Source organism: Lacipirellula sp. (assembly GCF_965279485.1).
Taxonomy (GTDB): Bacteria; Planctomycetota; Planctomycetia; order Pirellulales; family Lacipirellulaceae; genus Lacipirellula.
Genome location: NZ_CBDIIC010000002.1, coordinates 5,122,501 through 5,180,171, shown reverse-complemented (window position 1 = coordinate 5,180,171; position 57,671 = coordinate 5,122,501). Strand labels below are relative to the sequence as shown.

At 63.0% G+C, this 57,671-nt stretch carries 43 protein-coding genes (2 of these 43 only partly in view); 25 read left to right on the top strand and 18 right to left on the bottom strand.

Annotated features, from left to right (window positions below; genetic code table 11):
• Together ACQY7R_RS28265 and ACQY7R_RS28260 are read right to left on the bottom strand one after the other, a co-directional pair.
• A protein-coding gene (locus ACQY7R_RS28265; protein WP_428308869.1) for a DUF58 domain-containing protein crosses the window boundary here: on the bottom strand, positions 1-853 show its 5' portion. The gene continues 62 nt to the left of window position 1, outside the view; only the first 853 of its 915 coding nucleotides appear in the window; it begins with the start codon at positions 851-853; the stop codon falls past the left edge of the window.
• Positions 854-927: 74 nt separating this feature from the next.
• Complete coding sequence (locus ACQY7R_RS28260; RefSeq protein WP_428308868.1) at positions 928-1,944, bottom strand: AAA family ATPase; 1,017 nt, start codon at positions 1,942-1,944, stop codon at positions 928-930.
• A 655-nt stretch (positions 1,945-2,599) separates the two neighbouring features.
• Between ACQY7R_RS28260 and ACQY7R_RS28255 the strand changes: the two genes are divergently transcribed.
• From ACQY7R_RS28255 to ACQY7R_RS28245, 3 genes are all read left to right on the top strand, one after another.
• Positions 2,600-3,724 (top strand): L-threonylcarbamoyladenylate synthase, encoded by a 1,125-nt coding sequence (locus tag ACQY7R_RS28255; protein ID WP_428308867.1) that lies wholly within the window; start codon positions 2,600-2,602, stop codon positions 3,722-3,724.
• Between the two features lie 196 nt (positions 3,725-3,920).
• Positions 3,921-4,373, top strand: a complete 453-nt coding sequence (gene rpiB, locus ACQY7R_RS28250; protein WP_152098090.1) for a ribose 5-phosphate isomerase B — start codon at positions 3,921-3,923, stop codon at positions 4,371-4,373.
• 33 nt (positions 4,374-4,406) lie between these two features.
• Positions 4,407-5,021, top strand: a complete 615-nt coding sequence (locus ACQY7R_RS28245) for a hypothetical protein (RefSeq protein WP_428308866.1) — start codon at positions 4,407-4,409, stop codon at positions 5,019-5,021.
• Positions 5,022-5,042: 21 nt separating this feature from the next.
• Here the strand turns inward: ACQY7R_RS28245 and ACQY7R_RS28240 are convergent, their stop codons facing one another.
• Positions 5,043-5,321 (bottom strand): hypothetical protein, encoded by a 279-nt coding sequence (locus tag ACQY7R_RS28240; protein WP_428308865.1) that lies wholly within the window; start codon positions 5,319-5,321, stop codon positions 5,043-5,045.
• A 280-nt stretch (positions 5,322-5,601) separates the two neighbouring features.
• Between ACQY7R_RS28240 and ACQY7R_RS28235 the strand changes: the two genes are divergently transcribed.
• A complete protein-coding gene (locus ACQY7R_RS28235) occupies positions 5,602-6,486 on the top strand; it encodes a hypothetical protein (RefSeq protein ID WP_428308864.1) in 885 nt (294 codons plus the stop codon).
• A 3-nt stretch (positions 6,487-6,489) separates the two neighbouring features.
• Complete coding sequence (locus ACQY7R_RS28230) at positions 6,490-7,170, top strand: hypothetical protein (RefSeq protein WP_428308863.1); 681 nt, start codon at positions 6,490-6,492, stop codon at positions 7,168-7,170.
• Between the two features lie 135 nt (positions 7,171-7,305).
• On the opposite strand, the gene ACQY7R_RS28225 is transcribed toward ACQY7R_RS28230, so the two are convergent.
• Complete coding sequence (locus ACQY7R_RS28225; protein WP_428308862.1) at positions 7,306-8,772, bottom strand: protein kinase domain-containing protein; 1,467 nt, start codon at positions 8,770-8,772, stop codon at positions 7,306-7,308.
• Positions 8,773-8,928: 156 nt separating this feature from the next.
• Positions 8,929-9,207: a transcriptional regulator gene (locus tag ACQY7R_RS28220; protein ID WP_152098087.1), complete on the bottom strand. Its 279-nt coding sequence runs from the start codon at positions 9,205-9,207 to the stop codon at positions 8,929-8,931.
• 501 nt (positions 9,208-9,708) lie between these two features.
• Between ACQY7R_RS28220 and ACQY7R_RS28215 the strand changes: the two genes are divergently transcribed.
• From ACQY7R_RS28215 to ACQY7R_RS28180, 8 genes are all read left to right on the top strand, one after another.
• The gene (locus ACQY7R_RS28215; RefSeq protein WP_428308861.1) at positions 9,709-12,285 is read left to right on the top strand and encodes a hypothetical protein; all 2,577 of its coding nucleotides are present in this window, start codon (positions 9,709-9,711) and stop codon (positions 12,283-12,285) included.
• A 448-nt stretch (positions 12,286-12,733) separates the two neighbouring features.
• On the top strand, positions 12,734-13,615 hold the full coding sequence (locus tag ACQY7R_RS28210; protein ID WP_428308860.1) for an ABC transporter ATP-binding protein: 882 nt from the start codon (positions 12,734-12,736) through the stop codon (positions 13,613-13,615).
• A gap of 131 nt (positions 13,616-13,746) precedes the next feature.
• Complete coding sequence (locus tag ACQY7R_RS28205) at positions 13,747-15,576, top strand: ABC transporter permease (RefSeq protein WP_428308859.1); 1,830 nt, start codon at positions 13,747-13,749, stop codon at positions 15,574-15,576.
• Positions 15,577-15,716: 140 nt separating this feature from the next.
• Positions 15,717-17,360 (top strand): hypothetical protein, encoded by a 1,644-nt coding sequence (locus ACQY7R_RS28200; RefSeq protein ID WP_428308858.1) that lies wholly within the window; start codon positions 15,717-15,719, stop codon positions 17,358-17,360.
• 192 nt (positions 17,361-17,552) lie between these two features.
• Entirely contained in the window at positions 17,553-18,995 is a 1,443-nt protein-coding gene (locus ACQY7R_RS28195) for a DASS family sodium-coupled anion symporter (RefSeq protein ID WP_428308857.1), read from the top strand.
• A gap of 133 nt (positions 18,996-19,128) precedes the next feature.
• Positions 19,129-23,637, top strand: coding sequence for a DUF1549 domain-containing protein (locus ACQY7R_RS28190; protein ID WP_428308856.1), 4,509 nt, complete (start codon positions 19,129-19,131; stop codon positions 23,635-23,637).
• Between the two features lie 266 nt (positions 23,638-23,903).
• Positions 23,904-24,947, top strand: a complete 1,044-nt coding sequence (locus tag ACQY7R_RS28185; protein WP_428308855.1) for an SdrD B-like domain-containing protein — start codon at positions 23,904-23,906, stop codon at positions 24,945-24,947.
• A gap of 32 nt (positions 24,948-24,979) precedes the next feature.
• A complete protein-coding gene (locus ACQY7R_RS28180) occupies positions 24,980-25,552 on the top strand; it encodes a DUF2585 family protein (RefSeq protein ID WP_428308854.1) in 573 nt (190 codons plus the stop codon).
• A gap of 132 nt (positions 25,553-25,684) precedes the next feature.
• Here ACQY7R_RS28180 and ACQY7R_RS28175 read toward each other — a convergent pair whose 3' ends face one another.
• Positions 25,685-26,485, bottom strand: coding sequence for an undecaprenyl-diphosphate phosphatase (locus ACQY7R_RS28175; protein WP_428308853.1), 801 nt, complete (start codon positions 26,483-26,485; stop codon positions 25,685-25,687).
• Between the two features lie 389 nt (positions 26,486-26,874).
• Between ACQY7R_RS28175 and ACQY7R_RS28170 the strand changes: the two genes are divergently transcribed.
• The 3 genes from ACQY7R_RS28170 to ACQY7R_RS28160 all read left to right on the top strand — a co-directional run bounded on the left by ACQY7R_RS28170 (position 26,875) and on the right by ACQY7R_RS28160 (position 31,646).
• A complete protein-coding gene (locus tag ACQY7R_RS28170; protein WP_428308852.1) occupies positions 26,875-27,720 on the top strand; it encodes a DUF4339 domain-containing protein in 846 nt (281 codons plus the stop codon).
• A 169-nt stretch (positions 27,721-27,889) separates the two neighbouring features.
• The gene (locus ACQY7R_RS28165; RefSeq protein WP_428308851.1) at positions 27,890-29,605 is read left to right on the top strand and encodes a hypothetical protein; all 1,716 of its coding nucleotides are present in this window, start codon (positions 27,890-27,892) and stop codon (positions 29,603-29,605) included.
• Between the two features lie 151 nt (positions 29,606-29,756).
• Positions 29,757-31,646 (top strand): hypothetical protein, encoded by a 1,890-nt coding sequence (locus ACQY7R_RS28160; RefSeq protein ID WP_428308850.1) that lies wholly within the window; start codon positions 29,757-29,759, stop codon positions 31,644-31,646.
• Between the two features lie 191 nt (positions 31,647-31,837).
• On the opposite strand, the gene ACQY7R_RS28155 is transcribed toward ACQY7R_RS28160, so the two are convergent.
• From ACQY7R_RS28155 to ACQY7R_RS28145, 3 genes are all read right to left on the bottom strand, one after another.
• Positions 31,838-32,770: a hypothetical protein gene (locus tag ACQY7R_RS28155; protein WP_428308849.1), complete on the bottom strand. Its 933-nt coding sequence runs from the start codon at positions 32,768-32,770 to the stop codon at positions 31,838-31,840.
• 126 nt (positions 32,771-32,896) lie between these two features.
• The gene (locus tag ACQY7R_RS28150; protein WP_428308848.1) at positions 32,897-33,706 is read right to left on the bottom strand and encodes a hypothetical protein; all 810 of its coding nucleotides are present in this window, start codon (positions 33,704-33,706) and stop codon (positions 32,897-32,899) included.
• Positions 33,707-33,877: 171 nt separating this feature from the next.
• A complete protein-coding gene (locus ACQY7R_RS28145; RefSeq protein ID WP_428308847.1) occupies positions 33,878-34,900 on the bottom strand; it encodes a DUF3500 domain-containing protein in 1,023 nt (340 codons plus the stop codon).
• A gap of 176 nt (positions 34,901-35,076) precedes the next feature.
• Between ACQY7R_RS28145 and ACQY7R_RS28140 the strand changes: the two genes are divergently transcribed.
• A complete protein-coding gene (locus ACQY7R_RS28140) occupies positions 35,077-36,081 on the top strand; it encodes a serine/threonine protein kinase (protein WP_428308846.1) in 1,005 nt (334 codons plus the stop codon).
• A 213-nt stretch (positions 36,082-36,294) separates the two neighbouring features.
• Here the strand turns inward: ACQY7R_RS28140 and mutM are convergent, their stop codons facing one another.
• Both mutM and ACQY7R_RS28130 read right to left on the bottom strand, forming a co-directional pair.
• Positions 36,295-37,134, bottom strand: coding sequence for a DNA-formamidopyrimidine glycosylase (mutM, locus tag ACQY7R_RS28135; protein ID WP_428308845.1), 840 nt, complete (start codon positions 37,132-37,134; stop codon positions 36,295-36,297).
• Positions 37,135-37,479: 345 nt separating this feature from the next.
• Positions 37,480-38,790, bottom strand: coding sequence for a DUF1559 domain-containing protein (locus tag ACQY7R_RS28130; RefSeq protein WP_428308844.1), 1,311 nt, complete (start codon positions 38,788-38,790; stop codon positions 37,480-37,482).
• A gap of 556 nt (positions 38,791-39,346) precedes the next feature.
• Here ACQY7R_RS28130 and ACQY7R_RS28125 point away from each other — a divergent pair.
• The 8 genes from ACQY7R_RS28125 to ACQY7R_RS28090 all read left to right on the top strand — a co-directional run bounded on the left by ACQY7R_RS28125 (position 39,347) and on the right by ACQY7R_RS28090 (position 51,606).
• Positions 39,347-42,973 (top strand): PD-(D/E)XK nuclease family protein, encoded by a 3,627-nt coding sequence (locus tag ACQY7R_RS28125; protein ID WP_428308843.1) that lies wholly within the window; start codon positions 39,347-39,349, stop codon positions 42,971-42,973.
• Positions 42,970-46,614, top strand: a complete 3,645-nt coding sequence (locus ACQY7R_RS28120) for a UvrD-helicase domain-containing protein (protein ID WP_428308842.1) — start codon at positions 42,970-42,972, stop codon at positions 46,612-46,614. Before ACQY7R_RS28125 ends, ACQY7R_RS28120 begins: the two co-directional genes overlap by 4 nt.
• A gap of 323 nt (positions 46,615-46,937) precedes the next feature.
• Positions 46,938-48,194, top strand: coding sequence for a CCA tRNA nucleotidyltransferase (locus ACQY7R_RS28115; RefSeq protein WP_428308841.1), 1,257 nt, complete (start codon positions 46,938-46,940; stop codon positions 48,192-48,194).
• Positions 48,195-48,280: 86 nt separating this feature from the next.
• A complete protein-coding gene (locus ACQY7R_RS28110) occupies positions 48,281-48,790 on the top strand; it encodes a hypothetical protein (protein WP_428308840.1) in 510 nt (169 codons plus the stop codon).
• Between the two features lie 39 nt (positions 48,791-48,829).
• Positions 48,830-49,000: a hypothetical protein gene (locus ACQY7R_RS28105; protein ID WP_172991918.1), complete on the top strand. Its 171-nt coding sequence runs from the start codon at positions 48,830-48,832 to the stop codon at positions 48,998-49,000.
• A 12-nt stretch (positions 49,001-49,012) separates the two neighbouring features.
• Positions 49,013-49,585 (top strand): peptide chain release factor family protein, encoded by a 573-nt coding sequence (locus tag ACQY7R_RS28100; protein ID WP_428308839.1) that lies wholly within the window; start codon positions 49,013-49,015, stop codon positions 49,583-49,585.
• A gap of 375 nt (positions 49,586-49,960) precedes the next feature.
• The gene (locus ACQY7R_RS28095) at positions 49,961-50,683 is read left to right on the top strand and encodes an HAD family hydrolase (RefSeq protein WP_428308838.1); all 723 of its coding nucleotides are present in this window, start codon (positions 49,961-49,963) and stop codon (positions 50,681-50,683) included.
• A 143-nt stretch (positions 50,684-50,826) separates the two neighbouring features.
• On the top strand, positions 50,827-51,606 hold the full coding sequence (locus ACQY7R_RS28090) for an MOSC domain-containing protein (RefSeq protein WP_428308837.1): 780 nt from the start codon (positions 50,827-50,829) through the stop codon (positions 51,604-51,606).
• On the opposite strand, the gene ACQY7R_RS28085 is transcribed toward ACQY7R_RS28090, so the two are convergent.
• The 7 genes from ACQY7R_RS28085 to ACQY7R_RS28055 form a co-directional block, all read right to left on the bottom strand.
• Positions 51,596-52,219 carry a LutC/YkgG family protein gene (locus ACQY7R_RS28085; protein WP_428308836.1) on the bottom strand — a complete coding sequence of 208 codons (624 nt, stop codon included), beginning with the start codon at positions 52,217-52,219 and terminating at the stop codon, positions 51,596-51,598. The two genes, ACQY7R_RS28090 and ACQY7R_RS28085, sit on opposite strands and share 11 nt — an antisense overlap.
• A complete protein-coding gene (locus ACQY7R_RS28080) occupies positions 52,216-53,601 on the bottom strand; it encodes a lactate utilization protein B (protein WP_428308835.1) in 1,386 nt (461 codons plus the stop codon). The genes ACQY7R_RS28085 and ACQY7R_RS28080 overlap by 4 nt, the downstream gene beginning before the upstream one ends.
• A 126-nt stretch (positions 53,602-53,727) precedes the next feature.
• A complete protein-coding gene (locus ACQY7R_RS28075; protein WP_428308834.1) occupies positions 53,728-54,486 on the bottom strand; it encodes a (Fe-S)-binding protein in 759 nt (252 codons plus the stop codon).
• Between the two features lie 55 nt (positions 54,487-54,541).
• On the bottom strand, positions 54,542-54,676 hold the full coding sequence (locus ACQY7R_RS28070; RefSeq protein ID WP_428308833.1) for a hypothetical protein: 135 nt from the start codon (positions 54,674-54,676) through the stop codon (positions 54,542-54,544).
• A 142-nt stretch (positions 54,677-54,818) separates the two neighbouring features.
• Positions 54,819-55,385, bottom strand: coding sequence for a hypothetical protein (locus ACQY7R_RS28065; RefSeq protein ID WP_428308832.1), 567 nt, complete (start codon positions 55,383-55,385; stop codon positions 54,819-54,821).
• Positions 55,386-55,397: 12 nt separating this feature from the next.
• Positions 55,398-56,954: an OprO/OprP family phosphate-selective porin gene (locus tag ACQY7R_RS28060; protein WP_428308831.1), complete on the bottom strand. Its 1,557-nt coding sequence runs from the start codon at positions 56,952-56,954 to the stop codon at positions 55,398-55,400.
• A gap of 336 nt (positions 56,955-57,290) precedes the next feature.
• Positions 57,291-57,671 carry the 3' end of a zinc-dependent alcohol dehydrogenase family protein gene (locus ACQY7R_RS28055; RefSeq protein WP_428308830.1) on the bottom strand. The gene runs 699 nt beyond the window's last position, so 381 of the gene's 1,080 nt are visible here — the last part of the coding sequence; the start codon falls outside the window, past its right edge; its stop codon occupies positions 57,291-57,293.

Sequence of the window (57,671 nt, the reverse complement as noted above, 5' to 3'; positions counted from 1 at the left end):
TATTGGCGAGCATGTAGTGGATGCCGCGGCGGGTGCAGAACTCTTGCGCCCCACGCGTGAACGCTGTGAGCGTTTGCTGGTAGCGGGCAAGCAGCGGCGCGCTGACGGTGATCTCGGCTTCGTCGGCGTCTTCGCAGTCGACCAGTTTTAAGTCGCCTTTTACGTCAGGTTGGAGTTCCTCCTGCGAGAGGAGGTGAATCACGTAGCAGTCCATTTCGTGCGAGACAAAATAACGCAGGGCCGTTTCGTAGCCCTGCTTGTCCATCAGGTCGCTGATGAGCAGCACGATGCCTTTGCCGGGGTTGCGGATGCAGAAGTTCTTCACGCCCGCGGCGAGCGAGGTCTGCTCGCCCGCTTTGATCGCGTCGAGCTGTTGGAGCATCCGCCAGACGCTCGAACGCCCGCGCAACACCGGCCCGCGTTGCGCGGCCGATTGGCCGATAGTCTCGATCCGCACGCGGTCGGCTCGCACCAAACCAATGAAGCCGAGCGCGGCGGCAAGTTGCTTCGCGTACTCTAGCTTCGTCGGCGTGCCGAAATCCATCGACATGCTGGCGTCGATGAGCGTATAGAAGTGGAGGTCCTCCTCTTCCATGAAGAGCTTGACGATCAGCTTGTCGAGCCGGGCGTAAAGGTTCCAATCAAGCAAACGCAGATCGTCGCCGGCGACGTAGTTGCGGAAATCGGCGAACTCGACGCTTTGCCCTTTCCGCTTGCTGCGCCGCTCACCCTTCATTCGCCCGCGGAAGATCTTGCGGGTGACGAGTTCCAACCGCTCGAGCTGCGCGAGGAGCTCTGGCGTGAGGATCTCGGCTTTGGGCTTCGGCGTTGGCGTGACGGTTGGAGAGGACATGGCGAGCGTCAGGAACTCATTGGGGCGTTGGCATCGCCAAATTATTGCCGCATCTCAGCAGAAGAGGAACTTCCTCACGCCACCTTCGCGTCTTCGCCCTTTTCGCTTACCTTTTTGAGGATCTCGGTGAGGACGTGGTCGGCGTCGATCCCCTCGGCCTGGGCTTCGAAGTTCATGATCACCCGATGCCGCATCGCGGGGATGAAGACGCGGCGGACGTCTTCGAAGCTAACGTTGTAGCGGCCGCCAAGGAGAGCGCGGACTTTGGCGGCGAGCGTTACCGTTTGGGCGCCGCGCGGGCTGGCGCCCCAGCGGAGGTATTGGTTCGTAATCGGTTGCGCGAACTGGCCCTCGGGGTGCGTCGCGAGGGTGAGCCGCACGATGTAGTCTTGCACGTGCGGGGCGATGATCACTTCGCGGACGAGTTGCTGCCACTTCACGATCTCGCGGCCATCCATCACCTTCTCGGGGCGAACGTCCACGCCGCGGGTGGTGCGGTCGATGATCGTCGAGAGTTCCTCGCGGCTCGAATAGCCGACGATGAGCTTGAAGAAGAAGCGGTCGAGTTGGGCTTCGGGGAGCGGGTAGGTGCCCTCTTGCTCCAGTGGGTTTTGCGTCGCCATCACGAAGAACGGTGGCTCCATCGGGAAGACCTTGCCAGCGATGCTGACCTTCTTCTCTTGCATCGTTTCAAGCATCGCCGATTGCGTCTTCGGCGTCGCGCGGTTGATTTCGTCCGCCAGGCAAATCTGCGTGAAGATCGGGCCTTTTTGGAATTCGAAGGTGCGGCGGCCGTCGGGGTTTTCGACGACCATGTTCGTGCCGAGGATGTCGGCGGGCATCAGGTCGGGCGTGAACTGGATGCGCGAGAACTGCAGGTCGAGCGTCTCGGCCAGCGTACGGATGAGGAGCGTTTTGCCGAGGCCGGGGACGCCTTCGAGCAGGCAGTGGCCGCCGACGAAGAGGCAGGTGAGCACGCCGTGGACGATGTCGTCGTGGCCGACGATGACGCGGCCGATTTGCTCGCGAACAGCTTTGTAGCGGGCGGCGAACTCGGCGGCTTGCTTTTCGATCGAGGCGCTATCGCTCATGTACCGTTTCTTTCTGTGAAGTGACGCTATACGGAACAGCGTTGCGGACCGGCAGCCCCAAGTTTCTCCGCGGCGGGGCGTGGGGGCAAGCGGAGGGGGAACAAACTCGCATTGCGCGGCGAGTTGCACGGAGAGCGCGGTTTCAGACGGGACGATCGTTCGCCGCAGCAGGGCGGACCGGGCAATCGATGGAATCATCAAAATCGCGCCATTCGAACTCACGGCGACTCACATTTCCGTTCGCAATCTGCCCCGGCACTCGACGTTCGCCGATCCGGGGTAAGAATTGGATTTTCGATATGATCAGCTGGTAAATCGCCGGCAGTCGACAGAGCGGCGTGGACGCCGAACGAGTGCTCCTTACCGAAACGTAACCCCTTTGCGCACAACCACTTTTGCCTCGTACGGCAAGCCTGCAGCAGCTTGACCGTCGACGGCGAGCAGAGATATAGTTCAGAGTCGTTATTCGTCAGTGGGGCAGCGCAGGGGTCGAGCGCTGCACGTCGGCCAGCGTATTCACGCCAGCGACTGGGATTCGGTCCGTACCTCAACTGAGTCGCTCCGCGCGCCGCCGACTAAATCGTTTGCACCCGCTCTGTCCGCCGAATTGACGGCCACCTCGTTGAGCGAACGCCCGCCTCGATAGATTGGATCTATGCCCCCCATCGTCATCAATCTCCGCAAGACCGAAGACAGCCGCGATGTGGTTCATCGCGCCGTGCAGACGTTGGCCGAGGGGAAGCTGGTCGTCTTTCCGACCGAGACCGTCTATGGGCTGGCGGCGAGCGCGCGGCGGGCCGACGGGGTGCGGCGAATTTTCGAAGCGAAGGGACGGTCGCACAACTCGCCGCTGGCGCTAGCGATTCGTAGCGTGGAAGATGCGATCGATTACGCTCCGACGCTGGGGGTGAAGGCGCAACGCCTCGCGCGGCGCTGCTGGCCGGGGCCGATCACGCTAGTCGTCAAACACGGTGAAGACGAAAGCCTGCTGCGGCAACTGCCGGCGGAAGTTCGTGCGGCGGTTGCTCCAAACGGCGAAGTCGGCTTGCGAGTGCCGGCCCATAGCGCGGTGCTCGACGTGCTGCACATGTTGGCGGGGCCGATCGCGCTGACCAGTGCCAATCTTTCCGGCCAACCCGATGCGGTGACCGCGGAAGAGGCGATTCGCAGCATCGGGCCGCATGTCGGGCTGGTGATCGACGACGGCCCTTGCCGCTACGGTCAGCCGTCGACGGTCGTGCGGGCTCGCGACGACTCTTACGAATGCCTGCGCGAGGGGGTCGTCCCCGCGTCGGCATTGGAACGGCTGGCCAGTATGTTGATTGTGATCGTTTGCACCGGCAACACCTGCCGCAGTCCGATGGCCGAAGTGCTGCTACGCAAACTCGTAGCGGAACAACTTGGCTGCAAGATTGAAGAAGTCGAACAGCGCGGCGTGCTGGTTTCCTCGGCTGGCGTGTCGGCGGCTCCCGGCGGCGGGGCGGCGCCCGAAGCAATTAGCACGATGAAGGAACGGGGGCTCGACCTCGTGCGGCACGAATCGCAGCCGCTAACGGAGAAGCTCGTCCGCCAGGCCGACCTCATTTTGGCCCTTACCGGCGCCCACCGGCAGGCGATCATCCGCCGCTGGCCCGAGGCGTCGACGCGGACGTTCCTCGTGCAACCCGACAATACCGACATTGAAGACCCGATCGGCTGCCCGATGGAGGTGTACGAGCAGTGCGCCAACCAGATTGAGGAAGCCCTCCGGCAGCGGGTTAAAGAGCTAAAGTTCACGTAGGGGCGAGGTGGGGCATTGGGGGGGTGAGTAGGTGAGTGAGTTGTGAATTTCACGATCGGACTGCCGGCTTTAGCAGGCAGTTTGCAGCGACGACAAACCCGTCACGGCGATCGATCAACTGAGTTTCGAAACAGAGTCAGAGTTTTCCTTTACGCAGCGACGCATTCGTTCCACATCTTCATAGGGCGTCAGTGCCATGCGCATCGCCATCGGCAGCGACCATCGCGGTTACCACCTCAAGGAGCAACTTATCGGCATGCTCCGTTCGAAGGGGCATGAAGTCCTCGACGAGGGGACGTGCGCGACTGAATCGGTCGACTATCCCGACTTTGCGGTCCTCGTCGCGAAGAAGGTAAGCCAAGGCGCCGCCGAGCGCGGCGTCCTGATTTGCGGCACCGGCATCGGCATGGCGATCACCGCCAACAAATTCTCCGGCGTCCGCGCGGCGCCCTGCAACGACGAAGTGACCGCCGAGATTAGCCGCCGGCACAACGACCTCAACGTCCTCTGCCTCTCGGCCGACATGCTCAGCCCGCGGACCGTCGAGCGGATGGTCGAAGTTTGGCTGACGACGCCGTTCGAAGGGGGCCGACACGAGCGGCGGGTGGAGAAGATCCACCAGCTGGAAAAAGAGCTGGGGTGCCCGTAGCGTCAGGTCTCGGCCGAATCATAAGGATGCAGCATGGGCTGGTTTGATTGGTTGAGGGCCGAGCCCGCCAACATCGAAACCTTGCCCGAAGCGATTTGGGTGAACGACGCCGCCAAGTACGCCGGCATCGCTGCGGCGGTCGATTCGATTTGCCAAACTTCGCCGCCGCCCCCCGCGCTGGCGTTGATCGCCCACTTCCCGCAGACGCTGCATACCTTGCGGCAGATTGCCGCGGAACACGCAGCCTCTTTTCCCATCGAAGTCCGGCTCGCCAAGGAACTGAGCGAGAGGGACTTCACCGTTTCGTCCGCAGGCGGTCGGCAGCCGATTGAAGTAATTGTTGCCGAACGGCACCCGCACGAGCGCGAGGACGCAGCCCTCGATGCGGCGTTGAAACGAACTCCCTACCAGTATCGCGTGAAGCATCACCATTCGTTTGACGACGCGATCTTCCAAATCGGCGGCTGGTCGTCACAGGCGCGCAAGGTGATGGAAATGCTCGGCATGAACGAGAGCGAACCGATCCACAGCAAGGTGGTCGTGCGAAAGCTGCGTCGACTGCAGCGGCGCGTTTCGCGACAAGCCACCAGCTCGCTGCCGGCCAATTCGGGCAGCGATTGGATGCGGCTCAATCTGCCAGCACTGTAACGGCACTCCGGCAGGCTGCCGCTACTTTACCAGCTGAGTGACCTTGAGCGGCTTCCCCAGTTCGTCGATCTCGGCCGTCATGAACGGCGTCTTCAGGTCGGCGCCGTACAAGTACAACTTCTTTTCCGCCGGATCGAAGAAGCCGGTGAGGCCCGAGGCGTACGCGACCACCTGCAACGGCGCCGCCGACGCGGCTGGAGTGGTCGCCTCGGCAGCGATGACAGGCTCCCGCCCCGCGCTCGTCAGCAACCCGCCAACTGCGACGCCGAGAAGAAGTGCAGCGATGTATTTCCGGTCCATTGAATACTCCTGAGATCCTGCGGGGACGTAAGCCTGCGAACGATTCGCTGGGCGGGAGGAGTTATAGCCAAAAAAATCGACAAAGAGCAATGAAAAAAGTCAACGCAGGCGTCGAACACCAAAAACGACGGCGAATTGGTTTACATTTGACGGTTTCGCCGCCATTATGGATGGGTGAATCTTGAACGGTGTTGCATAAACTATGCTTGAGCGGATCTTTCCCCTTCCCGGGGGCCGCTGAAGCGGACGGCCTCCGCCCCCCTGCCCTTCACAGTCCATCATGAAGCAACTGCTAATCAACAGCCTGCGTGAAGTCGACGAGCTTCTCCGCGGCGAACGGACGACGCCGCAACTGCTGGCCGAGAAAGGGCTCGACATCCGCGCTCGACGGATGGTCTTCGTCGTGATCGCGATGGGGATGATTTACGGCCTCTGCATGGGGAGTTTCTCGCTCCTTAAAACAGTGCCGCCGGCACTGGCCGACACGAACGATCGCTACATGCAGGTCTTCGCATCAGTGGTGAAGACGCCGGCCCTGTTTTTCCTGACGCTCCTCGTGACGTTGCCGTCGCTTTATGTATTCAACGCCCTCGTCGGCTCGCGGTTGCGGCCGCTGGGGATGTTCCGGCTGCTGTTCGCTTCGCTGGCAGTGAACACCACGGTGCTCGCATCGCTCGGGCCGATCGTCGCATTCTTCTCGGTAAGCACCAGCAGCCACGCGTTCATCGTGCTGCTGAACGTCGCCGTGTTCGCCGTGGCGGGAACGCTCGGGCTAATGTTTCTGCTGCAAACGCTCCATCGCATGACGGGCGGCGAAGAGCGGCGGAGCAAGCCAATCGCCGCGACAGCCGTGGTCGATGCGGTCGTAGTCGATGCGGCTGTCGACGACACCGTCGACGAAGTCGTGCTGACTCCCGTGGCTTCAGACGCCGCGCTGGAAACGAGCGCCATCGACATGCCGGAAGGCGAATTCTTCGCTCAACACACGCGAACGGTTTTCCGCTGCTGGGTGGTGTTGTTCGCCCTCGTTGGCGCCCAAATGGGCTGGGTGATGCGGCCATTCATCGGCACGCCGGAACTGCCGTTCAGTTGGTTCCGCGAACGTGATTCGAACTTCTTCGCCTCGGTGCTCGGCGCCCTGCGCAAAGTGCTCCTCGGGGACTAGCGCATGGTCTCACCACTCGCCTATGCCGACGACATCCTCCGCCGCGCGCCTTGGACGACGCAGTCCGGGGCGACGTCGCGAGCGCTACCCCGTTTGATTCTGAATTTGACGGCGTTCGCTTTTTTCTACGGCGCCGCGATGGGGACGTTTCGGCTGCTGGCGCGCGAAGACGAGTGGCTGAAACAGATTTTCTACTCAGCGGTGAAGGTGCCGCTGCTGCTCACCTGCTCGTTTGTCATCGGCTTGCCAAGCTTCTTCGTGCTGAGCACGCTGCTCGGCTTGCGGCGAGATTTTGCTGAATCGCTGCGGGCGCTCGTCGCCGCGCAGGCGGGGCTGGCGATCGTGCTCGCAGCGTTCGCGCCGTTGACGCTGCTGTGGTACGCCTCGTCGACAAACTACAACAGCGCACTGTTCTTCAACGGCATCATGTTCGCCGGCGCTAGCTTGGCTGCTCAGTACCTGCTCCGCGAGTTCTACCGGCCGCTGATCGCCCGCAATCCGCGGCATCGCAAACTGCTGATCGCGTGGGGCGCCATTTACATTGCCGTAGCGATTCAACTGGCGTGGCTGTTGCGCCCGTTCGTTGGCGCACCGCAGGCTCCCGTGGCGTTTCTGCGACCCGATGCTTGGGACAACGCTTACGTGGTGGTCGCGCGGCTGGCGCTGCGGATGATTGGGTTCTGAGACGCGACGTCGCAGAACAAGAGAATTTAACGCACTCCACGTCGCGCGGCGAGCGAGTAGGCTCTTGCGAGGGTTCGGACTGGTCGCTTAAGCGACCAGTCCAGCGGCGCGGCAGAGGGTTCTGTGCCGCGCGAGCTACGCGGACTGCTTGCCTGCCAGGGCTTTCAAAATCGCCGCGCGCAAGTCGCGGCCTTTGAGCGGCATCTTCGCCACGACGCGGCTGGGGCTCGCCTGGGCTTCGGGTTCGAGCACGGCGTGCCCGTCGCCGAGCAGCAGCACAGTCGGGATCAGCTTCGTCCGCATGTCGCCGCCGAGTTTATTAAAGGCGTCGAGCGCGTCGCGACCCAATTGGCCAGAGCTGAGCATGATGACGTCGAACGCCTTCACGTCGTCGTAAATCCGCTGAAACAGGCGTTCCGGGTCGGTCGTTACGAGGACGCGGTAGCCCTGCTTTTTGAACAGCTCGCGGAACAGGTCCTGCATCTTGTGATCGCCTTCGACGATCATCAGTTTGCGCGGCTCGCCGGCATCGTCCTGGCCTTCGAGCTTCACCTGCTCTTCGAGTAGCGCGGGATTGTCCTTGGCTTCGGCGACCTTTTTCGCGGCGACCTTCAAATCGGCGAGCATTTCGCCCGGCGTCTGATAGCGGCGGCTGGGGTCGAGTTCGAGCGACTTGGTGACAATCCGCGCGAGCGCCAGCGGCACTTCGGGCGCGACGTCGAGAATTGGCTTGATGTCCATGAATCGCGACTTGCTCAACCGTTGCGAGCGTTCGCGCGTTTCGGCGAGCGCCGGCTTGCCGCAGAGCATCTGGTAGTAGATGCAGCCGGAGAAAAAGATATCGCTTCGCGTGTCGTCCTTGCGGACGTTGGTGGCCCGTTCGAGCCCGGCGTAATCGATAGTCCGCGGATTCGCTTCGTCGGCTTCGGCGCCTTCGACCCCGGCGAGGCCGAAGTCGAGAATTTTCGCGTCGCCGTCGCTAGAGACGATGACGTTCGACATCTTCAGATCGCGGTGCGTGATTCCCTTAAGGAACCCGTAATTCAGCCCCGCCATCATGTCGGCGGCGATCCGCGTCGCGTGGAGCGGATCGAACTTGCCGCGCACTTTGTAAAAGTCGCGAAGGTTCTGCCCTTCGACGAAGTCCATCACGATGTAGTTGAGGGCGCCGCTCGAGACGACCTCGTGGATGCCGACGATGTTGGGGTGCTTGAGCTGCGCGCCAAGTTCCCCTTCACGCCGGAACAGGTCGCGTTTGTCATCCGCGCCGGCGCGACTGTAACGGGCGCGCAAGACCTTCACGGCGAACAGTTCGCCGGTGTGGATGTGCGTGGCGCGGAACACTCTCGCGAATGTTCCGGCGCCGACGCCGTAGAGGATCTTGTAGTCGCCATAGAGGAAGCCGTTGCGATGCCCTTCGATCAGCCGATCGAGCTGATAGTTGGTAAGCAAGCCGCGCCGGACGAGAGCTTGCTTGAACGGCTCGTAATCGACGGCGCGGGTGCCGAATTCGGCCCAGACGCCGTTAAGCTCCTGCTCGGAAAGGACGTTGCAGTCGACGGCCCGTTGCGCCAGCTTCTCAGCGGTGAGGGTAGTGGTCATGGCGCAGAAGAGGCCGCCTCGAAATCGACGCCGAGCGAGCCGTTAGGGGATATCAACGGAAAATGGGAACTGTTGGAGAGTCGACCGGTTGAGAGGGCGAACTCTCCGCGAGCGCCGTCCGCGCGACATTGCCCCGTGTCGCCAGCCGCCGCATGCTTACTCTTCCAACTTTAGCCGATATTCGTCACGTTCGCGACGCGTTGCTTCCAAATCGAACATGAGGTACTTCATGTCGAGGCGGAGCTGGCTGAGGGCGTCCTGGACGAGGGTGAGAATCCGGCGGCGGCGCTTGGTGCTTTCCATCACGGCGTCGACCAGCGGAGCGAGCTGAGCGGCGTAAGGCTCCGGCATGCCGTGGATCGCCTCCGACAAACGAAGGAGGTCGGCAGGGATCTGGTCTTGGCTGGTCGCGATCGAATCTGGCGTGTTGTTCATCGTGCGTCTCCGGGTGGCTTGCTGACGCCACCCTCTAAGGCACTGCTCGTGCCACGGTCATTCCAGACCAACGCCTACTTGCTGCAAAGCATTGTAGTGAAAAGAGTTAACGTGCAGCAAGCAATTGGCGGTTCGAGTCGTGCTGCCACCCTGCCTGTGGCGGAAACGCCTCGACTTGATCTGGCCCCTGTGCGGAAAGACTGATACAAGCACGAGTTACGTCGAGCCGCGTCGCTATCAGCGAATGTTGCCCTGCCGCAACATGGGTGCTGAAGGTCGACCGTCGGCGGGCGATCCCGGGAGAGCGAAGCCACATCCGCGTGCGGCTCCGTCATTTCTTGTCTGGCCACAGCGATTGTATGCATGGAGACGATAAAGCGAAGCTGGTGCGCATCGGTTTGTCGCTGGTGCGCAAGAATCTCAGTGCTTGCTGCAATACTTGCATGGGCGTTTTGCGGGGTTGCGCATGCGCAAACGTTCGAATCGTCGCAATCGTCCCCCGTGTTGCTGGACAATATGGATGGTGCGACGCCGGCGCTCCAACTGCTAAATCCGTCGTCCGAAATTCGCCTCCTCAGCCACACGATCGAGAGTGGTCGGCAGCGATTCGGGAAGGCCTCGGAGCGCATTTGCTTCGCGGCGCCGGCCGGCCATTCGGTGCAACTCGCCTACAACGTTCCGCAAGCCGTTATCCTTTCCGAAACGCGGCTCGCGGCACTGGTCTCGTGCAACCGCCCCGGCGCGCAGCTCGCCGCGATGGTGACCTTGCCGCGGTCGATTGACAAGGAAACCGGTGAACCCCGGCAGTTGCTCGTCCGCTCGGGAGAGAACGGCAAAGGTGGCGATTGGGAGCAGTTTGAGTTCAGTGAGCTCTCGCGCGAGTTGCCGGCTCAGGTGCGCGTCGCGCGGGCCAAGTACGGCGGCAACATCGACGAGCGCGGAGCGTTCGTCACGCAGATGGTGATCCTCGCCCCCGGCGGCCCCGGGGTCACCGAACTGTGGGTTGATCAAATTGCGGTGTACGGCGTGCTAAATGTCGGCGGCAAAGCGCCGGGCTCGGCGCCGAACGAAGTGCTGCCGGTGGCGGGCGTCATTCCCGCCGCCCATACGGCGCCGGCAACCGCCGCGCCGCCGGTCGCCGCCGCGAGTGGCAAGCCGCCCGTCGCGCCGCGGATTATTCAATGGCAAGGCGAGCCGCTGGCGTTCTTGCAGAAGCTGGGGTTCGATGCGGTGTGGATGGGGCGCCCACCCGTCGACAGCGAAATTGCCGAGGCGCGCCGCCTTGGCATGTTCATCATTTGCGAACCGCCAACGCCTGAGCAAATGCGAACGCTGCCGCTGGACGGCCGATTCTCGCAAGTGATGGCCTGGGATCTGGGCAAGCTCGCCGAACCGGGAGATCTGGAAGTCTGCCACCGCTGGGCACAGGCGATCGAGTATTACGAATCAGACCCGGCGCGGCCGGTATTACTGCGGCCGACCGGCATGACGCGCGAAGCAAGCAGGATTGCCGACCTGGTGATGATCGGCCGGCCGACCCTGGGTTCGTCGCTGCCGTGGCCGTCGTATGGGGCCTGGTTGGGGCAGCAGCGAAGGTTGGTGCGAGGCGGCACGCCGTTGTGGGTCAGCGTGGAAACGCACTGCGGCCCCCACTTTGGCGCCCAACTCGGCGCGATGCGCGGCACTGCCGCGGCGATTGTCCCGGCGACGTTTCACGAACTCTCGATGGCAACCTCCGCGGCGTTTGGCATTGCTCCGCGCGGCTTCTGCTTCCAATCGAACGCCAGCCTCGCGGGGGGCGAGCCCGAGAACCAAATCCGCGGCCTCGCCCTGGAGCTAACCAACTTGCGGCTGGGCCTAGCCGAACCGTGGCTGGCCGGCGGCAAATCAGTGACGGTGGCGCAATCCAGCCGCCCCGATCTCAGCGGGTTGGTCATCAAGGTCGAGCGTTCGCACCTGATCGTTCCAATGCGGTGGAGCGACAACTTCCCCGCACCCGCGGAACGATCGAAGCCACAACCGATCTCGTTCAAGCTTCCAGGCGTCCCTGAATCGTCCGATGCCTATCTGCTTTCGATCGCTGGCTCGCACCGCCTGCCCGCGAAGCGGGTCACCGGCGGCCTGCAGATCACCGTCGACCACATGCCCGACGACGCCTTTCTCCTCGTGACCGAGGACGGCTACGCTTACTCACACATTGAACGCTACTTGCGGCAACATGCGCCGCGGGCGGCACAAGCGAGAATCGACCTCGCAGCTCTCCGGCGGCAGCAAGCGGTCGAGGCGCTCGCCAAAATTCCAGGGATCGACGCGCGAGCCGAAATTGCCCCCGTTGACGCTCAGATGACGGCGGTGGCCGAAATGCTGCAGCGCGGCGACCATGCGGCGGTCTTCGGCTACGCCGCTGAGGCGGAGCGGCTGCTCGACGAATCGCTCCGCCGCGTCGCGGCGACGGTGGCACCGTCGCTGCCGGTGGGGTCGGCGCCGTTGCCACTCGATTGGACGACGCTGGCCGAGTTGCGGGCGCTTGAGGGCGCGCTGCCGACTGGTTCCTTGCCGCAATCGGTGCCGGGCGGCGATTTTGAAGACCTCAACCAAGTGCTGCAGTCAGGATGGCAGCGGTTCGAACGCCCGCCGATGGGAGTGACAACGGCGGTGCGGCTTTCGCCCGAGGCCCCCGGCCAAGGCGCCTACTGCCTGGAACTGCAGGTCCAGAGCAACCTGGCCGATTCGACGCCCCCTTCTCTGCCGGCGGCGCCGGTGTGGGTCACCTCGCCGCCCCTGCAAGTCCCGCCAGGACATCTGCTAGAAATCAGCGGCTTGGTAAGGGTGCCAGAGCCGCCGCTCGGTTCGAGCGATCCGCTGCTGATTTTCGACTCGGTCGGCGGCAGCGAAGGAGCGATCCGGATCGAATCGTCGCCCGAGTGGCGGCCGTTCCGGCTGCTTCGCGCACCGACGCCTGGGGCGGAGCTGCGACTGACGATCGCCCTCGGGGGGATTGGCCGCGCTCAAATTGACGGGCTGTCGGTGCGGTACGTGCCGCTCCAGGCTCCGAGCGTCGCGCAAACGCCGCGTTGAGCCGATCGACTCTGGGCATGCTCTCGCATGCCCTCTAGCCCCGGGCTCCGTCCGGGGGTGGGTTCCCATTCCGTCTGGCGATGTCGCGCGATGTGGTGGCCGACCCCCGGGCGGAGCCCGGGGCTGAAAAGCGCTGTCGCGCTGCGGGCTGTACCGGTTGTGTGGCACAGGTTAACGCCAGGGCTGCTTTCCCCAGCGGAGAGCCGCATCCAAGCGGTCGCCGCTCCTTGTCGCTGATTTGGCCGCAACTTATACTCGGCGTTTCACTTGGAGCGAGTTGAGGACGCCTGGAAGCGGCCTATTACGGTCGCTGAACCATCGCGCTCTCTCCGTCGTAGTGCGTGTTACGCCGGATTCTCGCTCGCGTGGCGGCGAATGCCGCCCTCGGGGCCCGCCGATCTCGAACGAGCCATTTTCTTTTCCGATTCGCTGACCCACGACTGCGCCTATGAGCGACGAAATTATTCTCCAAACGCGGGCCCTTTCGAAGGTTTACCGCGACTTCTGGGGCCGCCAAAAAGTCCGAGCCCTCAAAGGTCTCGATCTCGAAGTCCGCCGCGGCGAGGTCTTCGGCCTGCTCGGGCCGAACGGCTCGGGCAAGACGACGACGATCAAGCTGCTGCTTGGGCTGTTGTTCCCGACGGAAGGCGAAGCGCTCGTCTTCGGCAAACCGGCCAGCGACGTCGCTAAGAACGAACGCCTTGGCTACTTGCCCGAAGAGTCGTACCTCTACCGGTTTCTAACGGCGGACGAAACGCTCGACTTCTACGGCCGATTGTTCGACATGCCCGCCGAGGTCCGCCGCCAACGGATCGACGAGCTCATCGAAATGGTCGGCCTACAAAAGGCCCGCAAGCGGCAGCTGCAGGAATACTCTAAGGGCATGACCCGCCGCATCGGCTTGGCTCAGGCTCTGATCAACGACCCCGAGCTGATCATGCTCGACGAGCCGACGAGCGGCCTCGACCCGATCGGCACCCGCGAGATGAAGGACATGATCCTGCGTCTCAAGGACGAGGGGAAGACGATCGTCATGTGCAGCCACTTGCTGGCCGACGTGCAGGACGTCTGCGATCGCATCGCGATTCTGCACCAAGGCGAGCTGAAGGAACTGGGCCGCGTCGACGAGCTGCTGAAAGTGGCCGATGTCACCCAGTTGAAGGCGAAGAATCTTTCGGTCGATTGCCAGAACGAGTTGCGCGACGTCATCGCCCGCCATCATGGCGAGTTGATTTCGCTCGACAACCCGACGACGACGCTCGAAGAGCTGTTCCTGGAAATCGTCCGCGACAGCGAGGCCCGTCCCGGTCGCCGAGCGGGAGCAAAGTAGAGGGTTCAGGCGTTAGGGTTCAGGGTTCAGGGAATACATCTGCTTTCTGAACCCGTGAACCACAGCATTACCGCAACGATGTTGGTCTTATCTTCCTGAACCCCGAACCCTGAACCCTACCCCCTCTGCCGATGGTCGTTGAACAACAACTACTTCCGTACTTTCAGTGGCTGATCACCGGCGGCAATGGCCAGATCGGGGCGCTGGCAAGTTTTGCGCTGGTGTTTGTCGGCGTCGCCATGGCGGCGCTGGTCATCGGCTACGCGATCTCGGCGTCTCGCTACGGCTTGCTGCGCGGCGGCGACGTCACCTACAAGACGGTCAGCGAGGGGCTCCGCGAGCTCGTCCAAACGTCGCCCCGCCGCGTCTGGGCGATTGCCCGGCTGGCGATCAAGGAATCGATGCGACGCCGCGTCGCCGTGGCCCTCGGCGTCTTCTTCCTGGTGCTGTTGTTCGCAAACTGGTTCCTCAGCACGAGCCACCAAGATCCAGCTCGGCTTTACCTTAGCTTCGTTCTCACTGCTTCGACGTACCTCGTGCTGGGCGTTGCGCTCCTCTTGAGTGCATTCAGCCTGCCGGGCGATTTCAAGTCGAAGACGATTTACACCGTCGTCACGAAGCCGGTTCGCGCGGGTGAAATCATCCTCGGCCGCATCATTGGCTTCTCGATCGTGATCACCGTGCTGCTGGCCATTATGGGCATCGGCAGCTACATCTTCGTCGTTCGCTCGCTCGATCACTCACACGGCGTTGAAGCCGAGAGTTTCGAAATCGTCACTGCCCCGGACGGCTCTGCCGCCGGCAAGAAGGGAAAGACGACCCGCGACGCCGATCACCGCCACGAGTTCTCGCTCGACGCAGAAGGTAACGGCGAGACGACCGTCGAGAACGGTCACACTCACATGGTCGAGTCGATTGGCGACGACAAGTACCGCGTCTCGCCGCCGCTCGGGTTTATTCGCGCCCGCGTGCCGCAATACGGCAAGCTTCGGTTCATCGACCGCGGCGGCGCCGCGAAGGACACTGGCATCAGCGTCGGCAACGAATGGGCCTACCGCAGCTTTATCGACGGCAACACGCCGGCGACCGCGATCTGGACCTTCGACAACGTCACCGACGCTCTCGATGCAGGCGTGCCGGAAGACGAACGAGCGCTGAGACTGGCGCTCACCGTCCGCGTCTTTCGTACGCACAAGGGGATCATCGGCCAAGCGCTGCAAGGGACCATCCAACTCCGTAATCCAGAAACGCAGCTCACCAGCGAACCGCTCAGCTTCGATGCTCAAGACCAGCAGGTCGACGAATTCAACATTCCGCGGAAGCAGTACTCGCAGGCACGGCAAGAGATCGACCTCTTCAAAGACCTGGTAAGCAAAGAGGGCCAGATCGAAGTCCTGGTGAAGTGCCTCGATCGCGGCCAGTACTTCGGCTTCGCTCAGGCCGACATGTACATCCGCCATCCCGACGGCTCGCCAATCGCAAGCTTCGTGAAGGTCTGCATGAGCATCTGGGTGCAAGCCGTCATCGTCGTGTCGGTAGGCGTCACGATCAGCACGCTGGTGAGCGGCCCGGTGGCGATGCTGTTCGTCGTCGGCTTCATCATCCTCGGCTTCTGGCGGCAAGACTTCGTCGACATCGCCACGGGCAAGTCGTACGGCGGCGGCCCGGCCGAATCGGTCGTTCGTATAGCCACGCAAGCAAACGTCATGACGGCGCTTGACGACACGCTGCTCAACAACCTGGTGAGCGGTTTCGACCGGTTCTTTGCGAAGCCCATCATGTGGGCGGTCGCCCAGTGCTTGCCCGACTTCAGCGCGTTCAGCACGGTTCGGTATGCAGCCGACGGGTACAATGTCCCGTGGGATCGAGTCTTCCAGGACATGACAGTCTGCATCGGCTACGTGGTAGGCCTGTCGATTTTGGGTTACTTCCTGCTGCGGACCCGGGAAGTCGCTAAGTAAGGATCGGCTGCCGCCAGACGCGTAGCCAGCCGGATGCTGCGGACGAATCGAACCAAAGTCGACGCCGCTGCGAAGGATAGCTAGCTCCGAACGTTCAGATCAACGCGGTCAGCCAAATGCCTGACCAATCGAGGTAAGCGATGAACTCCAATAGCTCCGCCTTCCGCAAGATCGTCTACGTGCTCATCCTGATGATGATCGCGGCGCCGATCGTTTGGCTCGGCCGGCCCTCAAGCCCCGGCGATCAAGGCGGCGTGCTCGCGAAGGAGCGAACCGAAGCTCGCCTTGGGCAAGCTGACCTCGGCGCCATCGACCCCGCGAGCGAAACCATCCGCCTCGCGACGCTCGGACTCCGCGGCATCGCCGTGACGATGCTCTGGAACGCCGCCAACAACTACAAGAAGACCGAAGACTGGACCGCGTTCCAATCGACGCTCGAACAACTCGCCCGCCTGCAGCCTTACTTCATCAAGGTGTGGCAGTACCAGGCCTGGAATCTGTCGTACAACGTTTCGGTCGAACTCGACAACGTCCGCGACCGCTTCTACTACGTGAAGCAGGGCATCCAGTACCTGCTCGAAGGGGTCGGCTACAACCGCGACCATCCTCGTCTGCTCGACGACCTCGGCTGGTTCACCGGCAACAAGGTCGGCCGCGCCGACGAGCACGAGATCTACCGCAAGCTCTACAAGCTCGATGAAGAGCTCAACCCCGACGATAACCCAGCGCTCCGCGACAATTGGTTGGCGTCGAAGCGTTGGTACGAGCAAGCCGTCGCGGCGGTCGACGAAAAGGGTCAGTCCCTGTCGACGATGAATCCAACGACCTTTTTCGATTCGCCGGCGCGTTCGCAAATCAGCCACGCCGAAGCCCTCGAAGAAGAAGGCACCTTCGGCGAAACGGCGAAACGCGCGTGGCGCGAAGGCGCCCGGCTCTGGAAGGAGTACGGCGACCGCGAGATGAAGTCGACCGACGATTTCCTGATCGCGCTCAACGACGAAACGAAGTGGAAGCTTGAAGCCGCTCGCCTTCGCAACGAGCTTGATGCACTAAGCCCGGGCATTGAGCAGAAGATGAAAGACGACGCTCAGGCGGAATTGACGCCTGATCAGCGCCGCGTCTGGGAATCTTCGCCGATGAGCCCGACGCCGGACGAGCAAAAGTGGCAGCAAGAGGCTTCGGCGTTGATGGACGTCACGGTCGCGAAGATCGCCGCGCGAATCGCGAAAGATCAGCCAGACAAGGCCGCTCAGGCGCAGAGCTTGGCGACTCGCATCGAAGACGCGAATCGTCGCGCCAATCTGATTGGCAGCAATCGCGACGTTGCGAACTACGAGTATTGGCGGATCCGCTGCGACCTGGAGCAGACTCCCGAGTCGCTCAAGGCTCGCGAACTTGCGCATCAGGCGGCGCTGCGGTTCAAAGACGCCGATCCGGAAGCGGCGATGGGACTCTACGAACAATGCTTCGTCGAGTGGGGCAAGGCGCTCGATCAGTTCCCGGAAATGCCGCGTGATTCAACCACCGGCGGCGATCTCATGGAGTTTATTGACGCTTACGCGAAGGTGTTGGAGCAACTCGACTTGAGTCTCGAAGACGAAGAAGTCGCCAATCGGTTCGCCTTATGGGAATTGCTGGAAATCAATGATCAGTCGCGGAAGTACGATGGGGCGATCGCAGCTCACAAAGCTCGCGAAGCCGGCTTGCCTGTTCCGAAACCTGGCGAGCAGAAGACCGGCGAACCCGGTTCGCTGATCAATCCGGCCGAAGCCTTACCGCAGTGATCGGCTGGCTAGAAACAAACTGAAGTCGAGGGGTGTTAGCTCTAGCGATTTTCAGTAGCATGATGGGCGTTCGCCCGAACAACTTCAAAGCGTGGCGAAGACGTTGCTTCTTCGCCACGCTCTTTTTTTAACGCTTCGCTGATTCCCGTCCTCGTCCGCCCTTTCCTGCCGCTCAGCGCATGGAGCCGTGGCTTGTCTGACTCCTCGCGCCAATTAGGCGATTCGTTGGCCCGTTGGGCCCCGGTGCTTGCCGTCGGCGGCGCGATGGTCGCCGCCGGACCGCCGGACGGGCTCACGATGAACGCTTGGTGGTTTGCCTCGGTCTTCATCGCGACGATCGTCGGCTTCCTCACGCGCCCCCTGGCAATGGGGCCGCTCGTTCTCGTGGCCTTGTTGACGTTGCTGTTTGCTGGTGCGTTCGGCACAGGCGCCAAAGCGGTCGAGGGCATGTTGAGCGGCTTCGCCGACGCGACGGTCTGGCTCGTCGTCGCGGCGTTTTTGCTGTCGGGAACGGTCGTCCGCACCGGCTTCGGCCGGCGGATCGCACTCATGCTGATCCGCTCGCTGGGGCAAACGACCCTGGGGCTCGGCTACGCAATCGCCGGCAGCGAGTTAATCCTCGGCCCGATCATTCCCGCCGCCACAGCTCGCGGAGGCGCCGTGATGGCGCCGATCGTCAATTCGCTCGCTCTCGCGCTCGGCGCTACGCCCCACGGCGAACGTCGCCGCACCGGCGGGTACTTGGTGCTCTGCGGGGCGCACGCCAATCTCATCGCGTCCGCGATGTTCTTCACCGGCATGGCGGCGAACCCGCAGCTTGCGATCTTCGCCCGCGATGCGCTCGGCGTCGACGATTGGGACTGGATAAATTGGCTTCGCGGCAGTTGGCCGATGGGGCTAGTCGGCTTCGCGCTGCTGCCATGGATCTTATTCAAACTCCACAAGCCCGACCTCACTCACTCGCCCGAGGCGCGGCAGGAGGCGGTCGACGAATTGAAGGCGATGGGCCCTTGGAGCGGCAAGCAAATCGCCGTCGGCTTGCTGCTCGTGGCAATGGTGATCGCCTGGGCCCTCGAGCCCTACCATGGCGTCTACGCCGCTGGGATCGCCCTCGCCGGAATTGCCGTCATTCTCATCCTGAATATCGACCGCTGGACTGATCTTACCGGCGATCGAGCCGCTTGGGATTCGCTCATTTGGCTCGGGGGCCTCGTCGGCATGGCGAAGTATCTCAAGAGCGAAGGAGTCATCGACTGGTTCGCCGCGCTCATGAGAGACCAGGTCGTCGGCCTGCATGGCGTCACCGCCGCCGTGGCGCTTGGGCTGATTTACTTTTTCTCGATGTACGCGTTCTCGATGATGACCGGACACATTATGGCGATGGCGGGGGCGTTTTTCGTCGTCGCCCACGCCGCGGGCAGCCCGGCGATGCTGATCATTCCGATGATCTCGTACTTTTCGAATCTGTGCGGCTGCCTGACGAACTACTCTACCGGGCAGGTCGTCATTTACTCCGGCTTCGACTACGTGACGACCCGCCGCTGGTTTGCCGTCGGCTTCGGCGTGGCGGTGTTCCACCTCGTCGTGTGGCTCGGCATTGGGCTGCCGTATTGGAAGCTGATTGGGTGGTGGTGAGGGCTGCCGAGAGGGGATTTACCGGCTCTAGCGGTTGCCCGGAGAGGCCGGCAGTGCGAAGTCATCGCCCCTTTTGCGGCCGTTCGGTTATAATCGAAGAGTCGTTTTGGCCCGCTGCCGCAGGTCTCTCTTCATGCCGGAATGTCCTCTCAGGTCGCTGCGTCTTCGTTTCGGCGCGGTGCTATGCGCCTTGCTGGCGATTGGCGGCGTTGCTCAGGGTGACGCCGTCTCGCCCGCGGAACTCGCCCCCGTCAGCTACCAGCGCGAGGTACTGCCGATTCTGCGCGCCAACTGCCAAGGTTGTCACCAGCCGGCGCGACTCGAAGGGGGCGTCGATCTGACGGCCCGTGCAGGCTTGTTTGGCGCGGGCGATAGCGGCCTCGCCGTCGTGACGCCCAGCAACGTCGACGCGAGCGAACTGCTCGCGCAAATCACACCCGATGAAACCGGCGCGGCCGCGATGCCGAAGGATGGTAAGCCGCTCGCTGCTGAGCAGATTCTGCTGCTGACGCGGTGGGTCACGGAAGGCGCCAAGATCGATGCCGAATCGGACCGCCCTCACTTCGACGCCGAGCACCCGCCGACATACAGCAAACCGGCGACGATCACCGCGCTCGACGTTTCTCCGGACGGAGCATTGATCGCCGTTTCGGGCGTCAACGAAACATTACTGCTCGATGCGAAAGCCGCCGCCCAAGGCGAGCGCCTCGTTGTGCGCCGCTTGATTGGCTTGTCGTCGCGCGTCGAATCGCTCCGCTTCTCGCCCGATGGGTCGAAGCTTGCCGTCGTCGGCGGTCAGCCGGGCGAACTTGGCGAGTTGCAAATCTGGGACGTCGCGGGCGGCGAGTTGCTTGTCTCGCGCACTGCGACGGCCGACACACTGAGCGGCGCTGCGTGGAGTCCCGACGGAAAATCGATTGCCTTCGGCGGCTCCGACAGTAATCTCCGCGTCGTCGCGGCGGAAGATGGCGTCCAGCAAATTGAACAAGGCGCCCACTCCGACTGGGTGCTCGACGCAGTGTTCTCCGTTGACGGCAAGCATGTCGTCACGGGCTCGCGCGATCAGACGCTTAAGCTCGTTGAAACAGCATCGGGCCGCTTCGTCGACAACATCACGGCCGTCTCGCCCGGCGTTCCCGGCGGACCGATCTTCGCGATCGCTCGTCACCCGCAACGCGACCTCGTGGCGGTCGGCGGCGGCGAGGGAATTCCGCGAACCTACATGATGCACCGCGTCGTCGAGCGGAAGATCGGCGACGACAGCAATCTTGTGCGGGCCTACCCCGCGATGCCGGGCCGCATCTTTGCCGTGGCGTTCAGCCCCGACGGCACGCGCCTCGCCGCGGCCAGCAGCCACGAGGGGCGCGGGCATGTACAACTCTTCAATGTCCCCGACGCGCTGCTGCCTCCGGATGACGTGAAGCTGATTCAAGGCAAAACAGTCGACCAACGCTCGCCCGAAGAAAAGGCCCGCATCGAAGCTTACAACCGCGACGGCGCCGAGCTGGTGGCGACCGCGACCGGCGAGTTGCCGCCGGTCTACGCGATTGCGTTTCAGGCTGACGGCAAGGGCCTCGTCACCGGCGGGGCTGATGGCGTGGTAAGAATTCACGCGCCCGAAGATGGACGACTCCTGGCGGAGTTCAATGCGTTTGAACTGACGCTCGTTGACGCCGCCGCGCCGATCGCCGCCGACGCCAATCAGCCGCCAGTTGAATTCCTCACCGACGTGATGCCGGTGCTCGCCAAGCTCGGCTGCAACTCGGGGACTTGCCACGGTTCACGCGAAGGGCAAAACGGTTTTATGCTGTCGCTCCGCGGGTACAACCCGCTGGGCGATCATCGTGCGCTCACCGACGATCTGGCCGCTCGCCGCATCAACCGCGCGGATCCCGCGGCAAGCTTAATGCTGATGAAGGCGATCGGCGCCGTGCCGCACGGGGGCAACGCCGTCACCGAAGTCGGCTCGCGGCGGTATGAAGTCATGCGTCGGTGGATTGCCGAGGGCGCCCGCTTTAATCCCGACGCCCCAAGGGTCGTGTCGATCGCGCTCGCCCCGCAAAACCCGGTGGTGAACGACACCGACGAAACGCTCGCAATGCAGGTGATCGCCCGCTACAGCGACGGCAGCGAACGCGACGTTACCGAGGACGCCTTCATCGAAAGCGGCGATACCGAAACGGCCACCGCCGACGCGACTGGACGGGTGACCGCCCTCCGCCGCGGCGAAGCGCCCCTGCTCGCCCGTTACGAAGGCGCCTACGCGGCGACGACGCTCACCGTAATGGGCGATCGCGAAGGGTTCGCTGCGGAGCCGCAGCCGGTTTACAACCACATCGACGAACTCGTCGACGCGAAGCTCGCTCGCATGAAGATCGCCGCGAGCGGACTTTGCACCGACCAAGAATTCTTGCGACGCGTCCACCTCGATCTCACCGGCCTGCCGCCGACGGCCGACCAGGTGCGGGCGTTTCTCGCCGACGATCGCGACAGCCGCACGAAGCGCTCCGCCGTCATCGATGAATTAATCGGCAGCGACGACTTCATTGAGCATTTCACGAACCGCTGGGCCGACCTGTTGATGGTGAACGGCAAGTTCCTCGGCAGCGAAGGCGCCGCGGGCTTCCGCCAGTGGATCCGCACCGCCGTCGCGGAGAATCGCCCGTACGATCAATTCGTGCACGAGATTTTCACGGCCGCCGGTTCGAACCGCGAGCATCCGGCTGGTTCGTACTTCAAGGCGCTCCGCACGCCCGACCTGATGGCGGAGACCTCGACGCAGGTCTTCCTCGGCGTTCGTTTCAACTGCAACAAATGCCACGACCATCCATTTGAAAAGTGGACGCAAGACAACTACTACGGTTGGGCGGCGTACTTCGCCGACGTGAAGCTGGAGAAAGATCCCGCCAGCGGTGATCGCACCGTGTCGGGTTCCGCGGTCGAGGCGGCGCAACCGCTGTTTGAGATCGTCGCGGATACTCCCGGCGGCGTGATGACGCACCTCCGTACCGGCAAGCCGGCCCCGGCGAAGTTCCCGTTCCCAGTGAAGAGTCCCCGCACCGAGAATGAGCAAGCGAATCAAACGCTCCGCCAGCAGGCTGCCGACTGGATCGCCTCCGCCGAAAACCCGTACTTCGCCAGCAGCTACGCCAACCGCGTGTGGGCTCACCTGCTCGGCGCCGGCCTCATCGGACCGATCGACGACATCCGCGCCGGCAACCCGGCGACCAACCCCGAGCTGCTCGCGTACCTCACCGACGAGTTCGTCGGCAGCAAGTTCGACGTGCGGCAACTCATTCGCCTCATTTGCAACTCGCGAACGTATCAGCTCTCGCACCAAACGAATCGCTGGAACGCCGACGATCTGCGGAATTACTCGCACGCCCTGCCCCGTCGGTTGCCGGCCGAAGCGCTCTACGACGCGGTTTTCCGCGTTGTTGGTTCGAAGTCGCAGTTCCCCGGCGTGCCGGCGGGAACGCGGGCGGCGGCGCTGCCTGATTCGATGATCGAAGTCGAAAGCGGCCTGCTGTCGAAGCTCGGCCGCCCCGCCCGCGAGAGCGGCTGCGAATGCGAACGATCGAGCGATCTGCAGCTTGGGCCCGTGATGGCGCTGCTCAACGGACCGACGTTTGCTGCGGCAATCAGCGATCCTGACAGCGAGCTGGCGAAGCTCGCCGCGGCGACCGCAGACAACGAAAAGCTTGTCGACGAAGTCTTTGTGCGCGTACTGAATCGCGCACCGACGCCTGAAGAACGATCAGCCGGCGTCGAAATGCTTGCCGCGCCGAGCGATGAAGGCGCCGTCCTCGCAGCGGCCGTCGCCGCGCGGGCTGCGGCGCTCGAACCGGGGTTCAATGCGTGGCGGGCCGCGAATCGACCGGTCGAATGGAAAACTCTCGCGGCACTCGGAGCGACGCCCAGCATGGGCGCTACGCTCACCGCCGTCGACGATGGGTCGATTGTTTCCACCGGCGGCACGGGGCTAGGGACGTACAAACTCACGTTCGAGGCGCCGCTCGGCGAAATCCGCGCGATCCGTTTGGAGACGCTTGCTGACGACCAGTTCCCCGCCCGCGGCCCCGGCCGGGGGCCAGACGGCAACTTTGTGCTCAGCGAGATTCGGGCGTTCGCGTCTGACGCGGCGTCGCCCGATAAGCTTCGGCGCTTGAAATTCCGCACCGCCGAGGCTGATTTCGGCCAGGACGGGTACGACGTCGCGCGGGCCATCGACGGCAAAGCCGAAACCGGCTGGGCGATTGCTCCGCAGTTCGGCCAAACGCACACGGCGATCTTCACGCTCTCGCGGCCGCTCGTCGCTCGAGCGAGAACGCGAATCACCATCGAACTTGATCAGCAGTTCCTCGGCGGCAATCATTTGCTGGGCCGGGTCCGCATCGCCACCACCGCCGCCGAAGCCACCCTCACACAGCCTGAGCAGCCGGCGCCGTGGCGAGCCCTCCTTGCCGCGCGTGAGCTGAGCGAGCCCGAGCGAGCCAAGCTGCTCGGCCATTACCTGCAGAGCGACGCCGAGTATCGCTCGCTCGAAGAGGCGGCCCGCCTGCTCGCCAATCCGCGACTCGCAGCGGTGCAGGATCTTGCATGGGCGCTCATCAACAGCCCGGCGTTCTTGTTTAATCACTAATCCGCCTTGCAGCCGGTAAACTCGCCTGCGATGCAGTTGCCAGCACGCTGGCAAACGAGTGCTGTAAGCAACCGCGCCGCGCCGTCATCGCTTGGCGCCGCTTGCACCCGCACAATCGTCAAGCTTTCGCACACACTAAATCTTCCGTGCGGCCCCGTCCGATGAGGATCCGGCAGACGCCGCGCTCCCGCGCCGAGGTACGCCTCCGCGCGCTGGTCGGCGTTCGATCCGCAGTCGCCCGCCCCTTCCCGCCGCCTGCCTCCGCTATGCCACCCTCTACGCCAGCGTGTCGCCGCGTCTGCTGCGTGGAGCGTATGGAATCGCGGCTGCTGATGGCCGTCGATTTGGCGCCGCCGCTGCAGCAACCCGCCGAGTCCGTGTTGTTCCCCGATGGCGACCTGTTCCTTCCCGGCAGCATTGCCGGTCGAGTGGTCGCCGTCTCCGCAGCCAATAGCCAACCGGTCGCCGGCGACGCCGGCATCAGTGGCGTGCGGATCGAACTCCTCGCCGACGACGGTCGCGTCGTGGCCGAGACGCTAACCGACGCCGAGGGACGCTACGACTTCCCCGCGCTCGAACCAGGCGTCTACGCGATCCGCGAAACGCAGCCAGTCGGTTATGACGACGGGCCCGAGTGGCTTGGCATCAGCGGCGGGTGGAGCGAAGCGAACGATCTCATCAGCCAGATCGTCGTGATGCCGGGGGACGACCTCACCGGCTACGATTTCGCCGAGCGGTTCGCAGAGGTCGACGAAGCGGAGGAACCGACGCCCAACGAGCCGACGCCGAATCCGACGCCGATGCCGATGCCGATTCCCGAACCGGAGCCGCCGCTACCCGCGTCGCCGTGGGCCGGGTTCGTTTTGCCGCTGACGATCGAGGAGTCGCAGCCTGTTGCCGCTGCCGTTGAGCAACAAAAGGTCGTCGAATCGCCCGCGGCTGCAGCCGACAATGCAAGCCCGCTGTCGCGACGCCGCGCTGACAAACAATACGCTGGCGGCGGCGATGTGCAGAACGAGTCGAAGCTCGACCTCGACGCAGCGATCAGCGAAGGTTATGAGCTGCTGACGATGCTGTTCGACGTCTTCGCGGCGAACGATCAGCCAGGCGCCGCATTCGCGCCCGCCGCCCACGAAGAAGCAGAGCCAACCGAAAAGGCTGAACGGGACGCGGCGCGCGAACAGGCGTTTGAGCTGCATGCCGCTCCGCCCGTCGCTGAAGTCGCGACGCCTCCGGCCACGCAGCCTGGAAGCACTCCGGTGGAACGCACCGAGACGTGGCGGCAAGTCGCCAGCAAGCCAGCGGCTTAACCCACTTCGGGCGCGGCCCGGCCAGGTCCGCGATGACTCACCCACTAATCCGCCGCCACTGGGGAGCGCTCGCCGTCGCGGCAGTCGCCGTGGCGATGGTGGTTGCGGTCCGCCTCGAGGGCCGCGTCTGGTTCTGCGAATGCAATCGCCTGCTGTTCTGGGTCGGCGACGCGAATAGCAGCCACACCTCGCAGCATCTGCTCGACCCGTACAGCTTCACCCATTTTCAGCACGGGCTGATTTTCTACTGGGCGCTCGCGTGGCTCGTCCCGCGCTGGTCGTGGCAGGGACGACTCGTGGCGGCGACCATGATCGAAGCGTTGTGGGAAATCGTCGAGAACTCTGAGTTCGTCATTAACCGCTATCGCGAAGCGACTGCGGCGCTCGGCTACACGGGCGATTCGGTGGTCAACTCGCTCGGCGACCTGCTCTCTTGCGTCATCGGCTTCGCGATAGCCGGCCGTATCGGCTGGCGGTGGACGTTAGCCCTGTTCGTCGGCATCGAAGCAGGGCTGCTACTCTGGATCCGCGACAGCCTCTTGCTCAACGTGCTAATGCTCTTTCGGCCGGTTGAAGCGATCAAAAACTGGCAACTTGGCCAGTGAGCAGCAACGTTAGCGACTTTCAATCAGCTAGCCCAGCGACTGTTGCTGCAACGCAAGAAAAACGCATACCCACGCGAATCGACCAGAATTAAATTAGTCATCCGCGAAGATTGGGGGCGTTCTCGGGCTGAACTATTTCAACAGTTGCCAACCCGTCACCACGATGCCGAGCGGCACCAGGTAGTAGACGAACAGCTCAAGCCGGCCGCGGCGGAGCATTCGCAGAAGAACCCAAAGGGCGGCGATGCCGACTAACATCGAAACGATGAAGCCAAGGGCGAGCGTGGGAATGGGGGTGCTCGTAGTTCCTTTATCGACCGCGTCTTTGATCTTCAGCAGTCCGGCGCCGCCGATAACGGGTATTGCCATCAAAAACGAGAACGTCGCGGCCGCCTCGCGGCGCAAACCGAGTCCGACGCCGCTCGAAATCGTCAGACCGCTCCGCGAAACGCCGGGCAGAATCGCGGCGGCTTGAAAGAAGCCAATCACGACTGCTTTCCAAGTGGGCGTGTCTGGGTAATCAATTTCCCCTTCCTTCGTGCGCCCGAGCCACCACAGGGCGGCGGCGGTAATGAAGAACCCGAAGCCAGCGAACAAGGGGCTTTCGAGGAGCCATTTGGTCGTCTCGTCGGGAAGGCCTTTCTCGATGCCGACGCCAATGACGCCGGCCGGAATCGTGGCGGCGATCAGCGGAAGGATCGCGCGGCGGTTCGTCGTGAGCAGACGGATGATCTCGCGACGGTAGAAAATGAGGACCGACGCGAGCGTGCCGAGGTGAAGCACGATCGTCGTTTCGAGGAGGTCGGGGACTTCACCCTTGCCGCCCGCCTGCAGCAGCGCGTTGACGACGGCGAGGTGCCCGTCGCTGGAGATCGGCAGGAATTCGGTGATGCCCTGGACGATCGCCAGAAGAATCATTTCAAAAATAGACATAGTAGCCGCCGGTCAACGACCGGCCGGAGCGGTTCTAGGTGGCCGGTGAAATACTAACCACGAAGGCACTAGGGCCACAAAGAAGCACAAAACAACGCAAAAAAGAGAAGAACTGCCGAGGTGGCGTCCTCGCTTCCTTTGTGACTTCTGTGCTTTTTGGCGGCTCCGTTCGAATGGCCTTCGTGGTGAAACAAACGCGGTTCGCTCCGGCAGCTCGTTGAGCCGCGGCTGCAGGAAGTCGGCTGTGGGGCGCGGGACGTACCACTATAGCTTTTTAACGGCGGGTGGGGCTGGGCCGGTTTTTCCGGCGGATATGATCGGCCGTCGCCATGGGCGCGTAGGTTGGCCAGCCATCGTGCGGGGGATAGACTGGAGAGACGGCTCGCGGCATGTTTCGCGGCGAGCTTCGGCAGCGAACAGGAAGCGGCATGGGCGTGCGGTTTGAGTGTCCCGCGGGGCACAAACTTCATGTGAAGGCAGAACTGGCCGGCAAGCGTGGAATTTGCCCCGAGTGCGGGGTGAAGTTCATCGTGCCGAGTTTCAGCGGCCAGCGCGTGCCCGAAGATAACGGGCCGGCCGAAGGGACAACCGCCACGATCTCTGGTCCCGCTGCGACGTCCTCGACTTCCATGCCGCCGATTGCGAAGTCGGTGCCGGGCGCTCAGCCGCCGCCAGCGGTGGAAGCGGCCACGTGGTTCATTCGCCCCGCCAGCGGCGGACAGTTCGGCCCGGCCGACGATGCAACGTTCGCTCAATGGGTGACCGAGGGGCGCGTCGCCAACGACAGCTGGGTTTGGCGAAACGGCTGGGCTGACTGGAAGCCAGGGGGCGACGCGCTGCGAGACTTCAAAGCGAGGCCAACGCCGAACGCTCCGCCGACGGCAGCGGCGTCGACCCTCTTTGAAACAAGCTTCGACGTTGAAGAGCCGATGCCGGCGGTCGGCGCGACGACCGCAAAGGCTGCGGCGCACATCGAACAGACCGGCTCTGATGCGCGGCGTGCCGAAATGCGGCGACGGAAGCAGCAAGTCCGGACGTTTTCGATCGTGCTGTCGATCGTCGCGCTGGTGATGCTGGTGATGCTGGTGTTCGTGCTGTCGCGCGGCGGGGAGGAAGAGACGCCGGCGGATGAGACCAAGCCTGCAGTGGCTCCGCCCGCGGCGACCGAGCCTGCTGCGGAAACGACGCCGGTCGAGAAGCCGCCAGCGCCTGAGGCGGGCGTGGTGGCGGAGTGAGCGAGCTTCTTTCGGTGCATCTGAATAGAGGCTGGTATCTTTATTCCCGTCTCGTTGCTCGCCTCTGCGGATAACTTCGCCTACTTTTCCGTGATTCGCTCCGGCCGGTCGTTGACCGACGGCTGCGAGGTGGGTGCGGACCGCGAAGCGTGCGGCTAGAATGTGCTGCATGGCGCTCACGTTCGTTCTGCTGCTGGTCACTGCCGTTAGTTTCGTTGGGCTTGTTTCGCTGTGGGCAGCGCGCAGCCGGCGCCATTGGTTCTGGCGCATGGGCGCATTGACGGTGCTCTGGACATTGCTGGCGCAATTGCGTTCGGAAGTTCCTTTGGCGCTCTTTGCGATTCAGAGTTTGACAATCGTCGGGCCAAGCGTCGCTTTCCAAGCTTGGCAGACGCGACGACGGCGGAGAGCCGCTGAATTGCCGCCAGACGCCGCTCGCGCCCCTCGTTGGCGGTTTTCCGTTCGGGACGTCCTCCTCACGACGCCGATTCTGGCTGGCTTCGCGTCGACGTATCCGTCGCTTGCCGCGACTAGAGATGGAATCGATCACATACCATGGACGTTTGCAATCATAGGCGGGATTGTCTTTGGCTTGATGACGCTGCTTGCGGGAGGGGCGGCGCTGAGTTGGCGCTGGTTTGTCTTCGGACTGATTGCAGCGTTGCCGGTTGCCGGGCTGATCGGGTACGGTTTTGAGCAGATCGATCCGGGAGTCCTTGAATATGTGCTCGACGTCGGCCTTGAGACTGACGTGTTCACGGAATACTGGCAGGTTTGGATGGCTGTGATTTGCGGAGCATGGTGGGGAGCGATTGCGAACCAATATGTTTTCAATCGCGGCAGCCGTCGCGGGGCCGTTTCGTTGAGGAGAGGCGTTGCTGTGTGGGCGATTGTCTTGTCGCCGCTGCCAGCCTACGTCTATTTCCGCCTGATGACGCCGCCAGACATTCCGCAGGTTGCGCTTCCGCAGACGAATGGTTTCGACGACCTAGTTGCTGCCGGCAAGGGGCTCAACGTGCGGCTGATCAACTTCGCATCCGAAAGCCCGGTTGATCAGGTGGTCGCGGAACTCAATCGGCTCGATGAATACTTTGTGCTTGCTGAACAAGGTTTGAACCGCGGGTGCCAGCCGCCAGTGGACTATACCGGTCTCGCCCCGAACGACTACTCTGCTTGTCGAACACTCGCGCGAGCATTCTCGGCGAAGACCCGTGCAGCGATCGCTCAGGATCGCGTCGACGACGCGGTGCGTAACATTGAGTTGGCGTTTCGACTTGGGCTGGCGTGCCGCGTGGGCGGAACCGGTATAGATTACCTTGTTGGCGCCGCGTTCGAAGGCATCGCCGCATCTGATTTATGGGATGCACGCCAGGCGCTCAGCCGCGATCAGTGCATCGAGTTGATTGGCGCTCTGAGCCGCCATGCTGCCGCGGCGGAGCCAATTGCCGTGGTGCTGGAGCGTCATCGGATTCAAACGCAGCATGCGTACGGTCTCTACGGACAACTTCAGACGATCCTTTCCGATATCGGCGGGGAGACGTGGTTCCAGGATCGAGTTCGAACGGCCGTCGAACCGCGATATCGAGCCACTGTTGAACTGCTGAAGTGCGAGCTGGCAATTCGTGCCTATCAACTGGAGCATGGCCGCCTGCCGGCTAGCCTCGATTCGCTTGGGCCAGATTTGCTGTCTGCGGCGCCAACTGATCCATTCGATCTCGCAGGCGGGCCGTTGCGTTATCGACTCGGCGATGAAGGGTACGAACTCTACAGCGTTGGCCTGAACGGCGTTGATGACGGTGGAATCTCGATCGTCGACGAAGAGGAGGGCATTCCGTCGCCGCGCGGAGATTTCAGGCTGGACGCTATCTTCGACGAAGGCGATTGATAGCGGCGATCTCGGCGTTCGCCATTAAATGGCGGGTGAGCAAATGGTCCCGGAGCGGATTTAAACCTATTTTTGGTTTGCTCCGGCCGGTCGTTAACCGGCGGCTGCGGGACGGGTGCGAATTGCGACGCGCTTGGTTAGAATACGTCGCATGAATTCACCGCTTGCGATACTGTTATTCTCGGCGCTCACGACCAATGGTCTATTTGCTTTGTGGGCGGCGACGTCGCGGCGCGGTTGGTTTTGGCGGACGTCGCTTTGCTTGGGGTTTCTCGCACCCTTGTTGCTGATTCCAGCTTATGAGCCGCTGATTGCGCTGGTGCTGCAAGCCGCAGTGATCGTCGCCGCCGTCCAACTGAAGCGGTGGCGGCAGCAGTGGCGTGCAACGGCGCTGCCCGTCGCTGCATCGTCGCCGCGCTGGCGAATCTCGCTGCTGTCGATGTTGCAGGTCACGACCATCTTGGGCGTCGTCGCGGCGGTCGCTGCTCGAACTCCGGAACTAAATCGCTACGCCTGGCAGAGCATCATCGCCATTGGGCTTTGCAGCGGGGCGTCGCTGTCATTGGCCCTTTGGGCCAGTTGTCTCGACGGTAGCCGTCGGGTGATTGCGATCGGAGCGGCAATTGTCGTTGCTGCAGGTCTCGGGGTTCTGTTGGGTTTTCTGGATTTCTTTGTTTTGTCATCGCTTGGGGGAGGGTGGGTGCATGAAATTGCCGGCTTGGGGCTTTTCGTTCTCGCATATGATCGGGACGCCACGTCATTCATTGCGGAATGGGTATGGGTTCTTCCTGGAAGCGTCCTGGCCGTGCTGTGCGTGCGCGGGGCGTGGCTGGCAACCGTTCGGGCGATCACGGCGCCAAGAAGCCTTACCGCAAGGGTTTGTCTGAGCGTGATTCTCGCGGCGAGCATCGGCTTGGTAGCGACTCCAGCGTTGAGAACGCTATGGTTGCTGTCGACCCCAGAGGCGATCCCCGTGGCGGTACTTCCCAGTCCGAACGGTTTCGATGAATTGATGGCCGCGCAAGAGATGCTCGGCGACAACCTGATCATCGATTCTGGGAGTTTTGACCGCGACGCTGCCTCGCCGCAGCAATTGGCCGACGCGGTCAGCGAGGTCCGTGCTCCCATTGAACGCAGCGAGTCTGCTTTGCAGTCGCCCGTGATGCGTCTGCTCGACTACCACAGCTTGGATGCGCTCGATGTCGATTCGATTCAAGCGCGCCGGTCGATGGTCAGGGGGATGGATGCGGCTGGGAGGCTAGCGGAGGTGCAGGGTGATGAAACTGAGGCTCTGCGGTGGTATCTCAACTGCGTACGCCATGGCTTCGCCTCTCGCCGCGGCGGGTTGATTGTCGACGATCTCGTCGGAACCGCGTGCATCGGCATTGGGCTTTCCGGCGTGTACGAGCTGCGCGATCGACTAAGCAATCAGCAACGGGAGGCGACGGTTGAGATCATTGGCGAACTATTGGCGGATGTGGAGCCGATCGAAGAGGTGGAGCGACGAGACCGAGTGTGGACTCAGCGGGCGATGGGCTGGATGGCTCATTTGGGCCAATTGCTTGAGAGCGAGGAGGACGATCCGGGGAGCTATCGAATGCCTCGGCTTGCAGAAGCTGCGAAGTGTCGGCTGATGATGCTTGAACTTGCGCTCGAAACGTTCAAAAGCAGCCAAGGACGCTTTCCTGACCAATTGAGCGATCTGGCATTGGCGTCGCAACCAGGAGTGGTCGTCGATCCGTTTTCGCCGACTGAAGAGTCGTTCGTCTATCGCCCTGTGGGAGACGGTTACGCCCTGTACAGCGTCGGGGGGAATGGCGTCGACGATAACGGCGCGGCGCCCGACGACGGGCTCGCGGCATGGGCAAGCCCATCGGGGGATCTGAGCTTGGAGGGCGAATTCAATCCTCAGCCACAAGGGGTGGGGCCAGCCACTGCGGGTGGTGACAAGCCGACGTTCGGAGAGGAGTTTGAGTCGCTTCTAGATGCTGAGGAGAGTGCATCGGAAGCGGGGACCGCGGTCGAGTCGGACAGCGAGTAGGCAAACGCGCGGCGAGCATCATTAACTAGCGGGTAGCCCTGGTTGGCGTACTCGCCTACCAGGGCGGCGCAGCCGCGGGAGACACCACCTCACGAGCCGGCCTCTTGCGGCTGCGCCGCCCCGGTAGCCTCTGAGGGCGGCAACCGGGGCTACCCTTTCTATCGTTGCTCCGGCCGGTCGTTGACCGGCGGCTACGCCGTGGGGGCTAGTTCGCGCGCTGGGCGGAGTTCTTGCGGTTCGACGAACGCGGCTGTTGCGGTGAGCATCGCCGCGGCGAACGGGACCCAGCCGCTGGCCAGCGCGAATGACAGCCAGACGAAGCCGCCGGCGATCACGACGAGCGGGCGGGCCAGTCGCAGCCAGACGACGAACGGCATCAGCAACAAATAGAGCGTGATGATGTGGCTCCACGCCGCAACGAATCGCGGGTGATCGCCCAGGCCGCTGAGATCGATGAGCGGCATGTTCGGGCGGCCGGCGGCGAGCCAAATGCCCTCGCCGCTCCACCAAGCCGACTCGGGGGCGGCGAGTTGGGCCCAGCCCATCATCAGGCAGGCGAGCGCGATGTGAATTTGGATCAGCCGTAGCGAAATCGTGCTGAACGCGGACGGCGGTGCGGGCAGCGGCGAGTTCGTCGTGTGGCGGCGCCAGACCGCCTTCAGCGAAAACATGTCGTCGGCTTGACCGATGCACAGGTAAACGAGAATAAATGACAGGATCGATTCGAACTCTCCCGTCACGAGCGGGCCGCGGGCGAAGAAGCTAAACGCGACCGCCGTCGCGGCGAGGGCCGAAATCCGTCCGCCGATGCCGAGTGTGAACAGGCCGATGACGACGAGGGCCAGGTAGTACGCGGGCCACAGCATGTTCGCCGGCACGTAAAACAGCAGCGACCACTGGCCAGGGTAGAGGTTCTGCACCATGTCGAGCGGCAGCATGCCGCCCTCGCCAAACCAGACTTCGAGGTCGGGCGCGTACGTCGCCACGGCGTAGAACGCGAGCAGTCCGGCGGCGATGCGAATCAATCCCAGCGTGGCGGCCGACGACGGCGTGAACCAGAAACGATTCCACGCGGCGCCGACGGTGGCGTTGAGATCGTTGACGTAGTTGGTGACGGCTTGCATATCGAAATCCCCCTCCCTTGCAGGGAGGGGTTAGGGGAGGGATTTTTTTGGGGTAGCTGTCAGCGGTCGGCTTTCAGCAATCAACCATGCGGGAGAAGTTGCTTCCCGCCTGAAGGGCGAAGGCGATCAGTCTCCGGAGGCCGATTCGTTGCCAGTTGCAGGCGATGCCGCCGGCACATCAATTTTGGGCAACGCTGGAGTCGCCGCCTCCTCAGTCTTTGTTACCAGCGAACGCTGGCCGAGAGCGGCCTCGCGAATCCCTTGGTAGTGTTCTTCGAGCGGATCCCACACCATGAAAATCTTGATCGGCGGCGGTAGCGGCTTTTCGACGACTTGTTGCTTGAGCCCGCCTTCGCGCATCACGTAGGCGTAGGTGATGTCGGCTTCGATCGCTCGCGGCAGACGCTTCGAAGGAATCTTCACACAGCGGAGGAGGTACGATTCCTTCGGCAGATCTTTTGCGGCGACCCAGGGACCAGCGACCTGCAGCGGCAGGCTCGTGCGGAGGTCGTTGTTCTCTTCAAACAGATCGTCGAAGAACGCGACGTGGTAAGCGAGCTGCTGGTAACGCTGCCGGCGGATGCGAAGCTGGGCGTCGTCGTCGGGAAGCTCTGCGAGTACGGCATTGGGATCGTTCGGGGCGGCGTCAACCTTCACGAGCTGCAGGCGGTGAACGCCGTCGTCATCCTCGACGCCGGCCAGGTGAAAATCATACGCCAGATCCATCATGAGCGCCCGCAGGTATTGCCGGGCGATGGGGACGTTGCGGAGCGATTGGCCGACAAGCGACTTGCCGCCGCCGATGTTGATGGCGACGCCAATCAACAGGCAGAAGAGGTGGAGGATAATCAGCACCGTGGCGATGCTCTGCCAAGCCGGCGGCGAGGCGGCGGCAGCGGGACGCTTGGGGGGCGCTGCGGGACGCGTGGGTGGCATAGTCGGCTGGCTACGGCGGGAAAGGTGACGGCAAACCACCCAGCGTAGGCCGTTGGGGACTTGGATTCAACCGGCTGGCGTGCGGAGTAAGGGGTCGGGGGCCTTTTGCCACTAGAAGTTCTCCACTGAATTGACAATCGCCAGTGGCAAAAGGCCCCCGCCCCCCTCCCGCTAAGCGTTCAGCTCCACTGACGGGTTGTCGGCAATGTTCACCCAAGTGTGCACGTGCGGCGCCCCCCGGAAGTGCCAGACGAACGACGGTCCCTCAAGCCGCCAGTTATCCCACACCTTGTCGTTGCCGATATCCTCTGGCTGGTAAAAGGCGAGGCTGCACGCGTCGAGGCCTCCTTGGGCCGTGAGGCACGCGAGCGCTTCGTCGCGGTCGCGCTGGCGGAACGGCTCGATCAGCTTGCGAAGCACTTCCTGCACGCGAGCTTTCTGGTCGGCTGAAAACTCCGTCACCGGGATGCCGTCGAACTGTCCTTTGGCGCCACGGAACGCGACTTGCGATTCGCCCGGCAGGTGCTTCACGAGCGCAATTTGTTGCTGCTTGCCGTCGAGCGCCTGATACAGCGAGTTGGCCTCGAGAGCTTGCGACCAGAAGACGCTCCCTTCGTGATTCGCGTCGTCTTCTTGCGTGCCAGTCGGATCGTGGCCGTAGAAAATCGGTCCCCCGAAGGCGACATGCTCGGCCGAATTGACGTCGCAGCGAAGCGTCATGTGACGGCCCGTGAGGACAAGCTCGCTCGGTCCCTCGCCCGGCGTGCCGAAGATCGCGATGCTGTTGTTGGCGCCGAAGCCGCCGGCGTCGTCGTCTTGCTGTTGGTCGTAACGCTCGTGCCATTCGGGAGCGATGATGCCGCGGTAGATGGCGTGGACGAGTTCCTGCTGATCGGGCGTGTAGAACTTGCTGTCGACCACCTCGTCGGTGATGTTCCAGTTCGCCGAGACCCGGGTCCGCAGCAGCCCCCACTCAGGATGTTGGTGATCCCAGGCGAAGCAAATTCGTTCGCGCTGGCCGGGCGTGAGCGAGTCGAACAGCAGCTTCACCAGCGACTCTGGGAGCGGAGGGCTAGCTGGCGGCGTTTCCGCGGCAAGCGTGAGCGGCGACAAATACGCGGCCCCGCCGAGAGCGAGGGCCGAGTGTCCGGCCTTCTGGAAGAATTCACGCCGATCGAGAGGAGAGCGAGTCATCACGCGGCTCCGGGGCATGGGGAGGAGATGCGATTATTAGAACCGATAGGACCGGTGGCATAAAGCCTCCGGCTCGCTGGGGATTGGGGGAGTTGCGAGGGCTTGCTTGCTGGCCTTAAGGGGGCGGTTCACTACACTTAGGGTACGCCGACACCAAAAAACGCGAGCCCGCCGCCATGTCCAACTTTCGTCCCCAGAAGCCTGCCGATGCATCGAAGCAGGATGCGTATCCTCACATCTACGTGAAGGATACCGACACCGACCTACCGAGCTTCCAGACGACTGGATTTGGCCGCTACAGCGATTTCCATCCGCTCGCGGTCGGTGGGTCAGCCCAGCTGCGGACGTGCCGCGATAAAACCCTCGGCCGCACCGTGGTGATGAAGACGCTCCATCCCCACTTGGCGAACAACGCCTACATGCAGTCGCGATTTCTGCGCGAGGCCCGCGTTACCGCGCAGTTGCAGCATCCCGTGACGGTGCCGGTGTACGACCTGGGACGCGATCTGGAGGATCGCCTCTATTTCACGATGAAGAAGGTCGAAGGCGAGACGGTTCGCGGCATCATCGAACGGCAGGCAAATGGCGACGCCCAAGCGCTCGAGCACTTCGGCCTGGAGCGGATGCTCGGCGTGTTAATCCAAGTTTGCAATGGTTTGTCGTATGCCCACGCCCACGGCGTGGTCCATCGCGACGTGAAGCCAGAAAATATTCTCGTCGGTTCGTTCGGCGAGGCGGTGCTCCTTGACTGGGGCGTTGCCAAAGTTTGGAACGACGAGGAGAGCGAAAGCGACTCGCGGATGATGGAGCATCAGATTCTCACTGACGTCAACCAGCGTCCGGGCACGCCGCTCTACATGTCGCCGGAGCAAGTCCGCGGCGGCAGCGACGAGATCGATGCACGAACCGACGTCTACAGCGCAGGCGCCGTGTTGTACGAGATCCTCACGCTCACCGAGCCGTTGCGCGGGAAGCAGATTCAGGAGACGTTCGAGAAAATCGCCAACGAGATGCCCGCGCCGCCGCGCGAGCGGGCGCCGCAGCGGCAGATTCCCGCGGCGCTGGCCGACATCGCGATGACGGCGATGGCCAAACGGCCCGAAGATCGCTTCGAGACGATGGAAGCGATGATCGAAGCGATCCGCAACTTCCGCGGCCGGGCTCTCGTCTCGGCGTCGTAGCCGCCGGTCAACGACCGGCCGGAGCGAATACCGCTACTGCTAACCACAAAGGCACGATGGCCGCGACGACGCACGAAGGAATTTTAAGTTTTGGAAGCGTTGAGCGACGCCGTTTTTTTTTCTTCGTGCCCCTTAGTACTCGTCGTGCCTTCGTGGTTAGAAATTGAATGAGCGACTTTTCAATCACCACTCCGGCGGGTCGTTGACCCGCGGCTACTTTTGGCACTTCGGGCAGTAGAAGGTGGAGCGTTGGGCTTGGACGATACGTTCAATCGTCACGCTCACGCAGCGGGGGCAGGGATTGCCGGCCTTCGCGTAAACGCGATGTTCGTTCTGGTAGCCGCCTGACTGACTTAGTGCATTGCGATAGGTGCCGTCGCTAAGGGTCGAGCCTTCGTAGCGGATCGCCGTTTCGAGCACCTCCAGCGCGGCCGCGGCGATGGCTTCCCACTGCTTCGGTTTAAGCGAGCGGCAGGTCCGCTCGGGACCGACGCCAGCGAGGTGGAGGATCTCCGATGCGTAGAGGTTGCCGATGCCGGCGACTGCTTTCTGGTCCAGTAGGCCAACTTTGACCGCCCGCTGCGAATTGCCGAGCCGTTCGCGATAGAGTTCGGCCGTCATCAACAATGCGTCGGGACCAAGAGTATCGAGGCCGTAAGCGGCTTCGTACTCTGCGGGGTGCAGCAGGCGGATGAGGCCCAGGCCGCGACGATCCCAGTAGGTGAGTTGCTTGGCGCCGCCCCGCTTGCCGCGCAGATGGAAGCGAACGCGGTTGTAGATCGGATCGGGCGGCTCGTCGAGCAACAACAACCCCGTCATCCGCGGTTCGAAAATGATCGCGTCGCCGCGGTCGAGCCAGAGGACGACTCGCTTGCCCGCACGGCCGGTCCGCTCGATGCGGGCGCCTTCGACGCGGCGGCGGAAGAGGGCCAGACCGGGCGTCACGCTGATTGGCTTCCGCGGGCAGGGAAGAAGTTCGAACCGCTCAATGGTCGCCCCGACGATCGGCTCGACGCCGCGACGCATCGTTTCAACTTCAGGAAGCTCAGGCATTGATCAGTAGCCGCGGGTCAACGACCCGCCGGAGCGAGTACAAAAAAGATTAACCGCCAACGACGCGAAGGAAATAGGCAGAACGTGAAACCGCCGATGAACGCAAATCAATGCCAATGAGAATTGATTGGCGGCGGTAACCCGGGTTAAGCATTCCCTGATTCACATTGTTCCTTCGTGCGTCTTCGTGACCATCGTGACTTTGTGGTGAGTTTTTCGAAAGGCGCTTCGGCCGGTCGTCGACCGGCGGCTGCGTTCATGTTGGAGACGCGCATAAAAAACGCCGCGGAGAGGAACGAACCTCTCCGCGGCGATCGTTAACTGCTCACCGACTGAAAATAGTTATCAGTTGGTGGTCGGGATCACTTCGCCGCCGCCGCGAGTCACCTGCCACAGGTAGACGTTGCGGTCGACGTTGGCGTTGATCGCCGTACCGTGACCGTCGCCGAAGCCGTGGAGAACGATGTCGCCCGAGTGGGCGCTCGACGGGCCGAAGACGCGCGGAATACCAGCGAGATGCTGGTACGGCTTCTGATAGAAGTAAGCCGTCTTCGTGGTGCCGTTCGGAGTTTCCGAAGCGCTACCAGCGGCATCGGTGGCGTTGTCGCCGCCGGCACGCTTCACATTCTGGCCGATGTTCAGCGAAGTGCCAGTGCCGCTGGTCGTGTCCGCGCCGAACCGCAAGTAAAGCGGTTGCCCGGCCGTGATCGTCGCGTTGCCAGCTGAATTCCACTTGTTGACCTTCGTTGGCCCGCCCGGATCGGTCGCGACAACATACGAAGCCAATCCGCTCGCCCAGCTCGTGATGTTTTCTTCACGACTCTCGGCGAACATGATCGTATTCGACGTTCCGTCGCGCGACAGACCAGCGTGCGTGGCACCGCGGATCTTCGTGTAGGGGTTCAAGTCTTGAGCATTCACCCGATTCCAGAACGGCAGAGCGCCGTTGCCGCCGAGTTGCTTGCTGGCCGACGCGGTCCGGCTGTCATAGACCGAGCCGGTGACAACACCGGCGTCGACGGCGGTACCCGCGCCGTCGGCGTTGTAATGGGTCGAAACGACCGCGACGTAATTGCCAACAGCCGCTTTGTTAGTGGCGAAACCATTCGGATACAACTGCTTGGCGGTATCTGCGCCAGGGAAGCTTGGGCACTTGAATGCTTCGATCGGTTGCTCGACGGCGTACTTCAATGTCGTCGCAGTCGGATTGATCACAATCGGCGGATTGAACGGACCAGCCATCAGCTTGTTGGCGACGCCCGTGCCGTCACCCGCGATGCCCGCATCGCGAATGCGGTTGAACAACGGTTGTTGTTCCATGTACGGCAGAATCTGCACCAGCCAGCTCCAACCATCGCCATCGTTCGTGGCGCCGGTGGTGCGGTTATTCGCCGTGCTAATCATCGCGGTCACCGCCGTCTGCCCCGAGCCGAGGTACGGCGCCGTCGACGCGAGCGGGAAGAACTGCCGCGCGCTTTCGTGATTGTTCAAACCGAGACAAATCTGCTTGATGTTGTTCAAGCACGAATTGCGGCGAGCCGCTTCGCGCGCGGCCTGAACGGCCGGCAGCAGCAGGGCGACGAGCACGCCGATGATCGCAATGACCACCAGCAGCTCGACGAGGGTAAAGCCTCGTACCTTTCTCTTTCTTTCCATCGCAGTACCTCCTTCAAGGGAAAAATGGAAATAAAAAAAAGAAAACAGATCGACGGGGGGATAATGGATTCCCGTCGATTAAAAAACAGTCGAGGATCGCCCGCGACGCGCCGGGGGCGAAGAGGAGTTGGATGTCTCTGAAGCCGATGAGCCGGACCGGTTTTAAGCGGGCCGATGGCTGAGAAAACGTCGCATGCCTCTTCACGCGCCGAGCACTCGCGATCGCTAACGTCGGAAAAGACGGTCGCAACGCTACTGCCCTAGCTGGAGCTTCCTGTACCGTAACAGTTTAGGCGAGTTTGGCCTGTGCTGTCAAATATCTGGCGGGGCGTCCTGCCTTGAATTTTGCTGCGTCCCTGCCGGGAAAACCCGCAATTGAAGAACGTGTGAAGGTCGACTGGGGCGGCCTTCCGTCATCCCTCAGGTCCGAGGGTTCAGCGGGCAGGGTTCGGGGTTCAGCAGGAAAACGGGAAGGGGCCTTCACCGAAACCTGAACCCCGACGTCTGAACCCTGCCACTCTTCTCGTCTCATCGGCCGCCGGTGTACGATTCTCCCATGGAAATGGATGCCAGACTGGTCGTCGCAATTGGGTTGAGTGGGGAGCCGCAGCGGGCGGTCTTGCTGCGCAAGTACCGGGAACTATTGCGGTTAGGGGGACTTGGCGAGCGGCGGCGGACGCTCTGGATCGCCCCCAGCCAGGCCGTCGCCCGGGCGGTTCGAGAGGAACTGGCCCTGGGGGGCGCGGGGGCAATTCTGGACCCCGGGGTGACCACTTTCGCTGGGTTCGCCGTCGGCGTGGTCCGCGACGGGGCTCGGCCGTTGCGGCCGATCTCGACCCTCCAGCGGCGTCGGTTGGTGCGACAGGTGATCGCCCAGGCTCAGGCTGAGGGGGCCCTCAAATACTTCGCCCCGGTCGGCGGTTCGTCGGGGCTGGTCAATCTGGTCGACGAGACGATCGTCCGGCTGCGGCGGCGGGATGTGCCGGCCAAGGATTTCGCTCGTCGGCAAAAGCGGGGGACGCCCCGGCAACGGGAACTCGCCGGGCTGTACGCCGCCTACGAGCAGTGGCTCGACGACCAACGGCTGGTCGACGCCGAGGGGATGTTCCGGGCGGCCCGCGACCGGATGCTGGCCGAGCCGGCCGTGGCGACCGGCATTGAACTGGCGGTCGTTGACGGGTTCACCGAGTTCACGGCGACGCAGTTGATGATGCTGCAGTTGCTGTCGCAACGGGCGACGCGGGTGGTGGTGACGCTGCCGGGCGAGGTAGGGGAGGGAGAGCGGCGGGATCTGTTCGCGCGAACGATCGCCACGCGGCAGCAACTTGTTGAGGAGTTAGGTGCCGCTCCGCTTCTCGACAACGAACAGTTAGCAACACACCTCGCCGCTGCGGCCCCCGCTGCTTACAGCCTTCCTCCTTCCTCCTTCATCCTTCAGCCTTCTCCTGATTGGCCCGCCCTCGATCACCTCCGCCGCAACCTGTTCCGCAGTTACCGCCAGCTCGAACCGCCGTCGGACGAGGCGCTCGCCACGCTCAGCCGGTTCCACATCATCGCCGCGAGCAGCGTGCGAGCCGAGATTGAAGAGATTGCCCGCCGCGTGAAGTTGCTGCTCGTCGAGGGGGCGGCGCCAAGCGACGTGATGGTGGCATTTCGCTCGACCTACGAGGTGGCCGATCGCGTGCGGCAGGCCTTTGATGATTTTGGCATTCCGTATTACCTCGATGCGTCCCGCAAGCTCAACGCGACGCCGCTCGTGCGAAGCTTGCTGAATGTGCTGCGGCTCGTGCCAGAGGATTGGGCCTATCGGCGGCTATTGCATGTGGTGGGGGATCGGTCGATTGGCTGGTGGGATGGCGTGAAAGGGGAGAGTGGAAAGGGGAAAGGGGAGGGGGCTGGTGGATCGGTGCGCGGGGGCGTGGAGTGGTTGGTGCGGCAGGCGCAGTTGCCGACGGGGCGCGACGCGCTGCTCGATTTGGTGGGCGAAGCGCCCGCTGCTCAGGCGGCTGCCGCCATCGCGGACGTCGCGCCGGTGAATGCGAGTGTCGTGCCGGCAAAGGAGAGCAAACGGAAGCCTGCGGCGAGTTCAAAAGCGGACGATCACTTGCCGCTTTTCGACGATGATCCATTTGGCGACGAATCTTCAAGCAGCCCTTCAAGCGGCGCCATTCTGGACGACGATCCCTTCGGCGATGACCTACCCGTGAAAGCTGCGCCGCAAACCTCGCGGCTGCTGCAGGAACTCGCGTTGCGTGGATTCGACAGCCCCGCCGCGGCCGAGCGGTTGCATGGGTTTGCAGCGGCGCTCAGCGATTTGCCCGGGCGGGCGACGATCGGTCGCTGGACCGAGGTGATCGAGGCGTTCATCCGTCGGCTCGGGTTGTTCGACGTTGAAGATGGGGCGGAACGCAACCCGCGGCGTGAGTGGGCGATCCTCCTCGAAGGCCTGCAGTCGGCGGCGCATGTCGATGCGTGGGCCGGCGACGAGCCGACGAAGCTCAGTCTCGATGAGTTGATCGACCTCATCGCGACGACCGCCATCGAGTTGCCGGCGCCCGAGCCGCGCGAAGCGACCGGTTGCGTGCAGGTGCTCGGCGCCGAGAGCCTCCGCTTCCTCCGGCCGCGGCATCTGTTCCTCGGCGGGCTAAGCGAGCAAGCGTTCCCGGCTGGTCGCCAGAGCAATGCCGCCGACGAGGAAGCGACCGATGGCGCCGCCGCTGCTGAGCTGTCGGCGGCCGCAAGCGACGAGATGCTGCTCTTCTTCCAGACGGTTACCGCGCCAACGCAGACGCTGACGCTCAGCTTTCCCGCGCTCGACGCCAAGGCGCAACCGCTGCCGCCGAGCCCGTTTCTCATGGAACTGCGGCGAGCGTTCGGCGAGCACGATATTAGGACAACGACGCAATCGCTCAGTTATGAACATCAACATGGCGATGCACCGCTGTCGCGCAGCGATGTTCGCCGCCACGCCGTGCTGAACGCTCACGATTCCGCGAGGCACGATGCGAAGTTACTCGCGGCGCTGGTTCGGTCGCCGCAGCATGCCAGCGTCGGCGGTTCGATTCTCGAAGGGATCAACGCAGTTGCCGGCCGCGGCGATCGCAAGATCTTTGGCGAGTTCGAAGGAATCTTCCTCTCGAACGACGCCCGCGCGCGGCTCGCGGCCTATTACGGCCCCGAGTACATCTGGAGCCCTAGCCGACTTGAGACGTACGCCGCTTGCCCGTTCCGCTTCTTTGGCGAGCATCTGCTGAAGCTCGAAGCGTTGCCGGAACTCGCGCTGGAGAACGACCTCGCCCGCCGCGGCAGCTTGCTGCACGAGACGCTCGCGCGGCTCTACGCCGTGATCAATGAACTCGCGGACAAAGGCTCCGCGCCGTCGCCTGAAGAGGTGGCCGACAACTTTCAGGTAATGCTCGATCGCGTCGTCGGCGAGCGGCCGCGGCGGGGGCTTGATCGAGCGCTCGTTGAAATCGAACGCCGTCAAATCGCCGCGTGGGCCGAGCAATTCGCCCGGCAGCATGGCGACTACGCGGTCGCTTGGCCGCAGGTCGATAGCCCTTTGAAGGCGACCTACTTCGAAGCCCGCTTCGGGCCGAAGAACAAACGGAGCGAATCGACCGACGACGCGACGCTTTCGACCGACAAGCCGTTTGAGCTAAAGATCAAGGAGGAGCAGATTCGCTTCACCGGGCAGATCGACCGCATCGACGTCGGCCGTGTCGGCGGCGTTACTGTCTTCAACGTCATCGATTATAAGACTTCGGCGAAGCAACGCGTGGATGAAGCGAAGATGCGGGCCGGCACGCAATTGCAGCTGCCGCTCTACGCGATGGCGGTGGCGGAGTTGCTGCTGGCCGACCAGGAAGCCGTCGGGTTGTCGGCAGGTTACTGGAGCGTCCGCGGCAAGGGATTCGGCGCCGGCTCGCGCTCGGGCGGTCCGCTCACTCTCGCCGAAGTGGAGAAAGGCGTGCTGCGTGAAGCGGCGCATTGGCCGGAATTAAAAGGAGCGCTCTTGCAACGCATCGGCGAAATTGTCGACGGCATCCGCCACGGGTGGTTCCCCGTGTTCAACGAAGATAAAGACTGCGGCACGTTTTGCCCGTTCAGCACCGGCTGCCGGATCGCACATGTGCGGAGCCTCGAAAAGCGGTGGATTCCGCCGGTGGAGGTCGACGCATGAGCAAGTCGACGGCCCCCGTTTCGAAACTGACCGACCAGCAGCGTGCGGCGCTCGACGCCCGCGACCGCTCCGTTTCGCTTTCCGCCGGGGCCGGCTGCGGCAAGACGTTCGTGCTGACGGAGCGTTTCCTCTCGCACGTCGACCCGACGCAAGTCGAGCGGGCGGAACTGGGCGAAATCGTGGCCATCACCTTCACCGACGCCGCCGCTCGCGAGATGCGCGAGCGAATTCGCCGCCGCTGCTTCCAGCGGTTGCAAGCCGCCAGCGACGAAGCGGAGTCGGCCGCTTGGCAACGCCTGATGCGGTCGATGGACAGTGCCCGCATTAGCACAATTCACTCGTTTTGCACGCAACTGCTGCGAGCGCACGCGGTGGAGGCGGGGCTCGATCCGCAGTTCGAAGTGCTCGACGCTGCGACGGCGGAGTTGATTAAGCTCGAGACGGTCGACGATCGGCTGCGGGCGTTGTTGCTCGAACGAAATGAAAGCGTGCTCGATCTCGCGGCGAAGCGCGGGCTCGATCGCGTTCGCACCGAGGTGGCCGGATTGGCGGGGCCGCTGGCGATGCCGGCGATCGAGCGGTGGCGGAACTCCACCGTCGACGACGTCGTCGCGCGTTGGCAGCAGTACTTGGCTGAAGAGGCGGCGCCGTCGGCGATTCCCGATCTGCTGTCGAGCGAAGAGGCCCATCGGCTGCGATTGATTGCGAACCCGACGCTTGCGGAGAGCGACAAGCTGTATCAGCACCTCGACGATCTCAGTCGTGCGTTGCAACTGGTAGCGCCGACGGATGACGCGGCAGGCGACGCCGCGACAACGACGCGAACGCCGTCGGTTCTTGAAGCAAACCTCATGCTCGACAACCTGCGCGACATGGCGATGGTGAAGGGGAAGTGCACCGTCAAAGATTGGCGTGACGCCGAAGATTTCGAGGAGTACAAGAAGGCCTGCGAAGTCTTCCGCAAACGAGTCGATAAAAGCCTGCTGAAGAAACAGTTTGACGAAACGGCGGCCCGCGAAGCGGCGGCGCAGGGGCTTTCGCTGCTGCGACTCGTCGGCGACGTTACCGAAACGCTCGAACGCTCGAAGTCGCGGCGGAATCAGCTGGAGTTCGACGACTTGTTGGCTCGCGCTCACCGCTTGCTCACGTCGCCGGCGAACGCGGCGATTCGCGAGGAACTCGCCGGCAGCACGCAACTGCTGATGGTCGACGAGTTCCAGGACACCAACCCGCTGCAGGTTGAGATCATCGAAGCCTTTTGCGGCGACGATTGGCGCGACCGCGGGCTATTCGCGGTCGGCGATTTCAAGCAGTCGATTTACCGCTTCAACGGCGCCGAGCCGCAAGTGTCGCTCAACCTCCGCAACGAGTTGCCGCCGCCGGGTCGGCTGTCGCTGACGACGAACTTCCGCAGCCAGCCGGCCGTTACCGATTTTGTGAACGCGGTGTTCCATGGCGCCTTTGAGCAGTACGAACCGCTCGTGCCGAATCGCCCGCAGGCGACGCCGGTGCCGGCGGTCGAGTTCCTCTGGACGCCAGGCGAGAACAGCCGAGGCGATGAAGAAGGCGTCGCTATCGATCCCGCAGCACCAACGCCAGCACAGAAGCAGAAGAAGGGGCGACGTGCCGGTGCAGCACGCGACGCCCGCGCAGAAGAAGCTGACTGGATCGCCCGGCGGTTGGTGCAACTCCTCAACTCCAGCGAGCCGGCGGTCGTCGACATGGTCGACGGCAAGGCGACGCCGCGTCCACTGAAACCGGGCGACGTGGCGATCTTGCTCCGTACGCTCAGCGACGCCCAGGTCTACGAAGAAGCGCTGCGGGCTCACAACCTTAGCTACTACCTCGCCGGCGGCCACGCGTTTTACTCGCAGCAAGAAATCTACGACGTGCTCAACTTGTTCCGCGCGGTCTCCAGCGAAGTCGACGAGATCGCGCTGGCCGGGGCGCTGCGGAGTCCGCTGTTTTCGCTGACGGACGAAACGCTCTACTGGCTCGTCGAGCGGCACAAATCGCTCAACGGCGCCCTCGCCGCGGCTGACCGTTTGCCGGCGGAACTTGAAGCGGGCGAGGCGGTGAAAGTCCGCCGAGCGGCGGCGACGATCAACGAACTGCGGCTTGAGAAAGATCGCCTGCTCGTCGCCGACTTGTTCGCGCTTGCCATGGAGCGAACCGGCTACGACGCCGTGCTGCTCACCGAGTTCCTCGGCCCGCGCAAGGCGGCGAACATCGAAAAGTTGATCGAGCAAGCACGAACGCTCGATCGAAGTTCGCCCGGCGATCTGCCCGGCTTCATCACGCAGCTGTCGGAGTTCGTCTCCCGCGCGCCAAAGGAGGCCCTCGCGGCAACGCAGTCTGAGGGGGGTGACGTCATCCGCATCATGACGATTCACTACTCGAAGGGGCTTGAGTTCCCGCTCGTGGTGCTTCCCGATCTCGACCGCCAGCGCAACGCCGGCACCACGACGCCGGTGCTCGATGCGTCGCTCGGCCCGCTCGTGCCGCTCCCGTCCGACGAGCGCGAGGGGCTGATCGGCATGGATCTCTACCGCTACGCCGAGGGAGTGGAAGACCTCGCCGAGCGGCGGCGGCTGCTGTACGTCGCGTGCACGCGGGCGGCCGACTACTTGCTCATCAGCAGTAATATCGACGACCCGGAGAACCCCAAACGCGATTTGCTGCAGTTGATCGATCAGCAAGTAAGTCTTGTCGACGGTTCGCTACGGCAACCGCTGCCGCCGGGGTACGCGGCGCCGCAGATTCGCGTGACGGACGAACTGCCCGAGGTGGCCGAGGCGAAGGCGTCGCAGTCGCGCGGTTCGAACCTCGACAAGTTGGTGGCCAGCGTCCGCCAACTGGCGGCGAAGAGCAGCGGCGCGCTGCCGCGCGGTAGCGAACCGATTCCCGCCGACGCGCGTGCGAGGCGAAGGTTTTCGTTCTCGCAGCTGACCGGGGCGTTAGCGGTTGCCCGCGAGTCCGACCTCGCGGTGGTGGACGAGGAGCAGGGCTTGGCGGCGAGTTCGCTCGGTTTGGAAAAGGGCGACCGCGAAGGGAAGCTGCTCGGCACGGTCGCGCACGCGGCGCTGGAGCGGATTGATTTCCGCCAACCAGAAGAGGCTCGCAAGTTCTGCCAGTCGATCGCCGCGCTCATGCCCGATGCGGTTCCCGAGAAAACGGTGGAGCGGGCGGCCGATTTGGTCGAGCGGTTCCTGCAATCGCCACGGGCGGCGGAGTTGGCGGCGGCGAAGATTGTTCGCCGCGAAGTCGAATTCCTCCTGCCATGGCCGCCGACAGGCGAGGTAGGAAAGCCGCCGGCAGGCGAAGGGACCGCCGGGCGTTACTTCCACGGCTACATCGATTGCCTCTACCAGGGCGCCGACGGCCGGTGGCGGTTGCTCGACTTCAAAACGAACCGCACGTCGGCTGGGAATTTGGACGCCGTCGCGAACCAATACGAGGCGCAACTGCTCGTTTATACCCTGGCGATCGAGCAAGCCCTCGGCGAGCCGCTGGCGGAAGTGGCGCTGGTGATGCTGGACTCGGAGGTCGAGCGGAAGTTCAATTGGGATCAGCGGGCGCGAGCGTCGCATGTGAAGCAGATCAATCAAGCGATCGCGGGGTTGCTCGCGTTGCCGAAGTAAAAACTTCGCGTGGCCAACAGGACATGCGGCCTGTAGGGCCGCGCTGCGATAGCCCAGGGCGCAGCCCTGGGTGAGGATGAACAATCGTGAATCGAAGCCCTGAAAGGGCGCGCTGGCGCGCCCTTTCAGGGCTTCGGCGAGCATCATGCGATGGATTCCCAGGGCTGCGCCCTGGGCTATCATGGCGCGGCCTTTCAGGCCTGACCGAGCTATCATCTAAACGGTATCGGCGGTGTGGTGCTGCTGGATAGAGTGACTCGGTGGTAACCTGGAGTCTCGCGATGCAGAGCGTCGGAGCGTGGGAACGAGATGGTTGAGGTTCTGTGGAAACGCCAGTCAGTCAACGTGATTTCGCGCTCGACGTCGTCCGTCGCTTGCGCGATGCGGGATACGATGCGCTGTGGGCCGGCGGATGCGTTCGCGATCAGTTGCTCGGCATTCCTCCGAAAGACTACGACGTCGCGACGAGTGCCCGGCCGGAACAAGTTCGCGAGTTGTTCGGCCAGCGGCGGACCCTCGCGATCGGGGCGTCGTTCGGCGTCATTTCCGTGCTGGCCCGCAAGCCGCTCGATCCAATCGAGGTGGCGACTTTTCGCACCGATGGCACGTACCTCGATGGCCGGCGGCCCGAGTCGGTGGCGTTCAGTGACGCGCGGCACGACGCCCAGCGCCGCGATTTCACGGTGAACGGACTCTTCTTCGATCCGATCGCCGAAGAGGTCGTCGATTACGTCGGCGGCGTCGCCGATTTGGAGGCTCGCGTGTTGCGAGCGATTGGCGATCCGCAGCAACGTTTTGCCGAAGACAAGCTCCGTCTGTTGCGGGCGGTTCGCTTTGCGGCGACGTACAGCCTCGCGCTCGATCCGGCGACGCTCGCCGCCGTGCAATCGATGGCGGCGCAAGTCTCGCAAGTGAGTGGCGAGCGGATCGGCGCCGAATTACGGCGGATCGTCACGCACGCGTCGCGGGCACTTGGCGCTAGGCTACTTGCTCAGGCTGAGCTAATGTCGCCGATCCTTCCCGAACTCGCGCCACATGCCGCCGCCAACGATGCGCTATGGCAAGCGGCGCTCATCCGACTCGACAAATTACCCTACGCCACGGTCGCTTCGGGCCTAGCGGCGCTCTTCTACGGGATGATTGACGTGGCGCCAATGCGGGACGTTGGCCGACGACTAAAACTCTCGAATAAAGAATTGGAGCGGACCGCGTGGTTGCTCGCGCAGTTGTCCGTCGTGACGGAGGCGGCTTCGCTCCCCTGGCCGCGGCTGCAGCGGCTGCTGGTTCACGAGGGGGCGCCCGAGCTGATGGAACTCCTCGTAGCGAGCCTGCCGGCCGACGATGCGAGCCTGGTGCGCTGCCGTGCCGAACTCGCCCGCTCGCCGGAATCACTCAATCCGCCGCAACTCGTCACGGGCGACGACTTGCTGCGCAACGGCATCCGCGGCGGACGGCACTTCTCGCCGCTGCTGGAATACTTGCGAGATCGGCAACTCGACGGCAAGCTCGCGTCCGTCGAGGAGTCGCTCGCGGCCGCCCGGAAATGGCTCGCTGAGCAACCTGCCGCCGACCAGCGGTAGACGAATCGGGGGCGGCGGCTTACGATCGAACCCCAGCGGCGCCAGCGTCGGCGCCAGTGGTTCATCAGCCCGCCGGAGCAGCGTCCATGTCACTCTTTTCCGCCGATATCGACGCCCTGTCGCTACTCGCCCAAGCCGCGGCGGCCGGCCCGCAAATCGACGGCCCCTTCGCCGTGCGACTGCTGAGCCGCGTGCTGCACATTGGCTTCGCGATCATCATCGGCGGCGGGTTGTTTTACTTGCGAACCGTGTTGGCGCCGGCTGGTTCCGATGCCTGTTTTGCGGGCCGGCGAACCGTCTGGGCCCGCTGGGTCGGCGTCGCGACGCTGTTTCTCATTGGCAGCGGTCTGTTCAATTACATCACGTTCGTCCGCGAGGCGAAGGCGGCGGGCGCCCCGTTGCCCTCGCCGTACCACATGCTATTCGGCGCCAAGTTCTTGTTGGCCCTATTCGTCTTCTTCGTCGCGGCGATCCTAGCGGGCCGAACGGCGGCCGCGGACAAGTTTCGCGCCCGGATGGGAACCTGGCTCAACCTCGCCTGGTTTGCCGTGCTGGCGATTATCATCATCGGCGCCTTGATGCGAACCTACCACTAATCGGCCGACGCCGCTCCACTCAACTCACGAGATCTCCTCATGGATAAGAAGGCAAAGAAGCGGATCGAAGTCATTCGTCAAAAGCTTGGGACGCTGCAGCAGCAACTCGCCGGCGCCAAACAACAGCCCGATGATCCGCAAGAACCGGCCCGCCTGCAAGCAGAGATCGACAAGCTGCAAGCAGAGATGACGAAGCTCAAAGCGAGCTGAGTCGCATCTTTCATGCTCCATCCCGCCGCCCTGCCGATCGACGAACTCCTAACCGAGTGCCAAGTCACACGCACCCGCGGCTCCGGCCCCGGCGGCCAGCATCGCAACAAAACCGAAACGGCGATCGTCATCACTCACACGCCGACTGGCATCCGCGGCGAAGCGTCGGAACGCCGCAGCCAAGCGGAGAATCTCGCTCAGGCCAAACACCGCCTCCGCGTCGAACTCGCCCTCGCCGTGCGGACCGGGAAAGGGGTCGGGGGCCTTTTGCCGCAACAGACGCTACCTGAAGAGCCAAGTCCCCAGCGGCAAAAGGCCCCCGACCCCCTCAACGTTCCGTCCGAGTTGTGGCAAACCCGCGCTAAAGGCCAACGCATCACCGTCAGCACATCACACGACGACTTCCCTGCCCTGCTCGCAGAAGCGCTCGACGCCCTGGCCGCCGCCGACTGGGCCGCCCCTGCCACGGCCGAACAACTCGGCGTCTCGACCTCGCAGCTCATTAAGTTCCTCAAGCAGGAACCGCGTGCCCTCGCGCTGCTCAACCGCATCCAAACCGAACGCGGCCTGCGCCCCTACCGCTAGCGCTGGCCGAAACTGCGGATTGCTTTCGGCCGCTCAATCGGTAGGTTGGAATTGCAGCCCGACATCGTAAATCCCTAGCCCCGGGCTCCGCCCGGGGGTCGGTCTCCATTCCGAGGGGTGTTGTCGTATGAGTAGTTCACGCCACTCCCGGGCGGAGCCCGGGGCTAGAAAAGCAGTCACAACTAGTAAGCCGTTCGTACGAACGGCCACCGCTAGGTGTCGCCTCAAATGCGACACCAAGCACACGACATTCGCAGTAAACCTCGACCGCAAAACCACTTACAACAATTCCTTAGTGTCGCCTAAAATCGCGTTCTCGCTTCAAAACAACGCGACATCACACCGACAAGCCACTTCACTCCAGGCCAACCGCCCGTGTACGCAATCCTGTTCGACATCGACGGAACCCTCGTCTCCACTGGCGGCGCCGGTCAGTTGGCGTTCGCCGAAACGTTCGCGGCCGAGTTCGGCGTCGACGAACTGAGCGGTAAGGTTCCCTTCGCGGGTCGCAGCGACCGAGCGATCGCCAGCGACCTAATGCGACTCCACGGCGTCGATCCCCACGACGAAAATTGGCGCCGCTTTCGGGCAGGCTACCTCGAACGCTTGCCGTCGGCTCTCCAACGAAAATCAGGCCGCGTCCTCCCCGGCGTCGTCGCCTTACTCGAAGAACTCGCCGCCGCCGGCCACCCGCTCGTCGGCCTGCTGACCGGCAACATCCGCGAAGGCGCCGATCACAAGCTCCAACATTATGGACTCGCCGAGCATTTTTCGTTCGGCGGTTTCGGCGACGCCTCGCCCGATCGCAACGGCATCGCCGCGGCGGCGCTTGCCGAAGCGCAGCGCGTCGCAAACGCCGAGTGGCAGGAATCGCGCGGCCTCGAAGTTTGCGAGCTTTCCGGCGCGATGGTCATCGGCGACACGGTGCACGACGTCACTTGCGCACGATCAATCGGCGCGTTCGCCGTGGCGGTACCGACCGGCGGCGCGACGCGTGAAGAACTAGCAGCAGCGAAACCAGACTTGTTGCTCAACGACCTCTCCGACGCACGCCCCCTGCTCGCAGAGATCGAACGCGCGCTGCGTGATCCGAAGTAGCCGCGGGTCAACGACCCGCCGGAGCGAACCACCAAAAGACATCCCGAATGGATTTTTATCGTCATCCCATCAGCAATCATAAATCCTTCATCACAAATTCTTCCGTCACCGCTCCGGCGGGTCGTTGACCCGCGGCTACCGACATGCCACGTCTCTCGCGCATCACGATCTACCCGATCAAGTCGCTCGACGGCTACGAAGCCGACGCGGCTGAGTTGATGCCGACCGGCCCGATTGTCGGCGATCGGCGGTGGGCAATCGTCGATCCGATGCGACAATTCGTCAACGGCAAGCGGACCCCGGCGATTCATCCGATTCGCGCCGCGTTTGAGCAGAACGGAGCAATCGTCACGCTCCATCACCCCAATTTGGAATCGCTCAGCTGCGAACTCCCCAACGACGTCGATCGCGCCGGCGAATGGCTCAGCGAAGCGATCGGCCGCAAGTGCCTGCTGATCGAGAACCAAGCGATCGGTTTTCCCGACGACGCCGACGCCTCGGGGCCGACGCTGGTGAGCGTCAGCTCGCTCGAGCGCGTCGCCGCGTGGTTTGGCCTCGAACTCGACGAAGTCCGCCGTCGCTTCCGCGCGAATCTTGAAATCGACGCCGCCGAGCCCTTCTGGGAAGATCGTCTCGTCGCGACCGACACGGGACCGACGCAATTCACGCTCGGCGACGTGCTATTTCGTGGCCGCACGCCCTGCCAACGGTGCGCCGTCCCCTCCCGCGATTCGCTCACGGGAGAAATCACCTCAGGATTCGCCAAGGCGTTTTCCGCTCACCGCCAAGCCGAACTCCCCGCCTGGGCTCCAGTGGATGCTTTTAACCATTTTTATCGACTGACGCTCAACACGTCGCTCGCCCCGACGCATGCCGGCGCAATGGCGATTCGCCTCGGCGACGAACTTCGCGTCACGGTTTGAGCAAGAACACGTGGAGCGAGCGCGCCCCGTGGGCGCCGATGACCAGCGCCTGCTCGATGTCGGCCGTTTTCGACGGCCCCGACATGAACGTCCCCCACGTCGCCGCGGCAAACGGACCCGCAGGGCCGGCCGTGCGGTGCAGCCACTCGTACGCTTCGTGCATGTTGTTGACGATGCGATCGTGCGGCACGACGAGCACCACATGCTGCGACAGAAAGTACGCGACGCGCTGCCCCACCTGAGCATTCGTCACCCACACCGCGGCGTTCTCCGCAACCGCGAGTTCGCCGGGGAGAACTGCGAGATCGACCCCCGCGAGTTGATGCGGATCGTCGACTGCCGCGAGATCTACGTTTCCTCCCGCCGCAGCGGGCACGACGGAACAAATCTCCTTGGCCCCGATCGACTCGATGACGCGTTCGACTTCTTCGCGGAGTTGCACCTCGCCGACGACAATCCGCCCTGCCCCGCCGACGCCGCGCAGCGTTTCGAAGAATTGGGCATACGGGTCTGCATAGCGAACCCAGTCGCCATCGAGCGATGGCCGCAGCGCATCGGCCGGCAACGAGCGGCGGATGTCGCGCAAGATCTGATCGCGTGCGGCGCTGCTCATTGCGGCTTCCCTCTGCGCCCGCGACGAGCATGCCACTGCCGGAAACTCTCTGCCGGCGGCGTCGGCAACTCGCGCTGCCTGCCCCACGGATTAAAGCGGTTGTACACCAGCCATCGCGGCGCCCAACGCAGCGCCGTTCTTCCGGCACTCCCGGCTAACGCGTACAACCTCGGGCTGCTCAATAGCTTGCCGGCAACTACCATCAATCGCCGCTTCGATGGTTCGAGCAGCCCCAACTCCGCGATTCGTTGCCGCCAAGTGAGCAGTTGGTTTGGCAGGTCGATCTTCACTGGGCAAACGTCGCCGCACGAACCGCACAGCGTGCAGGCGAATGGAAGCGTGTGGTACTTGGCCGGGTCGCGCGACGGATTGACGATCGACCCGATCGGCCCCGCCACCGACGCCGCGTAACTATGCCCGCCGCTGCGGCGATAAACCGGGCACGTGTTGAGGCACGCCCCGCAACGAATGCAGCGCAGTGAGTTGCGAAAATCATCGCTCGCGAGTAGCTTCGTCCGCCCATTATCGACGAGCACGATGTGTAACTCACAGCCTGGTCGCGGGCCATGGTAGTGCGTGCTGTAGGCGGTGATCGGCTGCCCCGTCGCCGAACGCGCGAGCAATCGCAAGAATACGCCCAGATCATCCAACCGCGGCACAAGCTTCTCGATCCCCATTGAGGCGATGTGAAGCTTCGGCAACGACGTGCCGAGATCGGAGTTCCCTTCGTTCGTGCAGACGACGAAGCCCCCCGTCTCGGCGATGCCGAAGTTGACGCCGGTCAGCCCCGCCTCGGCCTGCAGAAACTTCTCCCGCAAGCGATGCCGCGCCGCCTCGGTGAGGTACGTCGGATCGGTCGCGCCTTCGTCGGTGCCGAGCTCGCGGTGAAACAGCTCGCCGACTTCTTCCTTCTTGATATGAATCGCCGGCAGCACGATGTGGCTGGGGTGCTCGCGCCGCAGCTGGACGATCCACTCGCCGAGGTCGGTATCGGTAACCTCGATCCCCTGCTGTTCGAGGTATGGGTTGAGGCCGCACTCTTCGGTCAGCATCGACTTGCTCTTCACCATGCGGCGGACGCCCCGTTCGCGCAGCAAGCCGTGGACGATCGCGTTGTGCTCCGCCGCATCGCGGGCCCAGTGAACAACGGCGCCAAGCCGCGTAGCGTTCCGTTCGAACTCTTCGAGGTAATCGCCGAGATGCGAGATCGTGTGCTGTTTGATTGCCGCCGCCCGCTCGCGGAGGACTTCCCACTCGGGCAGCGTTTGCGAGGCCCTATCCCGCTTGGCCCGAATGAACCAGAGGGCCTGATCGTGCCAATGGGCATGCGCGTCGTCGGCGACGAACTCCGCAGCGGCAGTGGGATGATCGAAGGTTTTCATCGTCGCCAAAAAATTTCACGATACCGCATCAATGAAAGCCACCGGCTTCGCCGGTGGACGCAGCAAACAGGACGACAAGCTGGCACTTCGTCCACCGGCGGAGCCGGTGGCTTTTATGGGGACCTTCTACGCACCGCCAATCCCCATCCCCTCGACCAACACCTCCGCCACATGCAGCACCCGCAACGGCCGACGTTCACGCCGAATCAGCCCGTCGAGATGCATCAGACAAGACATGTCGCCAGCGGTGAGAACCTCGGCGCCGGCGCGTTGGTGATCGGCAATCCGATCTCGCCCCATCATACACGAGACCGCTTCCTCGTAGACGGCGAACGAACCGCCGAAGCCGCAACATTCATCCGCGCGATCGGGCTGCGTGTATTCAATCCCGTCGAGTTTGGACAGCAGCCGCTCAACTTTGTTGAACGGCGTGACGTTCAGCTCGCTTGATTTTCCCAGTCGCAAATCTCGCAAGCCGTGGCAACTCTGATGCATGCCGACGCGATGGGGAAACCGGCCAGCGGGTGGCTCGATTTGCAAGACATCGGTGAGGAACTCGCAAAGCTCAAACGTCTTCGCCTGCACCTCGGCGAGCACGGCTTCGTCGGCGACGAGTCCGTGGTAGTGATGACGCACCATCGACACGCAGCTACCACTCGGCGCCACGATGTAATCGTAGGGGCGGAATGTGGCGACAAATCGCTCGGCTGCGGGCTTCGCGTCGGCCGTGCAGCCGGAGTTCGCCATCGGCTGGCCGCAGCAGATTTGGCTAGTGGGGAACTCGACTTGGCCGGGACAAAAATGCTCCAGCAGCCGCAGCGTGGCGATGCCGACGCGAGGGTAGAACTGATCGATGTAGCAGGGAATGAAGAGCCCGACTCGCATCGGCACACTATAGGTGAGCGGTCAGCGCAAAGCGAGATGCGACCGCAGCCCCACGCTACCCCTTTTTCTTCTTCTCAACCTTCGTCGGCTTGCAGATCTTTTTCTTACTATCCGACGTGGCGCCGCACGACTTGCATTTGAACTTGCCGGGGTGGTCCCACTCTTTCGGTTTGTCTTCGAGGCAACCCACGGCGGAACTCGGCGACAGCAGGGACTGGCGTAGCGGAGGCGAGGCAGCAATTGACGGGCAGACCGGCGTCCGGTCGCCTCTGGTCAATTATACACTCCACATTTCGCCCCGGCGGATGCCGCCCATTGCTGAACGCCGCGGCCTATTTTACGGCCGTCGACGATTCTTCCTGGCCAGGGTCTTCCTCGGCGTGGGCAAGCAAAATCTTCGCGTCGGTCTGCGGAATCGGCGGCATGGCCATGCCCGGCGCGACGGAGGCGGACTTGGCCTTCGATTCGCACTTCTTGCACAGGTCCTCGACGACCCATTTGTAGCTTGGGACTTTTTTCGTATCGATCCGCTGCATCAGCTTTTTCTTGGTGTGGATCGTTGCACACGAGCTCGGAATCCAATCGCGCCACACGAACCGATGCGGCGTCGGCTGGGGATCGCCCTCTTTCGCTTTCTTGCTGCATTCGTCGCAAACCATATCGCACTGCTTGCAGCACGGTTTGCTCGGTCCGGGGACGCAAAAATCTTCGCACTTCACGCCCCAACAGATGACGTCGACTTTCTTCTCTTCGCAAACGAGTCGGCAAACTTTCTGGCAGGAATCGTGGCAGCCGCACAACGCGCAGCAGATTTCCCCCGCAACGGCGGCCGTACCGCTCGTTCCGCCCGCAATCGCCAGCGTGAATAACATGGCGAGCAGCGTTTTTCGAGTTGTCATGCTGCACCCCTCTTAAAAATTAAAATCGAACCGCATGCCAATGATGTCGGCAGTCTGCGGGCCGTACGGCGTGGTTCCGTAGCGGGTGATTGGATGAATCCAGTCGAACATCGTGCGGACGCGATCGGACCAGTACCAATTGAAACCGATCGTGAAGTCGTTGTACTGCCCGCTATCGAGTTGGGTGAGCGTGAGGTTCGACCAACGAGCCTTGAATTCCCAAGCGCCTGGCCCACACCCGCCGGGCGTGAGAAAGAAGTTCGAGTAAGGAACATTGCGGCCGAATTGGGCGCCATGCTGGCCGTAGCGTTCGTAAATGCGATTTTCGCCCGTGAGAAAATAGCTGCAGTAGACGTAGGCGCCGGAAATCGTCGCCACTTCGTCGTTGATGCGATCGACGTTTGAGAGGTACATTTCGCTCTGCACGGAGAACGGCCCCCATACGGTGGCGAGTTCGATGTTGCCCGTTGTGTAAGACTTCGCGGGAAATAGCCCGCTGTCGATGAAGAACGGCCCTTCGTGAATTTGCGGTCGGGCGCGGAATCTGGCTTGTTCGTCTTGGTCGTGCGTATAGAGCACGCCGGCGCCGGTGTGAATGAGGTAGCGGCCGTTCGAAGGTTCGTCGTAATACGGCAAATACGTGAGCCGGCCGCTGACGCGCTGCCCCTGATTGCCGTCGATTCGCTCCTTCGTCGCTTCGCTGAGGCTGTCGATGAAGACGCCCGTCGTCCACGTGAAATCTTTGGCGTCGTCAACGCCGTAAATCGCCATGCCGACTTCACGATCAGCGGTAAAAATGCCCTGCGTCGGGATCGAACGCTCGAGAAAAATGTTGTTCGTGTCGTTCGTGACTTGCTCTAAACCGAACGGCACGAAGAAATTACCAATCCGCCACCGATCGATGACGGGAACTTCATTCATCGTGAGATAGGCGTCTTTGATGACGGTAACCGGCGTGGTGACGTTGTCCTCGCCCTCGGGCTCGATGTCGATTTGCAGGCGAAAGTCGTAAACGCCATAGCCGACGCCGTCGGCCAGCAGCCGCAAGCGGCGGAATTCAACGTAGTTGTAGGCTGGAACGGGCGGATTCTCGACGTCGGCCCAGTTGATGCTGTCGAGTTGCATGTGGCCGCCGAGTTTGACGGCCCACTTATCGCCGGAGAGATCTCGCCAATCGCCGACGCCGTCGTTGACGTCAAATTCCTTCTTGAGTTCCGCGTTGACGTCGGGCTTTTTGGGACCGCCGCCTTTTTCTAGCGCATTGAGCCGCTTCAAGATGCCTTCGATTTGCGGCTCAAGCGGCGGAGTCGGCATGTTATAGGGTTGCGTCGAAAACTCTTGTTCCATGACGCTAACCGGGGGCAACGGCTGCGGGGCCTCGTCGTCGTCATCGTCGCCTTCGCCAAGCTGCGCGACGTGAATCGTCGATGGCGCCTGCTCGGGAGCGACCGGCGAGTCCTCCGCCAAGGCACTTCCCCCGCAAAGCACCGCGATGATCGCCAGCGCGTCGGCGAAAAATCGCCGTGCAGCTTGCGAAAAGGTCAGCGGAGCTTGGAGTTGGATCACCATCGAACTGAGTCCGCTGAGAACCGCCGAAAAGAATCGATGCCCACGAACCTCTGGTGTTCCAGCCGGCGTCGTGATGAGAAGAAGAAAGGAACGCGCCGGCAGCGTCTCGACGGCCGGAGTAATCCCTACTATCGGAAAAGTCTGCCCATTCCCCGCATCACATTCCACGGGTGAACAGAATTTGGCCAGCGACTGAAGTATTGAGTGCTGTCGCTGCTAGCGGAGCCGTGCACAAGTTACGGCACATGGAATCGCCTTTTTGAGCAAAGCGACGAAAAGAGACGCTCGCTGGAGACGCTAGATTATGTGCTCCGCAAGAAACGACACGGGCGACTGCTACTCGAAGCGGTCGATGACGGTAATTCCTGGTTCGCCGAAGCTGCCCATTGCCACCAGCGCGGCGGGGGCTTCTACCAGAGAAATTTTTCTTCTCACCATCGAGGCTACGGGCAGCTTCCCCGCCAGGATGAGGTCGAGCAGCGGCGAGTAGTCGGCGGCGGCGAGGCCGTGGCTGCCGTAAATTTCGAGTTCTCGGCCAATCACGAGCTCCATTGGCAGCCGCGGCCGGAATTCGCTGCCGGCGAGGAGGCCGACTTGCACGTGCCGGCCGCGCTTGCGGAGCGATTTGATGGAATTTGCGGCGGTGGCGGCGCTGCCGAGGGCGTCGAGCGAGAGTTGGACGCCGCCGTCGCTGAGTTCTTGGATGGCGGCAACAGG

What these genes read in the sequence shown, in the direction of transcription:
- ACQY7R_RS28260 (WP_428308868.1), bottom strand. Translation starts at nt 1,944, where the DNA reads ATGAGCGATAGCGCCTCGATCGAAAAGCAAGCCGCCGAGTTCGCCGCC.
- ACQY7R_RS28255 (WP_428308867.1), top strand. Translation starts at nt 2,600, where the DNA reads ATGCCCCCCATCGTCATCAATCTCCGCAAGACCGAAGACAGCCGCGAT.
- rpiB (WP_152098090.1), top strand. Translation starts at nt 3,921, where the DNA reads ATGCGCATCGCCATCGGCAGCGACCATCGCGGTTACCACCTCAAGGAG.
- ACQY7R_RS28245 (WP_428308866.1), top strand. Translation starts at nt 4,407, where the DNA reads ATGGGCTGGTTTGATTGGTTGAGGGCCGAGCCCGCCAACATCGAAACC.
- ACQY7R_RS28240 (WP_428308865.1), bottom strand. Translation starts at nt 5,321, where the DNA reads ATGGACCGGAAATACATCGCTGCACTTCTTCTCGGCGTCGCAGTTGGC.
- ACQY7R_RS28235 (WP_428308864.1), top strand. Translation starts at nt 5,602, where the DNA reads ATGAAGCAACTGCTAATCAACAGCCTGCGTGAAGTCGACGAGCTTCTC.
- ACQY7R_RS28230 (WP_428308863.1), top strand. Translation starts at nt 6,490, where the DNA reads ATGGTCTCACCACTCGCCTATGCCGACGACATCCTCCGCCGCGCGCCT.
- ACQY7R_RS28225 (WP_428308862.1), bottom strand. Translation starts at nt 8,772, where the DNA reads ATGACCACTACCCTCACCGCTGAGAAGCTGGCGCAACGGGCCGTCGAC.
- ACQY7R_RS28220 (WP_152098087.1), bottom strand. Translation starts at nt 9,207, where the DNA reads ATGAACAACACGCCAGATTCGATCGCGACCAGCCAAGACCAGATCCCT.
- ACQY7R_RS28210 (WP_428308860.1), top strand. Translation starts at nt 12,734, where the DNA reads ATGAGCGACGAAATTATTCTCCAAACGCGGGCCCTTTCGAAGGTTTAC.
- ACQY7R_RS28205 (WP_428308859.1), top strand. Translation starts at nt 13,747, where the DNA reads ATGGTCGTTGAACAACAACTACTTCCGTACTTTCAGTGGCTGATCACC.
- ACQY7R_RS28200 (WP_428308858.1), top strand. Translation starts at nt 15,717, where the DNA reads ATGAACTCCAATAGCTCCGCCTTCCGCAAGATCGTCTACGTGCTCATC.
- ACQY7R_RS28190 (WP_428308856.1), top strand. Translation starts at nt 19,129, where the DNA reads ATGCCGGAATGTCCTCTCAGGTCGCTGCGTCTTCGTTTCGGCGCGGTG.
- ACQY7R_RS28185 (WP_428308855.1), top strand. Translation starts at nt 23,904, where the DNA reads ATGCCACCCTCTACGCCAGCGTGTCGCCGCGTCTGCTGCGTGGAGCGT.
- ACQY7R_RS28180 (WP_428308854.1), top strand. Translation starts at nt 24,980, where the DNA reads ATGACTCACCCACTAATCCGCCGCCACTGGGGAGCGCTCGCCGTCGCG.
- ACQY7R_RS28175 (WP_428308853.1), bottom strand. Translation starts at nt 26,485, where the DNA reads ATGTCTATTTTTGAAATGATTCTTCTGGCGATCGTCCAGGGCATCACC.
- ACQY7R_RS28170 (WP_428308852.1), top strand. Translation starts at nt 26,875, where the DNA reads ATGTTTCGCGGCGAGCTTCGGCAGCGAACAGGAAGCGGCATGGGCGTG.
- ACQY7R_RS28165 (WP_428308851.1), top strand. Translation starts at nt 27,890, where the DNA reads ATGGCGCTCACGTTCGTTCTGCTGCTGGTCACTGCCGTTAGTTTCGTT.
- ACQY7R_RS28160 (WP_428308850.1), top strand. Translation starts at nt 29,757, where the DNA reads ATGAATTCACCGCTTGCGATACTGTTATTCTCGGCGCTCACGACCAAT.
- ACQY7R_RS28155 (WP_428308849.1), bottom strand. Translation starts at nt 32,770, where the DNA reads ATGCAAGCCGTCACCAACTACGTCAACGATCTCAACGCCACCGTCGGC.
- ACQY7R_RS28150 (WP_428308848.1), bottom strand. Translation starts at nt 33,706, where the DNA reads ATGCCACCCACGCGTCCCGCAGCGCCCCCCAAGCGTCCCGCTGCCGCC.
- ACQY7R_RS28145 (WP_428308847.1), bottom strand. Translation starts at nt 34,900, where the DNA reads ATGACTCGCTCTCCTCTCGATCGGCGTGAATTCTTCCAGAAGGCCGGA.
- ACQY7R_RS28140 (WP_428308846.1), top strand. Translation starts at nt 35,077, where the DNA reads ATGTCCAACTTTCGTCCCCAGAAGCCTGCCGATGCATCGAAGCAGGAT.
- mutM (WP_428308845.1), bottom strand. Translation starts at nt 37,134, where the DNA reads ATGCCTGAGCTTCCTGAAGTTGAAACGATGCGTCGCGGCGTCGAGCCG.
- ACQY7R_RS28130 (WP_428308844.1), bottom strand. Translation starts at nt 38,790, where the DNA reads ATGGAAAGAAAGAGAAAGGTACGAGGCTTTACCCTCGTCGAGCTGCTG.
- ACQY7R_RS28125 (WP_428308843.1), top strand. Translation starts at nt 39,347, where the DNA reads ATGGAAATGGATGCCAGACTGGTCGTCGCAATTGGGTTGAGTGGGGAG.
- ACQY7R_RS28120 (WP_428308842.1), top strand. Translation starts at nt 42,970, where the DNA reads ATGAGCAAGTCGACGGCCCCCGTTTCGAAACTGACCGACCAGCAGCGT.
- ACQY7R_RS28110 (WP_428308840.1), top strand. Translation starts at nt 48,281, where the DNA reads ATGTCACTCTTTTCCGCCGATATCGACGCCCTGTCGCTACTCGCCCAA.
- ACQY7R_RS28105 (WP_172991918.1), top strand. Translation starts at nt 48,830, where the DNA reads ATGGATAAGAAGGCAAAGAAGCGGATCGAAGTCATTCGTCAAAAGCTT.
- ACQY7R_RS28100 (WP_428308839.1), top strand. Translation starts at nt 49,013, where the DNA reads ATGCTCCATCCCGCCGCCCTGCCGATCGACGAACTCCTAACCGAGTGC.
- ACQY7R_RS28090 (WP_428308837.1), top strand. Translation starts at nt 50,827, where the DNA reads ATGCCACGTCTCTCGCGCATCACGATCTACCCGATCAAGTCGCTCGAC.
- ACQY7R_RS28085 (WP_428308836.1), bottom strand. Translation starts at nt 52,219, where the DNA reads ATGAGCAGCGCCGCACGCGATCAGATCTTGCGCGACATCCGCCGCTCG.
- ACQY7R_RS28080 (WP_428308835.1), bottom strand. Translation starts at nt 53,601, where the DNA reads ATGAAAACCTTCGATCATCCCACTGCCGCTGCGGAGTTCGTCGCCGAC.
- ACQY7R_RS28075 (WP_428308834.1), bottom strand. Translation starts at nt 54,486, where the DNA reads ATGCGAGTCGGGCTCTTCATTCCCTGCTACATCGATCAGTTCTACCCT.
- ACQY7R_RS28065 (WP_428308832.1), bottom strand. Translation starts at nt 55,385, where the DNA reads ATGACAACTCGAAAAACGCTGCTCGCCATGTTATTCACGCTGGCGATT.
- ACQY7R_RS28060 (WP_428308831.1), bottom strand. Translation starts at nt 56,954, where the DNA reads ATGGTGATCCAACTCCAAGCTCCGCTGACCTTTTCGCAAGCTGCACGG.